This is a genomic window from Varibaculum vaginae (assembly GCF_900604285.1).
Lineage (GTDB): Bacteria > Actinomycetota > Actinomycetes > Actinomycetales > Actinomycetaceae > Varibaculum > Varibaculum vaginae.
Genome location: NZ_UWNY01000001.1, coordinates 1,325,274 through 1,376,437 on the forward strand (window position 1 = coordinate 1,325,274; position 51,164 = coordinate 1,376,437).

Genomic DNA, 51,164 nt, shown 5'->3' on the forward strand with positions numbered 1-51,164 from the left:
TTTGGATAGTCGCGGTTGGCTAGTTTGAGAGCACTTGGCTAAAAACGGTCAACCGCTATTAGCGAAAGTCCCGGGATTTGGTTTCTACCGGCAGGTTTAACGGCTCAATTTTGTCTGCCAGTAGCGCTAGGGCTCCGTCTTTGGCTTGCAGGATTCCCCGCACGATTAGGGCGTTTTGGCTGAGGGCGAGGCGGCGGTAACGCTGCCAGCAACCAACCTGGCAGATCACGTTGACTAGCCCGGTTTCATCCTCTAAAGATAGGAACACTACCCCTTTGGCAGTGTGAGGACGCTGACGGTGGGTAATGATTCCCGCGCACCTTAAGCGCCTACCGGCTAAAGCTGGGCGCAGCTGAGCGGCCGGGAGGATTCCCCACTGGGTAAGCTCTGGTCGCAGTAGTTTCGTGGGGTATCCCCACAGGCTGATTCCCAGGGCAGAACTATCCCATTTTACTTGCTCCCCGGTGCTTAAAGGCTCGAAAGGCGGGGTGGTTTCCGCGAGGATAAGTCCCGGCAGTTCTGGCTGGTAAAAATGGGGTTTCTTGACAGATAGCAGGGGCGCACGCCACAGGCCTTCGCGGCGACTTACCCCCAGAGAAGACAGCGCACCAGAGCCGGACAAAAGCTCTAACGCTGAAGTAGGCAGAGGCACGCGAGAAGTGAAATCCTCTAGGGTTTTAAAGGGACCGGCAGCGCGGGCGTGCAAGATACTTTCTATCCATGATGAACGCATCCCGCGGATTTCTGATAGCCCCAGGTTTAGGGAAGTGAGACCGCCTCCGGGAACGGAATCTTTCTGGGAGGTGTTTACGTCTGGGCGTAGGATTTTTATTCCGTGACGGCGAGCATCAGAAATTAATGATTGCGGGGAATAAAACCCCATCGGCTGGTTGGCAAGGATCGCGGCATAGAAAACCGCGGGATAATAGGCTTTTAGCCAAGCAGAGGCATACACCAGGTAGGCGAAGGAAAAAGCGTGGGATTCTGGGAACCCAAACTCGGCGAAACCGGACATTTGTGCCCAGATTTTTTCTTGTACCGGCGGCGGGATCTGATTATTTTCCATGCCCTGAAAAAACTCGGCGCGTAAATCGGCCAGGTGTTCGCCCGGGTTTTTCCGTCCCATCGCCCGGCGCAGGTTATCTGATTGGGAACCGTTAAACCCGGCGGCATCTTTAGCGATCCGCATTAGTTGTTCTTGGAAAAGTGGCACCCCTAAGGTGCGTTCCAGGGCGGGTTTTAGTAGCGGATGCAGGTAGGTGACTTTTTCGCTCCCTAAGCGTCGCGCCAAATAAGGATTGACTGCTTGTCCTTGGATAGGGCCGGGACGAATCAAAGCCACTTCGACTACCAAGTCATAGAAACATTTTGGTTTCAGGCGCGGCAGGGTGGACATTTGAGCGCGGGACTCTACCTGGAAAACCCCGACGGTATCGGCTGCCTGTAACAGCTGGTAAACCCGGGGATCTTCCGGGGGTAAGTTATGCAGGCGCCAGGGCTCGCCGGAGGGTGATTTTTCGCCATGAGCCTGCAAAGTTTCAAAAGCAGTACGCAGCGCCCCCATCATCCCCAGGGAGAGTAAATCTATTTTCACTAGCCCGGCTTCGGCGCAGCTATCTTTATCCCATTGCACCACGGTTCGCCCCGGCATATTTGCCCAGTTAATCGCGGCCACTTCGGTAAGCGGCTTATCAGAAAGTACCATGCCCCCGCAGTGAATCCCCAGGTGACGCGGAAGTTTTTGTAGCTCTCTCGCTATTTTTCGTACATTTTCCGGTAAGGCAGTCCGTTCTAGCCGCGCCCATTTCGCGGCAGTTTTAGCATCATAGCCGAGGGCGCGGGACGCGTCTTTTAGCGCGGCTCGCGGACGGTAAGTGATCACATTAGCCACTTGAGCAGCATTTTCCCGTCCATATTTGGCGTAAACGTACTGCAGTACTTTTTCGCGTTGATTAGCTTCAATATCCAGATCAATATCGGGCAGATCTTTACGGTCGGGGGTCAGGAAACGGTCGAATAGCATTTGGTGACGCACTGCATCTACCGCGGTGATTCCCAGGCAGTAACAGACCGCCGAGTTCGCGGCGGAGCCGCGTCCTTGCACATAGATACCGGAGGAAAAACAGTAGTCAACTATTTCCTTCACGATTAGGAAATACCCAGAGAATCCTTTTTGGAAAATCACTTTCAATTCTTGCCGAATTGTTTTTGCCGCTTTTTCCGGCACCGGATCCCCGTAGCGACTACGCGCCCCCTGCCAGGAAAGCTGCTCTAGGTAAGAGTCGGCGCTATAACCGGGCGGCACCCGAGCTAAAGGCAGATGCGGCACCGGGGTAGAAAAATCAAATATCAGGTCTTTTCCGATTGTGGCAGCATTTTCGAGGGCGTGGGGAATCTGCTGATAGATGTGGTGCAGTTGCGTCGGGGTACGCAACATGGCGTGCGCGGCGGGGAGGAAGTCTTGGACTTTATCTAGGGGCAGGCGGTGACGGGTGGCGGTCATAACATCTGCCAGGCGTTGGCTGGCGGGGTCAGCGCAGCGGGCAGCGCTGGTGGCTACTAAGGGTAACTTAGTTTTGCGTGCCAAGTGATCTAGCTGCGCCGCTAGACGCTCTTCCCCATCGAAACCAGCTAAGGCGGCCTCTACCGCTACATTTTCTGCCCCGAACTTCTCTTTTAGTTGCTCGAGGAAGCGAGTAGCTGCCGTGATTCCGGAGCGGTAAAGTACGCGGCGGAGCGGTCCGGCGCGGGTGCCGGTTAATACTAGCCACTGTCCTTTTGCCCAGGAGGCTAATTCGGCTAGGTTTTGCCGGTCTGCTTCCCGCCTGCCAGCAGTTAGATGATGAGCACTGATTGCCCCAGTTAAAGCAGAATACCCTTGGTCAGAGCGGCAGATAACCGGCAGATGGGTTTCGTCCTCTAAAGTAAATTCGCACCCCGGCAAGAAAGCGAGGCCGGCTTCGCGGGCAGCGGCGCGGGCCTCCATTAACCCGTAAACTCCGTCATAATCGAGTAGCGCTAAACCGGATAGCCCCAGTTTTTTCGCTCCCCGCACCATTTCGCGCGGCGAACACGCCCCGACCGCAAAGGAGTAGGCGGAATGGGCGTGCAACTCGATATAGCCGCTCATTTTTACCCCTCCCAGGCATCTAACCACCAGGAGGATTTGCGGTATACCAGCAGTAAGGTTTCTTGCTCGCCGTAGGCTCGCAGGAAAATTCGCGGCCCTAAGTGATTGGGCGCCCCGGGGCGCCACCACTGTCCATTTATCGGCCAGGGTCCCTCGGTTTTTTGCACCTCGATTTTACGTCCGGCCACTTGCACCCATTTGACCGGGGCGTTTAACTGTCCGTCTCGTCCAGGCAGGATTTTGTGGCCGCGGCTATCGATAATTCCCGCCGGTTTGGGGTGCATGAAAACTGTTTCTGGTGCTACCCCGGTAAGCGCTCCGACTCTAGGGCGGGGTTGCTTCTGGCTCTCCCGCTCTTGCCAAGTTTTTAGTTCAATCACTGAACGCGGATCATATCCGCTGGTTAAATGAGGTACCCGTACCCCGCGTCTACCCAATAGGCTGCTGGCATTGCGGGCTGCTTGATCTAGTTCCTGGGGAGGATCCGCGTTTCGTCCCCAAAGCGGGGTCATCGCCTGACGGGCATCCACCACCTGCAAAGGATGTAGTTCTATCTGGGAGACTGCCCCCAGCGTTTCGCTGCCACTACCTCCGACCGTAACCGTCTCTAACTGGTGTTTTATCCTCTCTACTAGGTCTTTACTGCTAACGTCTACCCCCAGCTTCCAGCTGCGGTTAAGTACTTTCCCGTTTTCGCAGCGGCAAATAAACTGTACCTGAGTGCACACCTGCCCGCTTGCACGCAGACGGGCATACATTTCCACTACTAACGCCCTGGCAGGCAGTAACAGCTGGGTAAGAGAGCTGGCAGGTGGGGTGAAGAACTGACAGAGACCGGGTGGAGCGGGCGCGGTTTTCACCCGGGCAGCGTCCTCTAGATTTTGTCCGCTAGCTAAGTCGTAACTAAGCGCCCCCAGAGTGCCGAAACGCCGGATTAATGCCGGGCGTCCCAGGGCGCACATTTGCCCCAAAGTGGTGATTCCCAAGTGGGTTAGGCTGTCCACCATTTTTGCTAGGTACTGGTCGGAGAAATCTAATCCGCTTATTTTTATCCCCGGACGCAAGAAAAACCCCAGGCTACTTAGGGGTTGCGCGCCCAGAAAAGGCATTACCCCAGAATCAGCCACCACTAGCTGTTCGCGGGCAGCTAGGCACGCCGCTAAAGTACCGCTAGCGATCCCGATCTGTACCGCGAATCCTACCTGCGCTAAGTCTTCGGTTAGCTCTGCAGCGAGGGCGGTTTCTGCGCGGCGCTGGCTGCGACTAAGTACGGCGGTCACCAGTCCCGGAAACCAGCTCTTGGGGGAATAGAGTTGCTGGGCTGCAGCCTCGATAACCGGTTGAAATGCTAGTTCCGCATCTGCCAGTGAATAGGGTTTTTCTTTGAGGGAGGAGCAGAGGGTGCGCGCTTGCTTTAGTCGCATTTGCGGCCTTATTCCGGCGGCGCGCGCGGGAGCCGTGACTGCCTGTACCCGCCCGCCGCTGCACAACGCGACTGCTTCATCTAGGGGGAGTTTGGCGGCTTGGGCTGGCCACTCGGGGATATAGAGGGCTAGTAACCTGTTATTCATCGCATCCTCCTCGCGTCTATAGAGGTAGTTAGGAGAAAACTAAAGGCCAGGTACAAGCCCAATAACACCAGTAGAGGGGTTACAGAGCACTGAGTATCCATCAGGCACTCACCTTTATCTCGGTTGCTACCCCCGGGGAACTTGTCGCGGGCAGGGCGCTGGCTTCTAGGGAGATAGCGCCTGCCCAGGCCGGTGCAGACAGGATTACGCAGCCGGAGCGGCGTGCTTTCGCGGTTAAAATCCGTTGTTGCTGCGGGCCATAATCTACCATCCCGATAGCCAGCACTGCCGCGCAAGGTACGAAAAGTTGGGCGCATGCCAGAGCACTGCCGCCGGTATAGGGAATGGTGATTACCCGTCTTAAGTCCAGCCCGATTTGCCAGGCGCGTTGCCAGCCTAGATCGGGGAAATCTAGGAATACTGCCCAGCCGCTCTCCCCCATTTTTTCGGCGGCCATCTCTAGCAGCTGCGCCCCGCCCGCTACCTTTTGATAAGCGCTGGCCAGCGGCTTGGGGGTGTGAGACTGCATCCCCAAAACCTGGCGCGCCTTTTCCAGGCGCTGCAACTGAGCCAACTTATCGAACATACGTTCGATTATAGGGAGCCTCCCCCGATTTGTCACCCCTTTCCCCGGAAGGTCTTTCAGCGCAGAAAACCCGCCTTTGAGGGTGGGCGGGAGCCTCGAAATCTGCCCGCTTGGCGCGGGTTTTATACCGCTTAGTTCAGATTGTTTGTACTGTCAGCGCTGAGGCATTTAACTGTAAATAGCTGATACGCAAACGTCTTGGTTTTGCGGATTATCACCGGTAAGTACGAGAGGAAAGGAGTCGGAACGGAATGAAATTCACGCTCACGATTGATCCCACTGTAACCGAAACTATCGTTACGGTAACGGCACGGAAGGTCGACGCTGAGGTGCAAGCGATTCAAAGGCTCGCTTCCGGTAGCCTAGATAGCACCTCCTCCCCCGCAGTCGAGCACCCGCTTCGCCGCCTCATCGGGACAAGCGGTAATGACGCCACGGTGTTGGAAGTGCGCTCGATACTCGCGTTCTTCACTAAAAAGAAAACGGTCTATGCCCACACCAGTAAGGGTGATTGGCGGATTAAAGCCCGAATGTACGAACTCGAAGAATCTCTGCCTGCAGACGATTTCATACGTATTTCGCAATCAGAAATCGTCAATATTGCCACAATCAAAAAACTTGATCTTTCTTTCTCGGGAACGATCAGTGTGCAGCTAAAAGACGGCTCTCGCTATTACGTTTCCCGCCGGCAACTGCCAGCTTTCAAATCCAAACTGGGGATCTAACCCCCCCCGCAGAAAATCTTTAACTTACACAAAGGAGAAAACCCATGGAAACTAAAAAAATTGTTGGTCTCACCCTGGTAGGGGCTTGCATTGGGATCACTATCGGCACCAGTATTGAACTTATTTTCGCTTCTCTTTATTCTTCTAGCTATTCGCCTGGGGTTCCAGAATTCTTAAACAGTTTTGAAAACGAAAACATGGCAGCGCTAATTGAGCGGCTGATTTATGCAGCCTACGGCATCATTAGTAGCTTCGCGGGGTTACTTTACCGTAACGAAACCCGCCCGCTCATCCTCAATACCGCCCTGCATTTCGGGATCATCCTCACCTGTGGGATCGCAGCTGGCAGCTACCTTAAATGGTGGGGCTCTAGCTTCGATATGCTCGGGGTAATCATCGCAATAGTGCTTATTTATCTGCTGATTTGGCTATTCAATTGGCTAGTGGCTCGCGCCGAAGTCAAAAAGATGAACCAAAAACTGCAATAAAGCCCCCCCGGATTCCCGTTTACTCAAATGGGTAAACGGGAAAAACCAAAGCAGGGAATATGGTTTCAGGCGGTACTAAACTGGGCGAGACTAGGAGGGGTAATACACCTTGGAAGAAAGCGGTTAACGATTCTTAGCGGCTATTCGTTTCATATATTGTTTCATTAGCTCACGGCGGCGATCAATGCGCGTCCCCAAACAAACCACTCCATCATTCATGCCAACAATCTATTTCGCGCTCAAACTAAATGAGGCACCACACCGCCTTCGCGCTCAAAATACATAAGGTACTCCCAGGTTTTACGTTAGCCTCCACACAACTCTAAAATGTGCGATTTGCATAAATGATACTTCGCGATTTACATAAGTTTTACTATGCGATTTGCATAATCACTGATGCTAACTACGCCAGGCAAGACATTCATGATGGATAAGTGAGGCATGACCATCACTCATCTAACAAGTCTTGACCCACAATCTGCGAAGCACCAGGCCACCACGCCTCTGCATTCTTCAAATAAGCCAGGTTTTCCGGACGAAAAAACGAGTCTGGCTAGGCGAGTTCGGCAAGTGAACCGGGAGCCTCAGCGCCCTCGGCGGATTCCTCTTCCTTCTCTTTCTTGCGCCTGGCAGCCGTGTAGCGGGCCACCTGGGTCGCGATCAGCAGCGAAATTACGATCGCAATCAAGAACAGGGTCATCCACCACGACCACTGGGTGCCGTCTACTGCCGGAGTCTGCGGGGTCGGGATAATGCGCTCGCCAGTGACCAATAGCCGGTGTGAGTTGATGCCGTAAGGCGTACAGGTCAAAAGCGTGGCGAGGTCTTTGCCTTTTTCCCGCCCAAGCAGCCTTGGATCGTGCGGTTCCACGACGTCGATGCGGGTTACGCGATAGCCAAGAGTCATGTCTTGGACTTCAAAAAAGAATTCATCACCGATTTTCAACTCGGTTAGCTGGTCAAACATTGTGGAGTTCGGTAGGCCAGTATGCGCAGTGATAACGGTGTGGCGGTCTACCCCACCAACGGGCAGGTCGGTGCCGAACATGTGGCCAGCACCGGCATTCAAGGTGGCATGGTCGGTGCCGTGGCGGATCGGCAACTTAACGTTAATTTTCGGAATTTTTACTACCCCGATAATGCCAGATGGCTGGTCAAGCACCCCTAGATATTCGCGATATTCAGGTGAATCAGGGGCAACTTCACCCAGGTAAGGGTCAAGTACTGGGAAGCCCTTGTGGGTTGCATTGTATTCGCGAGCGCGAGCAATGTAGGAGTCTTTCAACTCCTGCGACTGCTTATTCACGTGATCTTTGTAAGCGTCGCTGACCAGTTTGGCCTGATAGTTGTTCCAGACCGTCGAGGTGATCGGGTACGCCAGGCAAAGCACGCCCAGCAGAATGAAAATCAGCGGCAGGAAACGTTTACGAGCCTCTTTTTTTCGCTGAGACCCCTCGTCGTCTCCTTCGTTGTGGGCTTCTTCGCTTTGAGAGGGTTCAGCCGATTCGGTAGCTCCCCTTACTGCGTGGTATTCGGATTCGGGCTGACCTTCGGCCATCTTGTCCCACCAAGAAGCACGCTCCGGGCCTTCATGGTCCTCGAAGTTGTTGGTATCTCGAGAATCAGTCATTCTTCCTACCGATCTATCTAAACCATCTGTTAACGGGTGCGCGAAACTGAGCAGACGCAAGGTTTATGCACCCGATAGTGCGAAAACCCGCGTTAAACAGCTTGTGGGGCCGGCCCGGCTCAGGCCAGCCCCACAAGGTTATTTAGCTGTAGCTAGTCATCGACTAGGCATCTTCACGACGACGCGAACGCATGTGCATCGCGGTGCCGCCAGCAACTAGGCCAGCGCCCAGCAAAGCGAAGATACCAACACCGATAGCACCAGTCTTCGGCAGATCGAACCAGCTACCAGAATCAGACTTCAAGACGTTCTCAATCGAAACTGTGTTCACAGTATCGGTCTTATCAGCCTTCACAGGAGTAACGTCTGGGGACAGCACATAACCGGTAGGAGCAGTAACCTCAACAAGGTAGAAATTAGTATCCAGCTTTACCTTCTCAGAAACAGTCAAACCGCCATTCTTTGATTCAAGAGCAATCTTAGAGGCTTTATTAGCACACTTATCAGCAGGGCGAGCCTTGTCGGCTGCACATGCGTCGGCATCAGCCTTGGTTGCGAAAGCCAAGAATTTTGCACCTTCTAGACCCTTAGCATTGTCTTCGGCAGCGATCTTCTTGATCTGGAACTTACCTAGTTTAGTTTCTACAACACCTGGACCCGGACCTGGCGTAGGAGGAGTAACCGGGTCAGGAGGGGTAACACCAGGAATATTGGGGTTGTAGCCAGGAACATAACCAGCAAGGTTAGTTACCTTGTCAGGAAGATTAGCGCTGTCCTTTAGGGTCAACGCAACGTTCATCGAAACCTGAACTCCATCATCGTTATTCTTTGCACTGGCGATCTTGTCCAGACCAGCATCAGTGAATTTAACAATGATGCGCTGACGATCAGCCGCTAGTCCCTTGGAGAATTTATCGTTAGCCTCTTCAGCAGCAATGACGCTAACAGTGTAATCGTCACCCTTAGTAAGAACAGTGGCGCCTACCTTTACCTCTGTTACCGCATCAGCAGAAATAGCAGCGTAAGCATTGGTCTGGGCATCATCGAAGACCGCAAAATCTTTGAAATCAGCTTTAGTCCAACCGGAGTCCGGCTTTGGCGCAATAGTTTTAGCGGCGGCAGTAATGGTGTAGACCGCAGTGTCGCCTGCACCGACAAAAGTATTCTCATCAATTGACTTACCTAGAGCACCGGAAGCAACATCCGTGTTCTTTGGGAAGACATTCACATTGTAGTTGTAAACAGCGTTAGCTGAGTTATCACCAGTAACCTGCGGAATGGTCATAAAGAATGTGGTGGTGCCAGCGTAACCTGCAGGAACTGTGGTCTCCACAACTTTATAAAGACCGATTGGCAGATCAGTGAAAGATGCTTTACCGTCAGTGCCGGTCTTCTGCTCAGGCTTAGGAGTACCAAGTTCGTAAAGAGTAGTAGCTTCAGGTGTTTTGTTTAGCTGAGTGACAACCTTAGAGATGTCTTTCCAGCCTTCGAATTTCTTAAGATCAAACTCTTTCTTATCGGCTCCAACCTTTACCTTCGTTACCGGAGTAACAGTAAAGCCAGCACCAGCAACTGCGTTTTCAGTAGTAACGTCAGCCGGCGTGAGATCCTTATGCTGTTTGTTCTTTGCAGCCTCAGCGCCATCTTTCATCTTGTAGATGTTGATGGAGCCGGTCTGAGAACCGTCAACCCACGGGGCGTCCCCAGCAGCAGCGTTAGCATTAGCTGCTGAACCGAGACCTCCCACCAGAGTGATTACGCAGGCTGCGGCTAGCAGCTCGCGAAATAACTTCTTAGCCATTTTTCTTCCTTTCAAATTTTTTTGACATCCCCTCGATGTCAATTGTTACCTGATTTTCAGGCCAGGCACCTTCCGATGCCCCTTCTATGTGAGCGGCCAAGTGGCCGCTGTTTTCCACCGTCCGGTGGCTGTGCCTTGGCCGAGTAACCAGCCATTTTTCGAAAGTGCTCTGCTGGCACAAATTTTCAGAGCTATGCCGAGACTCTGCCTCGACGGTTTTGACGAAGGTAACTAAACCCAGTCAAAGTCACTATTAGCAAGGCCGCATAACCGGCAAAGTAGTTAAGGCTGAATACACCGGTGCGGGGTAATTCACCTTGAACAACGTCGATAGTGATCGACTTACGCGCCCAATTGACACCCTCAATGGGCTTGCCAGTTGTATTGGCTTGCACTGTGCCGTCACTATTTAGGCGGTAGCCCTCGGCAACGGCGTAGACGTAACACTTGTATTTACCAACCTTGGCGTCATTAGCATTACCGTCAATATTCGCGGTTGTGCGTGCCTTATAACCCTCCAGAGCTATCTGGTCGGCAGCAGGCGATTGAGCACCAAGCTTGGTGTTCATAATCTTTACTGATGGGTCACCATTACGGTCAGTAGGTAAGCCATCAATGAACTCATCACCTGCAGTCTTTTGCGGTGGTGCACAAAGCGTCTGGACGTTAATCTTGGCTGGACTCTCATGTGAGTAAGCCTCAACGTTCATCGGCCTGAACATCGGCGCGCCTTTAACGATGGTAGTTTCATCAGGCACCACGTCCAGCTCAAGAGCGCTGCGAACATTCAGCAAGAAAGTACGCTCACCAAGCCAGTTTTCCTGTTCACCAGTGGCTTCATTCAACGACTTGTCTGGGCTAAACCTTGTGGTATTGCGATCAAGGTTATTAGTTGCATCGGCGAAGTTCACATGGCACATGTATTTGCCAGATGCTATGCCTTGAGTAGCAAGAGTCAAGCGCCAAGGTGAATCATTTGAATTATCGGTCTCGAAGCTACCAGGAGTTGCTCCAGGGTGTCCTTGAACAGCAGTAATTCCTAGCAGCTTAGCCGCGGTAGTGTCTTCAAGGTATTCCTGGATAGCGCCTTCAGAGGCGTGCCGAACCTTGCGGGTATTGTTTCCGCTTTTCACGATCGGCGCACAGAACGAGCCGGTATTGAGGTTGAGGGCTGTCGGCTTGCCGGCGATCGCTACTGGATAGCTACCGTCACCGCCGTTGTCGGTTACCGTCAAACCATCAATATTCGTGTCGCTAGCGACCTTGCCGTTCTCCCCCAGATAAATCTGTTGATCTGGGATAACTCCAATCAACGGAGGTGTGGCATCTTCCACAACAACTTTGATTGGACGGGTGGCAACCTTACGCACAGTTTTGCCGTTATCTATGCCCTGGTAAGACCACCGCGCAACGAAATCGTAAGTGCCGGGCTTGTTAAGTTTGCCGGATAGATATGCCGTGGTGGCATCTTGACTATTTTCGCGGTCAAGGCTAAGCACCGGCCAATTCTTGGCTTCATCTTCGCCAGGGACAGTTGCGTAGTCAAGGCGCAAACCACTCACCTTGTTTTTAACGTCAGGGAGTAGGCCTGCGAAAATCTTGTAGCGCTTATGCCCAGTCTTCGCATTTATCGACTTACCAACGTAGTTCTTTTCATCCGTTATCAGCGTGCCGGCCTCCGCTTGTACATTCAGTGCGGCCACCTCAGTCTGATTATCAGTGACCGTCATGATGTAGTTGGCAGTGGCAGTTGAACGATTGCCGTCAGAGTTCTCAACCGTGATAGTCACGGTTGCAGTAGTCTCCTCGGCCTTGGTTGGAGTACCAAAGAAGTAGTAACCATATGCCTGACAACCACGCTTAGCCGGATCAGGGCTATTCGGATCACCAGGGGTTACGCACTTGCTCTGCAGGTTTGGTTGAATACCCTCTGGTGTGGAACCGCTAGTCACGTTAAGGTCTATCAGCCTCTGCGCACTGCCATCAGAGTTCTTACCCGTATTGAATTCAATCGGGCCCCAGTCTTCTGCAGGATTATCTACTGTGCCGTAGAAGTGATCTGGTTTGATGCTCGGCGGTGCAGCGGGTTTACCCAACACTTCGATATTCATTATGAATGAGATCTGTTGGTTAGCACCATGATCAGACGAGTTGGTGCTAGTTGCCGTCACCTTGTATTTGTAGATACCCAGCTCGGCATCTGAGGCAACCGTGCCGTCAAGTTTAATAATTCGCTTGTCGCAAGGGTTCTTTGATTGGTCGGCAGAAAGCAAACCATCCGAAGTGCCATTTAGACACACACCTTTAGTTGTTGCAGCTAGGTTTACGCCCTTTGGACGGTTATCACCAGTTGGCTCGAATTTTTCAATCTGATAAGAGTAATCATTGCCATTTGGGCCGGCCAAGAACTTCAAATCGAAGTTATCGCCACGATGCACCTTATAGGTATCATTCTGATTCCACACAGTAGTGCCATCGGCAGGTACCTTTACGGTCTGGCCGTCTACCTCTTTATCGACCATCTTCGGGCTAAAATCACCAGCACCTGTCCAGGCGGAAATCACCGGATTCTTTAACTCGACATTAGGCAGCACCTCAATGCGCCACGGCTCGGGAAGAGTAATACGGCTATTAGGTGTGGAGTTGCCATATTCTGGCTCATTAATTACGTCAACTTGCAGGTCATGAATACCAAGTGGTGCTCCGTAGCGTAGGCGACCGGTAGGTTTGTTATTCGGGCCTCGTGGCTGGAAGACAGCATTTTTACCGTCCCACTTGTCAGGCAGTGAAGGTTCAAGCTTCTTATCGTATTTCTTTACGGTATCACCGTACCTAGGATCTCCTGAAGAGCTAGTACGATATTTATCCATAAAGCTGCCTTTGGCATAGACCGGCACGCCGTCTGCTGTATCAGTGGAGACAACACAACCAACGCGTTCGGGGGGCAAGCCTTTATCGCGACGATACGTAACTGTGACGATGTCTAAACCTAGTTTGCGCCAAAGAGCTTCTTGCTCGTATCTAGGAATGAACTTCATCAGCTCACCACTCGCGGTTGAATAATCGTAACCGCTGGAGGTAGTACCAGCAAGGCTGGTTCCATTGTGGTAACGGAAAATATATTTACAAAAGCTTCCGTCAACCTCCTGGAGCATCTTATCCATCTTGAACTTTTTGGAACCATTATCCCAGTTCAGATCGTTATTCCATTGCTGGGAAGCCCAGTTGCCACCTGCAGTCAGGCCTGTGGAATCTTCAATGAAAGTACTCTGCGTTTCATTATATTTGGTAGCAACCCATCGGCCATCTAAGCCAACCGACTCGCCCCAGTGGAATTGGTGTGGACGCGGGTTAGACCAATTCTCGTTATAGAACCTACGGGCGTTGTAGGGCACCAAGACAGCCTGTTTCGTCTGCGCCTTAGGTAACGGACGATCAACGTTTTTACCCTTATGGATAACTGGGTTGCCGGATGCATCCTTTAGCTCGTTGCCGTCTTTGTCTAGAACTTTTGTGCTATCCATCCACTCACGGCTGAGGTAATCGCCGGTTTTTTGTGTTTGATAATCAAAAGTTAGCACCTGGAGGCCAACATTCAGCTCAGCCTTATCTGCAGGCTGCACGCAGCCATCTGGCTTATTTAAGTTGTTGGCAATAACGCTTTGAGAAATTGAGCCGTCTTGTTGACGCGTCACTTTCGGGCTACAAAGAACAACCTCTTGGTTTGGCATCTTCTCGCCACCGGGGCGAACCAGGAAATAGCCGGGGTTAAGGTCTTTTACTTCTGATTCCCAACGCTTACCATCACTTTTACGGTTACTCCACCAAGCAAGAGACTCATTTTTACCAACACCGCCGCCAGGCTTATCGCCCCAGACTAGAGTCGGCCACTTTTCCCCAGTATCACGAGAACCCGTGCCATAATATCTGCCGTTAGCCTTCACTCGCCAAACAATGTCTCGGAAGCCGTCGACTGGGGCGCCAGTCCTCTTATTAAAGAACTGCCAGGCACCGTAATCAATGTGCGCACTGGCACCAGCAGAATCAAATTGGCCAGAGGTTTGAACGCTGTTCTTTAATTTTGCGTCATTGTTCCAAACAACCAACTGGCCAGCGCGCTGCCTACCACCAGAAGCAGCATCGCTAAGCACACTACCAGGCCGATAATCTTTACCATCACGAACCTCAACACGAATTGGGCCGTTACGGAATAGCTCTTTTTCGATGCCATTTTTTTCTGAATCTATCACGCCGCTGTTTAAGTTACGCCGATAAGGCGTCAGATAAACTGGCGTGCCATATGGAGCACCATAGAGCTGTTGACAGGAGCCTTCCCCCTCGCCCTTTGCACAAGGAATATGGCAGAAAGCGCTATTGTCTTTATCTTGTTGACGGCTAGCATTACCCAAACCATCCAACTCACCTACCGTCGGGTTTTCCACACAATTTGTGCGGAAATCTGCTGCGCTAACCCGTATATTGGTATCAGGATCACCGTTGCCTTTGTTATACCTGCCTTTTGAGAAAGCCCCGTACTTGATGCGGTTGAATTGCGTGTAGCGGTCTTTATCTTCAATTACTTCCGTGACGTAGGCGGCATTTTCTTCAGGAGTGTAGCCCAGGTGAATCTCGGTATTGGGCAGCACGATCTCCGGCTGATCCCACTCCCAACCGGCTGCTTTGTTACCGCTAGTTTCACACTGATTCTGGGAAAGAACAATCATCGAATCGGTATCTAGCGTCTTGTTATTACCGCTAAGAGTCAAGATGCCACGGCCAGTCTTAGCTTCATCAACACGGATAGCTGCAAGCTCAGCACTGGTGAATGTCACCTGCTGAGTGCAAATACCACTATCTGCACAAGAAGGTGTGACGGTCTTAGAAATTTCACTTCCACCGCCATTTGGCTTGAAACTAAGTTTGTATTCGGCACCCTTGCGCAACCCCTTGAGGGTAACGGTAGCGTCGCCGGCAGACTTGCCATCTTCACCACAGGGCTTGCTGACCCCATCAATAAATGGCTCAGCAATTGTAAATGGGCGCTGATCTACAATCTCGTCTCGCGGCAGCGTCAGCCCTGGCAAGGGGTAGTTGTCATCGGCTGCAATCGGTTTAGCAACATCAAAATCGCTCTTGGACTTGGTGTGGACAAGGCGCATGATGTAATGCCCAGCCGGCATGTCTACCGGCACTCTCCACTCACCTTTGGCATTGTGCTTAAACTGATCTTTAATCGGCTCATAGCCACCAGAGGCATTCTTCTGCGTATCTGGACGTATCTGCGAATCAACATCACGGCAAGTGGGTTTGCCGCCGGTAAGCTTTAACTTACCTTCAGAGTCTGCGGTACAAAGTTCCACGCGGTGCGCACCTTCAGTGGCATCTCGAGATTCGCCTAGGTCAAGATAACTGGCATAGACAGTCTGGCCAGGTAGCGCAGTGCGGCTAGTCTTACCCTCTTGGGATTTGCCATATGCTTCATTGCGGGCATCCAAGGCTGCATTATTTTCGGCTTCCTCATCAGAACCTTTGATGATGTTTCCCGCGTAGGTGTAAACCTTGGAGTCAGTCACCCTAAACGGCGTGAGGTTAACAACATCGTATTCAGTTTTTGACCCAGGAACGACTTTGCCGCGGCGATCCTTTTGTGGTTCACGTTTAGAGACCAGCGCCATCTGGTAGTCGCCGGTCGGGAAATTCTCTGGAACCTGCATCTTGACTAAACCTTTGTCGAAGGTTTGCAGGTCTTCAGAGCTTACCCAATCCGGCGAAGAAAAATACCAGGCTCCTTGGTTTGAAGCGATATCGTCCCAACTACTACCTCGAGGCACAGCAACTAGACGATAGCTGAACCCAGGCATAGGCACCTTAACATCGGCCCAGACAGTCTTGGCATCTGTGCTTTCCTGCTTGGTGATATCGCGTTCGTTAGCCAAGATAGATTCTGTGGAGTATCGCGAATAACGCACCTCAGGAAGAGTTGGTATCAGACCCAGGTTTAGCCCAGTGCCTTGCAGCTTATAGTCATCAAGGCCGGCAGTCTGCGTGCGCTCTCGCGGCAGAAAATCAGGTAAACAGTACCCTGTGCGGCTCTCACAAGCTGTGTCTGCAGCAGCAACACCGACACCCAATGGTACACCTGCGTTACCGTTGGCTGGACGAATCGTGCCATACCAGCCATTGTTACCAACTGCTGCGAAACCACCAGGCAGACCACTGCCAGTCTCACTGGCAGTCAAAATTCGGCTATCGTTTTTGAGTAGCTCTTCATAAAGACCACGCGACTTGGCGCGTTCTGCGCCACCATCTTCAGCTTCTGGACGAGCCGGCCTATCAATCAGTGCTTGAATCTGCTTTTTAGCATGTTTGCGATCTTCCGGGCTTTCAATCGTCACCATAAACTTAGCTGGACTAACACCAGCAGAAGTAGGTCTGTTATGTATCTCAGAGACTTTGTCCCAGCCGATACAGAAACTGCCATCAAGATCTGTGTAATCGTAGCGAGTCTGCAGAATTTTAGTGGGTTTACCTAAGCTATCTTGTGCATAAGTAGAAACAACAACACGCGCGCCAGGAACGGCTGGGTCTTTGGTTGCAGTACGGTCTTTATTACCCGGGGCATTGTCCCACCGATCAAAACGGAAAGTACGGTCAGCATAGACATGGCCACACATGTAGAGGTTATTTCCCAGCGTGTTATCTTCCGGAGCCAAGTGACGCGAGGACGGCAGCCACTGATCCTCAGGCAGATGTTTACCTTTCTGGTCATACATATTGCCTACGGGGTCGCCCGGAGCTTGACGGCTAGCTGGATGGCCGTTCACTTCTGAGTTATCTATCGGATCATCGGCATTATCAGCGACCTTAGTTTTGGGGCGGTAAGCCATATTGAAATTAGAAATCGAACCATGAATGTAGTTCGTTGTACCCAACCAAGAAAGAGTTAGGGTATCGACCACGTTCCAGCGGCCACCACCGTTAAGACGCTTCGGAGTGAAATCTTTTAGCGCACCAGCTGGCTGAGCGTAGTTTGATTCATCAACCCACACGCGCACGCGGTCAAAGCGTTCGATTCTTACTCGCTTGTTTTCAACACCAGGTGGCAGATTGTAGGCTTCGCGCAAAGCGGGACGAAAGTTGAAAGTGTAATCACCATTTTCGTCAGTAACAGCCTCAAATGGTGCTGGATTGCCATATTCATCGCGACCCATGATGACAGTGCCATCATATTTCACCAGCATCGCTTTCATCAGGACACCTTGAATCGGCCAGTCCTGCGGATAGATCCTAGTTGAACCGTTGTAAAACTCTGGATTATGGCGGTGGTCGTCGTACACCTTGCCCCTAATCGTGCCGGGTCGCCCGCCCTCTAAGCCATCGTTGCCCAGGGATCGCGGCGTCGTGAGCGCATCAGCAGGTGTAAGTGTTATCACCAGCAGGAAGCAAAGAAGGGTCGCTAAAAGCCCCTCCCCCCCCCTCATGCGGAAGATCCCCTGCTTAGCCCGAGGTACCCTCAAACGCATTCCAAACGCCCTTTCTTTTTTGCTTAGAACGGTGTCATAAGAAACAACGCTCTTCCAAGGAGAGGTTCTCAAGCCTCGCATTAATTACCTTTAACTATATTGAGCTAGTGAAAAAAATCAAATTTTCACAGAGGCTTTTGCAAAAAAACCGGCGTGTCCACTTTCCTTGAGCATGACAAATAGTTCCCAATTCACTATTTCAGAAGAAACTTAGCCGTGAAGAAAGAAAATTTTTATGAAACCAAAACAAGATCCTTACAGTCGAAAAAGATTTTAATCCTTTTCAACAGAGGAAACTGCCTAAGCTCTAAAAGCACCTCTAGCGAACAAAGCTAGCTGATACAAAAATGAGGGCCGTCGGGAAACCCGACGACCCTAAATAATTATTTAGCCTTAGGCCTCGTTAACCGAGCCTCCAGCCTTCTCGATCTTCTCCTTAGCGCTGGTGGAGAATTTGTCAGCGGTAACCTTCACCGCGACGCTGATCTCGCCAGTGCCAAGCACCTTGACCGGGCGGTTAGCGCGGACAGCGCCAGCCTCACCCTGAACCGGGTGCGGGATAGTGCGCTGAATGCGGGGAACGTTAAAGAAGTTCTTCTTGGCCTCTTCGACGCCCTTGCTGATTGCTGTCGGAACTTCCTTCGACTTGCCGTAGCCAACACCAACAGTGCCGTTGCCGTCGCCAACCACTACCAGAGCAGTGAAGCTGAAGCGACGACCGTCCTTAACAACCTTAGAAACTCGGTTGACGGTTACTACGCGCTCGAGGAAATCGTTCTTGTTGCGATCGTCCTGACCACGGCCCCGACGGTTGTCTCGGCCGCGAAGCGCGCGACGAACGTCATCGCCGCTGGCATCCTGAGCCTCGGTAATCTCTACAGCGCGGTCCAAGCACGAGTGAACGTCAAGCTCGGCTATCCGCACGATGACTCCCAAGGCCCCCACTCTAGTAGAGGCTAATAAGGATGGCAAGTACATCTACCCGTACAACTCGAAGGTAGAAGTTAAGGCCTCCGCGCTGGACGGTTACGTCCTAGCTGAAGACGCCCAAACTAAGTGGATCTGGGACAGCCACAATACTGCATTGTCCCCAGCATGCAAGCCGGCTCAGCCTATGAAGAAGTTGGCTTCAACTGGCGCTGAGGTCACTGCCCTAATCGGCATCTCCGCTCTACTGCTCCTTGCAGGCGGTGTGCTAACCGCCCGCAGGTTCAAGTAACCAACTAGCAACCTATATTTCGCCTCCCGGTTAATGCCGGGAGGCGAAATCTTTTTATACGACCTTATGTTCCTCATCCGAAGATTAACTAGCATCGTAGCAACCGCGTTATAAGCTCAGATACCTCTTATGGGCTGAACCTTAGCTACTAACGCCTAGCGAGGCGGGCGCGCATCCCAGTTACCGCCGCCCGGAGGATGCGCTTTATTTATTGCAAGCCGCTCAACGCTTCTCTGCATAGAATCTGGTCAAAACTATCCAAGGGTGTGGAAGCGATCAAAGAAGGCTTTCAGTTTTTCGATTACCCGCCCCTTGCGTTCAATCCGACTATCCGCACCGGTAGCGAACAAGGATCCTCGCGGTAAAATCTTGTCAATATCTGATCCGGAAGTTTCCAGATGTCCCCGCCTAAACATTGCGTTAATGAAGTTCTCGGTTTCGGGTTGTTTCAGGTTTTCTTCTTTTACGATTCCGGCGAGCTCTAGAGCTTTTTGTTCAGTTAGGAAGGCTTTCCACTCTTCATCTATCTCGCCGCTAGTGGCAGAAACCGAATCCACGAACCGTTCAATCAGATCCAGCTTATTCTGCAAGGTAGGACTGGACTTAACCGTACGGCGAATATCTTCCCGCACTTCCTGGCGACTCTGCTCAGCATGCTGGTCACGATATTTTTGCACCAGCATCAAAATGTAGTCAACATTTACTTCCACCTGTTTTATTAATTCGATTTCGAAGGTTAAATCATCATTGATCCGTTCCCGCTCCCCTTCGGAATCGGCGCGCCGCTGCCGGTAAAGCTCAATATATTCTGACTGGTAGTCTTGCAGGTCACGCGGGCTCAGGGGATCTTTTTCCTCGAATTCGTCAAACGCAGAAAGGATATTTCGCAACCGCAACAGTTCCCCGAAAGTTTTTATAAATAGGTCTTGCTCAGCCTCTCCGATAATTAGCTCGCCCGGCTCCCAAGGCGAGAGCTGGTCTAGTTTTTCTAAATAGGCATCAAAATAGACCCCGAAAGGCTTTAGTACCGTGATCCCCTCGGCCTCTTTATTACCAAAGAGGGCGATAGCCTCGGAAGTTTCTTTCTCCAGATTCCGGAAAGAAACGATATTTCCGTAGGTTTTCACCGAGTTAAAAATGCGGTTAGTGCGCGAATAGGCCTGCAGCAGACCATGGTGATGCATATGTTTATCTACCCACAAAGTGTTGAGGGTTTTGGCATCAAAACCGGTTAGGAACATGTTGACTACCAGCAGCATATCCAGATCACGGTTACGCATCTTCTCGGATACGTCCTCGTAGTAGGCGCCAAAACTATCTCCCGAGGTATCGAAACTACTCCCAAACATTTGGTTATAGTCTCTAATCGCGCCTTCTAAAAATTCACGATCAGGGAGTTCTAAAGCCCCGGTATCGAAATCTTCTTCCGGTAGCAGCCCGTCACTATATTCATCTGAGTTCGGGGCATAGGTGAAAATAGTGGCGATTTTCAGGCGCTTATCGGGAGCAAGCTCGCTTTGCTGACGCGCAAACTCTAGGTAGTAGGCTTTAGCGGCTTTAACCGAGGCGGCGGCAAAAATAGAGTTGAACCCCTGTACCCGTTTACCTTTCAAGGAATAGTAAGAGTTCCGTTTAGTTTTTTGGTCAAAATGCGCCAGCACATAGGAGACCACTTCCTGGATCCTCCGCGGATCCAGCAAAGCCTCCTCGGTGGCGATCGCAAGCACTTCCTCTTCTTTAATCCCCTCCCGAGGTTTAAGCGTGTTTACATAGTCAATACGAAATGGCAACACGTTTTGGTCACTGATCGCATCGGTAATGGTGTAGGAATGCAGGCGGTCACCGAAAACCTGTGCCGTGGTGCGGATCGCCAGCGATGAACCGGTAGCCTTATTTTCGTTAAATAAGGGCGTGCCGGTGAAACCGAACAGGTGATAGTTACGGAAAGCTCGTTTGATCGCTTGATGCATATCCCCAAACTGGCTGCGGTGGCACTCATCGAAAATAATAACGATATGGCTGTCATAGATTTTGTGTTGGGCATTAGCGCGCACAAAATTAGAAAGTTTTTGGATAGTGGTAATCACGATTTTGGCTTTGTCGTTCGCTAGCTGCGCGGCGAGCTGGCGGGTAGACCGATTAGAGTTAACCGCCCCTTTTTGGAAAGCCTCATATTCCTTCTTGGTTTGATGATCCAGGTCCTTACGGTCAACTACGAACAGAACCTTATCTACCCCTTCCACCTGGGTAACCAGCTGCGCGGTTTTAAAACTGGTGAGGGTTTTCCCGCTGCCAGTGGTGTGCCAAATATAGCCGCCAGCCTCAATAGTGCCTAGCTTCTTATAGTTAGTAGCGATCTGTACCCGGTTAATGATCCGTTCCGCTGCCACAATCTGGTAAGGACGCAACACCATCAGGATCTTCTCAGTAGTAAACACACAATATTTAGTGATCACGTTGAGTAAAGTGCGTCCTGAAAGGAAAGTCTTCGCAAAATCCATGAGCTCCGTAATGTGACGGTTACGCGCATCAGTCCACCAAGAAGTGAACTCAAAGCTGGCCGTACTCCCCCGCTTAGCTGCCCTTGGTTGCTCTTTCACATGCTGCAATCGGGTAGTGTTCGCATAATACTTCGTATAAGTCCCGTTCGAAATCACGAATAATTGCACATACTCGAATAATCTATTGCCCGCCCAAAAGCTGTCCCGCTGATAGCGGTTAATCTGATTGAAAGCTTCCCGCAGCTGTACTCCCCGACGTTTCAGCTCAATATGCACCAGGGGAAACCCGTTTACCAGGATAGTTACGTCATACCGGTTATGGTGGGTGCCCTCGGTTTCATACTGGTTAATCACCTGCAGACGATTACGGTGAATATTAACCTTATCCAGCAGGTGAATATTCTTTTGGGTGCCATCGTCCCGCTCTAACACCAGCGCAGCAGGGCTAGCCTGGATAATCTCAGTTTTTTCTTCAATCCCCCGGGAAGGGTTCGCCAACTCGGTTTTAAAGAAACGCTCCCACTCTCGGTCACTAAAAGAAACCTCGTTTAAGGCTTCCAAGCTGCGACGCAAATTATTTTCGAGGGCGCCGGCATCTTTGATCGGTAAATACTCGTATTCCTGCCGTTGCAGCTGTTCGATTAGCGCTTTTTCGAGGGCGGCTTCGCTTTGATAGGCCTTTTCTTTACGTTCTTCCGGCTCGTAGGTAGCGACTACCGTAGCATCATCGCTGGTGGCAATCGGTAAATAGGTGTTCATGAAGCCTCCTGGAAACAAGTGGAGTAGGTAACTGTTTCTATCTTAGTGGCGTTGGGGCTTTAAATTTGGGCTACCTAGCCGAAGCCTGCCTTGCGAGCCAAGGTTTCTAGTAGTTCCGCGCGAGGTAATAGTTGTTACTTGCTGCCCAAGCGTTATTATCAGTCTGCCGGTTACGGGTCTGGCTCGGTAAAAGCACTCCGGGGACCCCATGACCTGCTATGCAGGTCAAGCCCCTCTCGTATCTTTTACCGGCCGCGACCCGAATCGCGTAGTTACTTTGTGGGAGTGAAAGTCAGTAGTTGGTCGCGGTAATACTCGTACTGTTTACGCCGAGCCGCAATCTCCGCCGGCAAACCAGAAGAAAGATCGTTTACTAAGGCATCAAACTTATCCAGAATCGCCACAATGCGCTCCTGCTCCGCCAAAGGCGGCACGGGGATCTTGAAGTCTTTAACTTTCTTGTCACTGATAGACGGATAGCTTGCTCCCGATTGAAAAGATTCAACATACTTATAAAACTCATTACATTGGATGTAGTGATATAAGAAACGAGGATTTAAGCGTTCATTTTTACAGCGCAAAACACAGAATCCAGTCGAACAGATTTCCCCATTTAATTGAAGCGGAACGTAGGCAACCCTGCGCAGCAAAGGTCTTGTTGCGCCAAATAACACATCATTATCTTTAACTATCTGCTGAGCGCGACTAGGAGAATCTGATTCAGTGATTTCTGTTAAGTCACCTATTTTTCCAGTGCTACGATCCACCGATGACAAATCGATGTATTTTGCGTTTTGTGAAGCCCTATCAGCCCAATTTAATCGATCGGGCTTAACAGTTAGTTCGACAAGAGGAATCAAGTCATCAGTTGATAACCCACATGATTCGACAAGATTCTTCAAGCTGAGAAGCGAGTCGCGGTAGTATTCGTACTGCTGGCGGCGAGCATCCAGTTCCGCCTCCAATTCGGATTCCAGGTCTGTTTTCAGCTGAGTAAAGGAATCCAGAATCCGTACGATCTCCTCTTGCACTTCCAGCGGCGGCACCGGAATGTTTATTTTTTCTAAAGCACTTGGAGCGATTCTTCGAACCTTGGTTCCAGTTATATATTTTCTTTTACTTCTTTGAAATGAATCCGATGCGAAAAAATAAGACACATATTTAGCATTCAATTTTGATGAATAACGGCAACAATCTCCGCTAAATACCAAGTCTTCTTGCCCTATCCAAGCCACTGATTTACATAAATCCTCATCATTTTCACTCGTAGTAGCAACTAATACATCCCCGGGTTTAGCGTGCCGGAATCTCTTCGCATCCTCAGGAGTTACAAAACTAATGGTATTTTGCGTAAAATTTCCATAGTGAGTGTATATCTGACCATAGTGAATAGCTGGAAGACCTTGATCCACTAGCTGATTTTTTTGAAGACCAGTGCCTCGCTCAAAAAAACCGACCGCACCCATCGGCAGATACTCCACCCCGTCGGGACAGTAGTTTGCGATTAGGTCTTCTACTCGGCTCATGCCGTTGCCTCGCTGGGGGCGCTTTCCAGGTCGGCGACTATGGCGTCGATGGCTTCACGTAACTTGGCTTGGCGCTCTACGATGCCGGCAATGTCTTTATTGAGCTGGTGAATATCAATCTTTTCCCGAGTGTCCTTAGGTTCTACGTAACTGGACACGGAAAGGTTGTAGTCGGCCTCGGCAATATCTTCTATCGCAACCAGCTGCGCGAAATGATCTTGATTTTCTCGTTTCTCGTAAGCCTCAAGAATCTGGTTACGGAAAGGCTCGGTAATCTGGTTCTTAGTGCCCGAGCGCTCAAATAGCTCCGAGGCATCTATGAACAGTACGTTCGAATCCTTCTTCGACTTCTTTAACACCAGTACGCAGGTGCCGATAGAAGTACCGAAGAACAAATCGACCGGCAATTGGATAACCGCATCCACATAGTTGCCATCCACCAGGTATTTGCGGATCTTCTTTTCCGCTCCCCCGCGATAAAGCACCCCGGGGAACTGGACAATCGCGGCCGTGCCATCAACGGCCAGCCAAGACAGAATATGCATCGTGAATGCCAGGTCCGCCTTACCTTTAGGCGCCAATACCCCGGCAGGCGAAAAACGTTCATCGTTCATCAAGGTTGGCGAATCCGAGCCTATCCATTTCGTGGAATAGGGCGGGTTCCCTACGATGCAGTTGTTAATACAATTTGACTCTTTTTAGCCGTAGGCGCGAGGCGGGTGCATTTTGATTTGGGGTGGGTGCAACTATACCTTACTAGTGGTTTTACCCGAATTTATAGGGTCATCTGAGTTTTTATGTAGTCGAGCATGTCATCTACAAGCCGGGTGGGCGCGATGTTGTATTCGTAGAATTTGAAATTGCTATCGCGCCAGTAGAGACTCCACTCGTTTCGATGCCAGTTGTAACGCAACCGCGCGATAGGGAAACGGGTGCGTTCGCCTTGGCGGTTTCAGGGTGAACGGTTTTTGACGATGCTGGTGATGTAGTTATTGGCGACTTCGTATTCGTATTTGAATTGGTCCCAGTTTTCTTTAGGTGCGAGTGGATCGCGTCATCGTTTGATGCGTCGCAGGTAATCTCTGGGATACCCCTAGCGTTAATAGCAAACCCCCTGTATACCCGACAGATTTTGTATGCCGCTACCGATGGTCTTTTAGACTGCCAGTTTTCTTTTCTCGCTTTGTGTCCGGTTTTGATGGCTGCCGTGCCTGACAAGTGCAAGGGCGGTTCCTCCCAAGATGCGGAAGGGCTGCTGGAGGCTACTAGTGGAGAAAGGGATCTCCTTATGGCACACAAGTTAAAGATCAAGCTGACTAAACATCCGGACGAGAATTCGCTTTTGGCGGCCTGCCGGGTTCGTCCCTCGCGGCGTCTGTTGAAAAAAGTGTTCGGCACGGCCAAGCCTCGTCACAAGATGGCGATTCTGCTACCAGGCGACGATGCAGACCGTGTGGAAGTCCAAGTGTGTGAGACAGCCGATGAGTCGCTGATGGCACTAGCCGAAGCGGTCGGTGTGGCTAAAGGCGGTGAGCCGAAGTGAACATCACCGAAGCAAACAGCGTTATTGCTGCTCTTAATCGTGTTGCTGAGTTGGTTACTAGTCTAGCGGCTGATGTGGAATCGGATGCCTGGGAAGGTATCGAGGATCATGCCGGCATGCCAGGTGCGCGTCCTATTGCTGCGGCTCAGCTAGCTCATCCGGCTCTTGAGGCTGCAGCAGCTGAACATGAGCAGGCGCAAGCAGAGGATTCGGCTCAGATTGAAACTCCAGATTTGGCGCTTTCACTTGAGGATGTACGCGCAGTTCTTTCTGATCTTTCCAGTCAAGGACTGACAAAGCAGGTGCGTCAGCTGATTGTGGATGCGGGGGCTGATCGTCTCTCGGAAGTAGATCCAGCTAATTATGGGTGGTTGCTTACGCGGGCGAAGGGACTTGCTGATGCCTGATCAACATGCCCTCTTATCAGCTTCTGGGGCGCACCGGTGGCTGAATTGCCCGCCATCAGCCCTAGTGGAGGCGGGCTTGCCGGATTCTACTTCGGCTGCTGCCGAACAAGGCACTATCGCTCACGCTCTTGCGGAGTGGAAACTACGTCGCGCCTTACACCTTTCGCCAACCATGAAACCAGAGTCCACCTGGATTGATAGTGAGATGGAGGCTCACACCGACGATTATCTTGCTTTCGTGCAAGAGCGCCTGAGTGAGGCGCGCAAGACGTGCAAGGATCCGGTGACGCTCATCGAGCAACGTCTGGATTTCTCTCATCTGGTGCCTGGCGGATTTGGGACCGCGGACTGCCTGCTTGTTACCGAGCCTTTGTTGCAGATTATTGATTTCAAGTACGGGCAAGGCGTACTGGTTGAGGCTGAGAAGAATCCGCAGCTCGCGCTGTATGCCCTCGGTGCACTTCATGCTTTCGATGCTCTTTTTGAGATCAACGAGGTGGCGGTGACGATTTTCCAGCCCAGACGCTCCAACGTAGCGACCTGGCATGTCAGCGTGGCAGATCTTCAAACCTGGGCTGAAGAGGTTGTGCGCCCTACAGCGAAGCTGGCTACAAAAGGCGAAGGCTCTTTTGCTGCAGGTAGCTGGTGTCGTTTCTGCAAAATAGCACCTACCTGCCGCACCAGAGCCGAGAAAAATCTGGAGTTAGCCAAACTCGAGTTCGCTCCCCCAGCCCAACTCTCCGATGCGGAGATTGCCCAGGTGCTCGCGAAATTACCTGAGCTAAAGAGATGGGCTTCTGATGTAGAGTCCTACGCACTTTCGCTTGCGGTCAATCAAGGCAAGACCTGGTCTGGTTTCAAGCTCGTCGAGGGTCGTTCGATCCGCAAATATGTCGACGAGACAAAAGTCGTGGAGACAGCCCAGGCTGCTGGGATTAACGACATTTTTGAGAAAAAACTCAAGACGATTACGACGCTGGAGAAACAGTTAGGTAAGCGGCGCTTTGGCGAACTCCTTGGCGATTTGGTTATCAAGCCGCCCGGTAAACCTGCACTGGTACCTGAAACCGATAAACGACCCGCGATAGCACTCAGCGCGGATAAAGAATTTCAAAAAATAAAACCAAGAAAAATACAGAAAGTAGGTAAATAGCCATGTCAGTAAAAAATCCAACTCGAGTCATCACCAACGAAGTACGTCTTTCGTACGCAAATCTGTTCGAGGCAAAATCCATCCAAGGATCAAAGCCGAAATATTCGGTAAGCCTCATCATTCCCAAATCTGATAAAGCCACGTTGGCGAAGATAGAAGCCGCTATCGACGCAGCCATTGAAGCAGGCACAGCCAAGTTCGGTGGTAAACGTCCTAATAAGGCTGCGCTGAAGTTACCGTTGCGTGACGGGGATACAGAACGCGATGACGAAGCCTACGCGAACTCGATGTTTGTCAACGCTAACTCCACTACCCCACCTCAAGTGGTAGACGAGTCGCTCTCCCCAATCTTGGATCGATCCCAGGTCTACTCTGGGTGCTATGCCCGCGCGAGTATTACCTTCTATGCATTCAACACCAATGGCAATAAGGGAATCGCCTGCAGATTGGGCAATATCCAAAAGATTAGGGACGGTGACCCGCTCGGTGGCGGACACGTCAGCGCTGAGGAAGACTTCGCTGCGTTTTCTACTGCTAACGAGGACTTCCTTAACTAGCAGGTAAGTGCATACTGGTGGTGGGCAGTAGCTGTATGGTTGCTGCCCACCACACCTGATTTTGAAGGATTGCAACCTTGAAATATCTAAGTATTGATCTGGAAACTTATAGCCCCCTTAATCTCTCCAAGACTGGGGTATACCCCTATGCTACTCATCCGGACTTCCAGATCCTCCTGTTCGGCTACGCCATAGACGAGCAGCCAGTGCAGGTGGTTGACCTGGCAAGCGGAGAAAAACTACCCAACGAAATACTTGCCGCTCTGGTAGATCCTGGTGTGGTTAAGTGGGCCTTCAACGCGTCCTTCGAACGCATCTGCTTGTCCGCCTGGCTACTCCGCCACCATCCCGAATTATTGCCTGAAGGTGAGTTTTTGGATCCTTCCCAGTGGCGCTGCTCCATGGTGTGGGCTGCATATCTTGGGATGCCCATGAGCCTAGACCACGTAGCTCGCGTCCTTGACTTGCCGGTGAAGAAAGACGCAGCTGGTAAGAAACTGATCAAGCAGTTCTGCACCCCAGCCGCCCCGAATCTGATTAACAAGGGAACGTACCGTAATCTACCGTCCTCGGATCCGGAAGGCTGGAAGGCATTCAAGGAATATAACCGCCGTGACGTAGAAGTAGAACAAACCATCCACGCGAAACTAGCTCGTTTCCCTGTACCAGAGGCCGAATGGGAAGCCTATAGCTTGGATCAGCGCATTAACGATGCTGGGATCAATCTCGATGCAACCCTTGTGGATGCCGCAGTTGCTCTTGACGAAAAGCATCGGCAAACAACTCTGGCTCGTGCCCAAGAGCTGACTGGTTTGGAGAATCCAAATAGCCCAATCCAGCTTAAAGACTGGCTGGCTAATAACGGTTGTCCTCTCGTTTCGCTTACGAAAACTGAGGTCGCAACCGCCCTCGAGGACGCTAGTGGCGTAGTTAAAGAAATACTTCATCTGCGCGGAGATCTCGCAAAATCTTCCGTCAAGAAGTACCACGCCATGCTAAACGTCTCCGGGGCGGACGGGCGAGCTCGCGGACTCCTACAGTTTTATGGAGCAGGACGTACCGGACGCTTTGCAGGCAGGTTAGTTCAAGTGCAGAATCTACCTCGCAATTATCTGCCTGATCTCGACCAGGCACGCACCCTAGTCAAAGACGGAAATCTTGAAGCCGTGGAGCTGCTCTACGACTCGGTACCAGACACGCTCTCTCAGCTAATCCGCACCGCTTTCATACCCACCTCGGGTAACCGTTTTATTATCGCTGACTACAGCGCTATTGAGGCCCGCGTGATTGCCTGGCTCGCAGGTGAAAAATCCACCCTCAAGGCTTTCCATGACGGCAACGATCTATATTGCGAGACTGCTAGTCGCATGTTCAAAGTTCCAGTTGAAAAACACGGTGCAAACAGCGAGCTACGACAAAAAGGCAAAATAGCGGTACTGGCTTGCGGATACGGCGGCTCCGTAGGCGCGCTCAAAGCAATGGGCGCGTTGCGCATGGGACTGGCCGAGGACGAACTCAAACCCATCGTGGACGCTTGGCGAGCAGCTAACCCCCAGATCGTCTGGCTATGGCAAGAAGTAGAAAACGCAGCCATCCAAGCCATCACCACTAGACAGCCTGTTCGGCTGCGCAACCTCACCTTTACGCTCGAATCCGGCATCTTGTTCATCACCTTGCCGTCCGGTAGAAGGTTGGCGTATGTGAAACCAGGTTTGGGTCAAAACAGATTCGGTGGCACCTCCATCACCTACTGGGGTATCACCACCGGCCGCAAGTGGGGACGCCTGGAAACCTATGGCGGCAAGCTTGTTGAGAATATCGTTCAAGCCATAGCCCGCGACCTACTCGTTACCGGCATGAAAAACGTTGCTGAATCCGGCCACCAGATCGTGATGCACGTTCACGACGAAATCGTCATCGACGAGCCCCTAGATTCCGCTCTCACTGTAAAGGACGTCTGCCAGCTGATGTCACGCCTACCAGGCTGGGCTAAAGGTTTACCCTTGAGCGCAGACGGGTACGAGTGCGGTTACTACCGCAAAGACTAAAAGCCAACACTCTCCAGTATTTTTATCAGGTTCACGTCCAGAAATTGTCGGGCACAGATATAAATCTGCTGCTGAATGCTGCTGCGTCGGGCGATGTCTTATAGCGCGCACGTATTCCAGGAAGCAGCGCAGTCACATTTGGGCGAATACCGCCTACACGCTTGACTTATCAATCTTGCTCATGCCCTAACTTTCCCGGCTAATTTGAGCCGTTACAACGGGGCATGCCCAGCCTCAAGATTTCTGTGCCGCCACGTGTCCGGTTTTATCTTCTGCCGTGCCTGACAAGTGAGAACCACACCGGTCTTGCACAGGGCAAGACGCAATTGATCGGGTTCTCAAAGGAGGACACCGGATCATGGAAACCGGACTACAGACTTTCACTAACGCCACTTTCGGCACCATTCGCACCATCGAAGATGAAGGAAAAATCTTATTCTGTGGCCGCGATATCGCATCTTCACTCGGCTACGCGAACACGAAAGACGCGTTGGCGCGGCATTGTAAGGGGGTCGCAAAACGCTACCCCCTTCAAACCTCAGGCGGTATTCAGCAAGCCAGGTTCATTACCGAAGGTGACGTTTACCGGCTCATCATTTCCTCTAAGCTTCCTGCCGCTGGACAGTTTGAGACTTGGGTTTTCGAAGAGGTGCTCCCCACTATTCGCCGCCATGGAGTTTATGCCATCGACCAGCTGTTAGATGATGATGAGTTTCTTGAGCAGGCGCTGAATCATTTACGCGCCGAGCGCACTAAACGCCTAATTGCCGAGCAGCTCCTGGCTGAGGCTACGCCGAAAGTTTCCTATTACGAGGTTGTGCTGCAATCGGACTCGCTGTTAAGTACTACTGAGATTGCCAAAGATTACGGGCTATCAGCTAAACGTCTCAACCGAATTCTGCGCGATGAGAAGATCCAGTTTTGCCGCTCTGGCCGCTGGTTCCTATACGCAAGCTATGCCCAGCGCGGTTACGCCCAATCCAAAACCCACGAGTACGCGCCGGGAAAGATGCGCACTCACATGTACTGGACTCAAGCTGGACGGCTTTTCATCTATGATCTGCTCAAAAACCGCTGCGGGATTTTGCCAGTCATTGAACGCGAAGGGCAGGTGGAAGCCTGATGAGCGCTACAACAGATCAAGTCTTTGGGCTCTTTCGCAAAAATGCCCACGGTTATGCTGATCCGACCAGCTACAAGGCTTTGAAGAAGATCCAAGGAGCTGAATGCGAAGCTCGCCCGCTTACATATATCTGCTCCCCCTTTTCCGGCAATGTCCGCCAGAACCAGGCTTTAGCGCGGGACTTTTGCGCCTTCGCGGTAGCTGGTGGACAGATTCCGCTAGCCCCACACCTGTTTCTACCGCAGTTCATGGATGACGCCGATCCCGATCAGCGCGAGCTGGCGATGTTTTTCAACCGTGTGCTGCTCGCCAAGTGCGAAGCCCTCTGGGCATATGTCGGACACGTCAGCACTGGTATGCGCCTAGAGATCGGGTGGGCGCGAGACCTCGACCTACCCATTAAGTATTTCGATTCTGATTTCCAGGAGGTTACCTTTTGATGCATCCCTTCACGCTTTACGCCACTGACATGGCAGGCAGGCAGACCAACAGCCACTACCCTAACCGCCACGAGATCACCAGCAAGCCTGACCTAGAAGTGGCGGTGAGTTTTGATCATGTCGCAGCCACCTACAAAGGTAATCACCGCTCTAGCGCGAACTTCTTGTCCTCGGATTGCGTGGTGATGGATATCGACAATGACCACACCGAAAACCCCGACGAATGGGTCACGCCCGAATCGTTGACTGAGGTGATGTCAGGGGTCGAGTTTATGACCGCAACCTCCCGCAACCATATGAGAATCAAGGGCGGCGAGTCGGCTAGGCCGCGTTTGCACGTCTACTACCCAATAAACAAGATCAGCGACGCTAACGAATATGCAGGGCTGAAGAAACGCCTGGCTGCTCGTTTTGATTTCTTTGACCATAACGCGCTGGACGCGGGCAGGTTCATCTACGGAAACCCCACCGCCGAAGTGGATATTTTCGAGGGTGAACAGCTACTGGATGAATGGCTTGCGGCTGCTGATGAGCAGGACATGTTTGCTGCCTTCGATGCCTCCACGATTGCTATCGGGGAGGGCTCTCGTAATGCCACGCTTTCTCGCTTCGCGGGCAGGGTCTTGATCCGCTACGGCAACACCGCTCAGGCAAGGGAGTTATTTGATCGTAAAGCTACGCTTTGTGACCCGCCACTACCAGATGCAGAGCTGGCACTGATTTGGGATAGCGCGTGTAAGTTCGCTGCCAAGGTTGCCGCCGAGCCGGGTTATGTGCCGCCGGAGGTTTATGAGCAGCTGACGAGTCTGCGCCCTGATGATTTTACCGATGTTGGTCAGGCGACGATTCTTGCTGGTGAGTATGCTGACCGGATTTGTTATTCTCCTGCTACCGCGTGGATGGCCTACGACAAGGGTGTATGGGAGGAAAACGAGCCTAAAGCCCAGCATGTTGTCCAAGAACTCACCTCCCGGCAAATAGAACAAGCCCAAAAAGAACTGGATACAGCCACCCAGCAAGCAAGCCGGCTGGGAGTAACAGCAATGCTGGTAGCGATGAGCAAGGCCAAAGCCCTCTCTGCATTCACCCCTGAGCAATCTCAGGTTTACCAGGAAATGATGGCGGCACAAGAATGGTTAAAGTTCATATACAAGTGCCGCTCAGATCGCACAATCTTGGCGGTCATGCGCCAAGCACGCCCGTTAGCGTTGATTAACCCGCAGGTGCTCGATGCCGATCCTTATCTGCTCAACACCCCAAGCGCCACTTTTGATCTGCGCGATACTTCCCGGCACGAACACAGCCCCGCTGACATGTTGACTAAACAAACCGCCCTTGACCCATCCGATGAGGGGATGCAGATATGGCTAGACAGCCTCGCCGTTACTTTCGGCGGGGACGCTGAGTTGATTGGGTATGTGCAGCGAGTGTGCGGGCTAGCAGCAATCGGCAAGGTTCTCATCGAAGCCCTGATTATCGCCTACGGGGATGGAAACAACGGCAAATCCACGTTCTGGAATACCATCGCCCGCGTGTTGGGCTCATATGCGGAGACTATCTCCTCTGAGGTGCTGATCGCTGGTAAGAAAAATAATGCCAAACACGAGATGGCAGAAACCAGGGCTAGACGCTTGTTGATTGCCGGCGAAAATGATGAAGGCGTGCGCCTGTCTACTTCCTCAACCAAACAGTTGGCTTCGACTGACAAGATCGCTGCGGAGAAGAAATACAAAGATCCCTTCTCCTTCACCCCTTCCCACACCTTGGTTTTGTACACGAACCATCTACCGCGAGTGGGAGCTATGGATACTGGCATCTGGCGTCGCCTGATCGTGATTCCGTTCGAGCAAACCATCACCGCGAGTGTGGACATCAAAAATTATGCCGACCATCTATACGCGAGAGCTGGCGGAGCGGTGCTGGCGTGGATTATGGAAGGTGCTCGCTTAATCCACTCTGAGAACTATCACTTGGCTCCGCCTAAACAAGTCGTTGCCGCATCGGAGGCGTACCGGGCTGCTAATGACTGGTTCGCTCACTTCCTTGAGGACTGCTGCCAGGTAGGTCAAGGACTATCAGAGCAGTCCAAGGATCTCTACGACGCGTACCGGTCTTGGGCAATAGGCAGGGGCGAGTATGTGCGCTCCACTAGCGATTTTTATGCTGCCGTCGATAAAGGCGGATATAGGCGCAGGCGAACAGCTCGGGCACGATTCGTAGATGGGCTAGCTTTGATCAGCGAATTCGACTTGTAACCGGCCAATAGTGACAGTCGTGTCAGTCGTTACTAGCCCTTTCTATAGGAAAATAAAAAATACAGTCCTATATAGGGTTTTAGGGACAGACCGACACGAGTGTCACAGATCTTATGAAAGACGTGACATGAAAGAAAAACACCTAGAAAACGAACTGAAGAAATCAGTCGAAAGCATCGGCGGGATCTGCTGGAAACTCGTGTGCCCCGGCGTCACTGGCGTCCCAGACCGGATCTGTCTAAAGAGCGGACGAGTTGTTTTCGCTGAAGTAAAAGCACCAGGAGCCAAACCTAGACCAATCCAGAATCGCCGTATCAAGCAGCTGCAAGGTCAAGGCTTCCAAGTCTTCGTGGTAGACAGCGTGGATGGGATTGCGGAGGTGGCAAATGCACTACAAGCCGCATAACTACCAAACCCAGGCAACAAGTTTCATCATCAACCATGACGAAGCCGCAGTGTTCTTAGGTATGGGTTTAGGAAAAAGCGTCATTGCGCTGACCGCGATCTGGCAGCTTGTCCTCGACTACTTCCTCGTACAGCGAGTGCTAGTAATCGCGCCGCTACGCGTGGCACGCGATACCTGGCCACAAGAAGCGCTCAAGTGGGATCACCTCAAGGGATTATCACTTGCAATAGCCGTAGGAAGTAAGCAAGAACGCATGGACGCGTTAGCTAAATCTGCAATGGTAACGGTGATTAACCGGGAAAACGTCCCCTGGCTGGTTGCCCACTACGGCGCGGCCTGGCCCTTCGACATGGTCGTCATTGATGAACTCTCCAGCTTCAAAAACCACCGGGCCAAACGATTCACCACGCTGGTGAAGATGCGACCCTATGTAAGCCGTTGGGTTGGGTTAACCGGAACCCCAGCCTCTAATGGCTTGATGGATCTATGGGCACAGTTCCGGCTCCTAGATGGCGGTACAAGACTGGGTAGATATATCACCCGGTTTAGAGATCGTTGGTTCGTGCCTGATAAACGGGGCGGCATGCAGGTGTTTACATATAAGCCGCGAGCAGGTGCTGAAGATGAGATCTATGAGGCCATCTCGGATATGACCTTGTCGATGCGCACCACTGACCACCTCACTTTGCCTGACCTGACGCTAACAACCACGAAGGTAAAACTCGCTAAAAAAGAGCGTGCAGTTTATGAGCGTCTAGAGCAGGATTTAGTGATCGAGTTGAACGGGCAAGTAGTGGATGCGGCTAACGCGGCAGTCCTATCTGGAAAACTCCTACAACTGGCAAGCGGGGCTATCTACGACGAAAACGGAGATGTCATTGTTGTTCATGGCGCGAAGCTGGATGCACTCGAAGATTTGGTTGAGGCGGCGAACGGGCAGAACCTCCTCGTTGCCTACTGGTACAAACACGACCTGGAACGCATCATCGAGCGGTTCCCGCAAGCCCGAGTCCTAAAGACCGCTGAGGATATAGCGGCTTGGAACGATGGCGAGATCACTTTCGGTTTGATTCACCCGGCCTCTGCCGGCCATGGCCTGAATCTACAAGCAGGCGGGCACCTATTGGTCTGGTTCTCCCTGACCTGGAGTCTGGAGCTGTATCAGCAAACCAACGCCCGTCTTTACCGGCAAGGCCAAACCCAGCCGGTAACGATCACTCACCTGGTCGCTGAAAAAACCCTCGATGAAGCAGCGCTTACGGCCTTAGACGCCAAGAACCTCACCCAGACCGCCTTGATCGAGGCAATCAAAACACAACTGGCAAACCACTCTAGATAAGGAAAATTCATGATGCATGTGATGACGAAATACTTAGATACCCGCAAGGCAGCAATCAGCGCCCTAGAGGACTACCCACTGATGGAACAAGCAGCCAGCCAAGACACACAAGCTGAGGCAAACCAGCTACGCGAAGACCTCGCCAGCCCTACTAGCCCCAAAATAACTGGCATGCCCCGCTCACGCGACCCCCACGCTGGTGAACGCCGCATCGCTGCCACCCTCGACAAGATTGATCTGCTCGCAGCCCGTAGCCAACAAGCCCGAGAATACCTGGACTGGTTCCTGCCAGCCTGGCAAGCACTCAACACCGATGACCAGTTCGTGTTGGAAAACTTCTTCCTCGGCCAAGGCAATCAAGACGAACGAGTCCAAATGATCGGTGACCACTTCTATATTGAACGAGACAGTGTCTACCGACGAAAGAACCGAGCATTAGATCGCCTGGCAGTAGCACTATATGGCAGACGCTAACTGGCACCCAAGCGTTAGCAAGTATCCGAACCCTGCTATGGAAATCATTATTTAACCCTGAAATACTGTAGGTAGTTGAAAAAATAGGAACGAGCCCTCCGGCAAACAGTTATCACTGCCCGGAGGGTTTCGTCTTTGCCAACAAAGGACGGTGAGACTGGTGCCAAGCAAACCAAAACGTCCCTGCTCTGCACCTGGCTGTCCCGAACTAACCCACGAAAGATTCTGCCAGATCCACACCAAAAAGGCAGACAAGAACTACCGTAAGTTTCAACGTGACCCGAGAATCAACAAGCGTTACGGCGGGCGCTGGCGCCGCATCCGTGCTGCTTACATCGCCCAGCATCCTTTGTGCGAAGACTGCCTGGAAAAAGGACTAACCACCCCAGTTGCCGAAGTCCACCACGTCCTACCCTTAAACCATGGCGGCAGCCACGACCTTTCTAACCTGCGCAGCCTTTGCAAACCCTGCCACTCCAGACAGAGCGCGTTAGACGGTGACAGATGGAGGCAAGCCCTTCAGGTCTACACCTACTAGATTTCTTGAAAACCGCGAAATAACCACTGGTACTTCCCCACCCTAAAAATATCGACCTTGTTCCCACGCCAAGTTACGGGACCAGTCGAGGATTCGGTTAGGGGGCTGGGGGCCTCGAATCTCTACAGCCTTGGCGAAGGTCAGCGGGCGGGGCCAACCGTACACAAAAAGACCGAATCAAACAGGGTATTAACCTAGCGCATATTTGAAGGCCGTTTTTTCTGGCCACCGCAGGTCAGATAGGAGGCCGATAGCCGTGGCAAAAGATGGAACTAATCGCGGTGGGCGCCGTGTGAGGGCTGGCGCGAAACCCGACCCGCTGAGTGAGAAACTCGCTAAGGGTCTGCCTGCCACTCGCTTGGAAGATCCGCTAGCGACCCCTTTCGATTTCGAGGGCGCAGATGTTGGTGATGGCGCGGTGCTTGCTGGTGAAGTGATGCCGGAGCCTTCTGAGTATCTGTCAGAGGTTCAGCGTGATGGCAAACCCTTGGGTGCTGATTTGGTGTATCGGGAGACGTGGCGCTGGCTTGACGAGCGCGGCTGCACGAAGTTTGTTTCTAAGCGTCTCATTGAGGCCTACGCCCAGGCTTTCGCCCGGTATGTGCAGTGCGAGCAGGCAATCTCCAAGTTCGGTTTGCTCGGCAAGCACCCGACCACGGGAGCTGCTATCGCTTCCCCGTTCGTTGCGATGAGCCAATCTTTTGGTAAGCAAGCAAACGTGTACTGGTATGAGATTTTTGAGATTGTGCGGGCGAACTGCACCACTGACTATTCGGGTGCGGCCCCGGGTGATGAGGTTATGGAGCAGCTGTTGAAAGCACGCTCGTAGATGCGTCCTAGTGTTTTTGAGCTTATTTGAGGCGTTTTCTTGCGCTGAAGCCTACCCCTAGCGCGATTCCGACTCCTGTGCCGTTTGCTACCCCCAAGGCGATATCGTCCATAATGAACCCAAAGATAATGCCGGTCATAATCCCGGCAATCATTCCATAGGCCACGGCCTTACCATTGCCGCCGGAAGGTTCTGACGGATTAGGTTTACTCGTTTCGTCTTGCACGTATTCCAGTATCACACACGATTCGGGTTTCCCTCGTTTTCTTCGCTCCCCACTCCTGGCTGACATGGTGGGGAGTTTTTGTTTCTTTTGATTTTTCTACTGAAAGGGCATTCCTATGACTACGGTTCGCAGCGCTGAAGCAGTGTGTATCGGTCACCCCGATAAACTATGCGATCTAATTGCTGATCAGATTCTCGACGAAATTCTCTACGCCGATCCCAACGCCCGCGTCGCGGTAGAGGTCATGGCTACTGGGCGACGCATTATTGTCACTGGTGAAATCAGCACTAAAGCTCGTGTGGACTTGCGTGATTGCGTACGCACAGCACTTACTGCAGCTGGCTATAAACCGTGGAGATTTTTGGTATACGTATGGGTGAGGCGTCAATCTAACGATATTAACGACGGCGTGACCACATCTTTAGAGGCTCGCCATGGCGATGAGTCCGCTTATTGTATTCAGGGTGCTGGTGACCAAGGCACGGTCTACGGCTATGCCTGCACTGATACACCACAGCGCTTACCATTGCCTCTTGTTTTAGCCCACGAGATTTGTAAACGGCTAGATGCCGCGCGCAAGCAAGGAACCATCACAGGGATCTTCTCAGATGGTAAAGCACAAGTTTCGGTGCGCTACAACGACGCAGGAAAACCGCAAGCCGTAGAGACGGTGGTGGTTTCCGTCCAGCACGATAAATCCAAGGATTTCGATGAGTTGCGACGTGAAATCACCTCGATGATTATCGGTCCAGCTTGCTCTTCGTATCTTCCTGTCGATGAGAACACGACTATTTTGGTTAATCCTTCTGGGCGGTTCGTGGAGGGCGGCCCTAAAGCCGACACCGGACTCACCGGTCGAAAACTTATGGTTGATACCTATGGCGGTTTTGCTGGGCATGGTGGTGGAGCGTTTTCCGGTAAGGATCCGTCGAAGGTTGACCGGTCGGGTGCTTATATGGCGCGTTTGATCGCCAAGACGGTGGTGGATGCGCACCTAGCTGAAGAGTGCCAAGTCAGCATTTCTTATGCGATTGGTAAAGCCGACCCGGTCGCTTTTGCTATCGACACGCTCGGCACCGGTGAACATCCTGATGAACTAATTACGGCTGCTGCGCGCGATGTCTTTAATCTTCGTCCGGCTGCGATCATCGACCAGTTACATCTCAAATCTCCCGGTTACGTGCGGTATTCGACGTATGGGCATTTCGGGGATTGCACACGCAAGTGGGAAGACACCTGGACTACTAGCCGCGAGCTTGTCAAGGCGGTGAAAAACCATGCGCATCAAGCAAATAGCCATAAGTGATCTCACCCCAGCTGACTACAACCCCCGCAAAGACCTACAACCTGGGGACACGGACTACGACAAACTAAAACGCTCGCTAAGCGAGTTTGGATATGTGGAGCCAGTCATCTGGAACAAAACCACCGGAAATATTGTAGGTGGGCATCAGCGCCTGAAAGTACTAGCTGATCTGGGCTATAAAACCGTGGACTGCGTGGTCGTCGAACTCGACGAAACCCGCGAAAAAGCCTTAAATGTTGCTCTAAACAAGATCAGTGGCGATTGGGATAATTCCAAACTCGCCCTACTCATAGCCGACCTGGATGCTTCCGATTTCGACGTTGAACTCACCGGTTTCGACGAATCCGAAATACAACAGTTAATAGGTTCTCTTGATAGCGACAGTATCGAAGACGATAACTTCGACCTGAACGCCGCCCTTGAAGCAGCAGCTTTCGTCGAAAAAGGCGATATCTGGAGGATTGGTAGGCATCGCCTGATGTGCGCGGACGCCACGAACCCGGCCGATGTCGAAACCTTGATGGATGGCAAACAGGCTAATCTGGTGGTCACAGACCCGCCTTACAACGTGGACTTCAAATCGAACAGCGGCCTGAAAATCGCAGGCGACAAACAAGACACAGACACCTTCTACCAGTTCCTACTAGCTGCATTCACCAACATGGCGGCATCCCTAGATAAGGGAGGGTCAGCCTATGTCTTCCACGCCGACACCGAAGGATTGAACTTCCGTCGCGCTTTTCAAGACGCTGGCTTCTACCTGTCGGGCTGTTGTATTTGGGTCAAAGACTCCCTCGTACTTGGCCGTTCCCCATACCAGTGGCAGCACGAACCAGTGCTGTATGGGTGGAAGAAAGACGGCTCTCACGCTTGGTATGCGAATCGCAAACAAACCACGGTGTGGAATTTCGCCAAGCCGAGGAAGAATTCCGATCACCCCACTTCCAAGCCACTAGACCTGTTGGCTTATCCGATTCGTAACTCCACCCAAACCAACGCAATCATCCTCGATACCTTTGCTGGGTCTGGTTCCACACTCATGGCTGCAGAAGCCACAGACCGCACTTGCTATTGCATGGAGCTGGATGAGAAATACGCTTCCGTGATTGTGCGCCGCTATGCCGAAGCAACCGGAGACGCAGCTGGGATCACCTGTACCCGTGGCGGCAAAGAATACGCCTACCTCGATTTGGTCAAAGAAGTCGAGCGCCCCAAGCAGAAAGGCTAACCCTTGACAAAAACTTTAAGGCTTGGCTCGCTTTTTGATGGCTCAGGTGGCTTCCCACTAGCGGCAACAAAGGTTGGTATCGAACCTGTGTGGGCAAGTGAGATTGAGCCCTTCCCGATCCTGGTCACCACCACGCGCCTTCCGCAAATGCAACACCTAGGCGACATCTGCGACATTGACGGCAGTCAGCTAGAGCCGGTGGATGTGGTCACGTTTGGCTCTCCTTGCCAAGACCTGTCGGTAGCAGGTAAAAGGGCAGGTTTAGCTGGCGAACGCTCGGGTCTATTCCACCAAGCCGTCAGAGTCATCAGAGAAATGAGAAAGGCAAGTCATGGTCTATATCCAAGATTCGCTGTTTGGGAAAACGTGCCCGGAGCCTTCTCAAGCAATAAAGGGGCAGACTTCCACAGCGTCCTGCAAAACCTCATCTCGGTTGTCGACGAAACGGCAGCGGCTGACCTACCTCGAGTACAAAAGTGGCATAAAGCTGGAGCGATCGTGGCAGACCAATGGAGTATTGCGTGGCGAGTATTGGACGCGCAATTTTTCGGAGTAACCCAACGACGCAAAAGAATCTACCTTATCTGCGATTTTGCAAGCGGGCGTGCCGGACAAATACTCTTTGAGCCCCAACGCGTGTTCCGGGATCTTGCGCCGGGCTGCAGTGAAAGGCAAAACCCTCCCACCAATCCTCGAGCAGGCACTCACGAGGCAAGCAAATCTTTAGATGTGTTCGCCTTGCGGATGCGGGCAGGTAAACCAGGCGGCGGTAAAGGCCCGCTCGTGCAAACAAACCTTTCGGGCACGCTCGGATGCAGTAACGACCAGAGTATTATTGAGCCGCTACTGTTTGACCATCATCCTCATGATGCCAGGGTGGGCGGACCATGCCAGATAGCACCAACCGTGACCGCTCGTTACGGCACTGACGGAGGCAATACTCCCATCATCGCTACCGCCTACGGTTTCAATGCGTTGCATGAGGAACGCGGCGCAGCAGTAGGCAGGTACGGTTATCCCACCGAGGTATCAAAGACGCTCGATACGTCTGGAGCTATTCTCAAATTATTAATACGAAAATCGGTTCCCTGGACACCTCTAAACTTGGCCCTGCCGCGCAGATGTCGATGCTGGAAGCCGGATTTTTCGCGTCGGCAGATCCGCAGGGCGACGGGCAGATTGATTGGCAGGTCTATGGTTCTGACGGTGCGATAGTGGGGGAGGGCAAGTGCCCCGCCCTGGCGGTACAAGCCTTGCACACTCAACTGCGCGCCGGACTTCGGCTGGACACTGACAGCGCTATGGCAGCTCTAAAATCTGGGAAAATCCCTGTCCTCATGCCCAATCGGACGTATTTTTTGGCAGACCGCGGGGAAACCTGTGCGTCCTGGCCCGGCTGCGCTGCCAAAACTTGGACCACCGGGGACGGCGTTACCCTCAATCTGAAAGCTCCGGGGACTCCGTTGACCTCCGACGCGACAAAAGCCGTGTTTACGGAGGGCAACGGGGGGCTGCTGAGTTACGGGGTGGTCGACGGGAAATTCCTTTGGGAAGGCGTCGCGCCGCCATTGAAAGGAGCTGCCACCACCGGGGATACGTTTGTCCTGGGGTCAGGGTTGGGTCAGTTGGCGCAGCTGGGTGACCTCAACAAGGGCAGTGCCAAGGCAGTGTTGCGCTACCTCGGCCTACCCTAGAGGGCTGCCTCAAGAAGCAACCTGTTGAGGTTCCGGGTCAGAGCCGGGGGCGGCAGACTGCGCGCCATGATAGCGCTGCAGACGCTGTTGACGAAGCAAATCCACCAGCCAAACAATCAGGAACAATACGCCTTCAAGCAGCACGACTGTGGCTCCTGACGCGGTATCGAACCAGTAGGAAATATAGGCTCCCAGCACGACACAGGATACGGAAAGCAAGGGAGCTATCCATAGCATAGCGTTGAACCGGTTTGTGAGCAGCCGGGCGGTTGCGCCAGGGGTAATCACCAGTGCCACGATGAGGATTGCGCCCACTGCTTGCATCGCCACCACGACTGTCAAAGACAGAGCTACCAGCAACAGAGTCGCCAACCAGCTTGTAGAGATGCCGATAGCGTGGGCGTGAGTCTTGTCGAAGGCATACAGCACCAAATCCCGTTTTTTGTATAACAACAGCACCAGAGCGAGTGGGCTCAATATCAAGACCTGCCACATATCGGCTCTGGTAATGCCGAGCATGTCGCCAAACAAAATGTGGTGCAAATCAATGTGACTGGGGAACAGACTGATTAAGACCAGACCGGAGGCAAACATTGTCGTGAATACCACCCCAATAGCCGTGTCTTCTTTGACCCGTCCGCGCCCCCGCACTGCGCCAATCAATCCCACCACCAGCAAAGCTGCCACGAGGGCGCCTATTGCGAAGGGCGTTCCCAAGAGGTAGGACACGACGATTCCGGGAAGAATTGCGTGGGACAGGGCGTCACCTAACAGTGACCAGCCAATCAAGACCAACCAGCAGGACAACACGGCACAAACCGCCGCCGCGACTCCGGTGACGATGATGCCCCGGAGCATAAACTGCTGCGTCCACATTTCGATGAAAGCTTCATAAAAATTCACTGTCCACCTCCTGACGCGGCGGGATTTAATCCAAACGCTTTCGCGAGGTTTTGCGGGTCTAAGGCGCCGGCGGGATCACCTTGATAAACTACGCGACGATACAGCAAAACCACTTCATCGCAGAGCTTTTCCAAAGAAGCCAAATCGTGGGTTGAAACCACCACCGTGGTGCCTTTTGCCGAGATTTTGCGCAGCAAATCGACGATATTGGTTTCGGAGTATTTGTCTACTCCGGCAAACGGTTCATCGAGGAGCAGGAGGGGCGCGCCTTGGGCAATCGCGCGGGCGATAAACACCCTTTTCTTTTGACCGCCGCTCAACGCCCCAATTTGGCGCTGTTGCAAATCTTGCAACTCCACCATTTCTAACGCGGCTTGCACCGCTGCCACGTCTGCAGATTTGGGACGACGGGTCGGTCCCATAAATCCATACCGTCCCATCATGACGACTTGGTTTACGTTAACCGGGAAGTCCCAATCGATTTCCTCATTTTGCGCAACATAACCAATCAGTCGCTGTTTGCGGGCTTGGTTCGCGTCAATTCCGGCAACTTTAATACTGCCCTTTTGATACGAAACGCTGTTGGTGATGGATTTGAACAGTGTTGATTTTCCCGAACCGTTCATCCCTACCAGACCACAAATTTGACCGCGCGACACGGTTAAACTGGCACCCTCCAGTGCCACATTAGCTCCGTAACGAACATGCAAATCTGAGACTTCTAATATAGGCGGGGCTAAATTTGAGCTGGACTCAGCTTCAGCCCCGCCTGGCTCTATGCGGTTGTCGAGAGCATCACTCATTTCTGAGTCAATCCTCGGGTAATCAAATCTGCGTCGTAGCGCAACAGATCCAGATAGGTCGGAACGTCTCCATCTGAGTCTGACAAGGAATCAACATACAATTCCCCACCGAATTTCGCACCTGTGGCTTCCACAACGGGTCGCATTTTGTCTCCCACGGTTGACTCGCAGAAAACTGCGGGAACGTGGTTTTGCTTCACGTAGTCTTCCACTTCCGCTACGCGAGAGGGAGTGAGGGCTCCTTCGGCATTTACGCCCCACAAGAATTTCTCGTTGAGGTTATAGTCGCGAGTCAGATACGAGAATGCTCCCTCACAGCTGACCAAAGTACGTTGTGACGGGTCGAGCTGAGAAAGCGTGGACGTGATGTCCTCGCCGACTTTTTCAATCTTGGCACCATACTGTTTGGCATTTTCCTGGTACTCGGAGCAGTTCTTTGCATCTAAATCGCAGAAGGCTTTTGCCATATTCTTCACGTAGAGGGCGCCGTTTTTCGGGCTCATCCAAGCGTGCGGATTGGGCTTACCCTTGTAGTCGCCTTCGGTAATCGGAATGGGCTCTACGCCCTGCGAAACATTGACCTTTTTGGCATCCAGATCGGCGGTAAACTTCGTGAACCAGCGTTCCAAATCCAGCCCGTTATTTAAAATCAGTTTCGCTTTCTGCGCCGACTTCAAGTCCGAGGGCGTGGGTTGGTAATCGTGGATTTCCGCCCCAGGTTTGGTGATAGAGCGGACTTCCAGATGGTCTCCGGCAACGTTTTGAGCCATGTCCTGCAACACGGTAAATGTGGTGAGGACCAGGGGTTTGCCTGGTGCGGCTGAATCCGAGCTGGAGCTGGGGGTCCCGCCGCACCCGCTGAGAGAGGCTCCCAGGCACAAAAGCGCGGCTACGGTCAAGGTTCCTTTAATTTGCTTGTTTTTAAATCTCTTCACGGGTATAGCCTAAGTTAGGCATACCTAAGTTTGCAAGCCCGAAACCGTTAAAATCCCGTAATTTAGCGATTTTTTTGTACTGACAAATCCTAAAAAACCAAGGATACGAGCTTTGGAGCACGCACGATAATCCGTTTCGGCTCCCGCCCGTCCAGCAACTTCACCACCGCCGGTTCCGCCAGGACCTTCGCCTGCAAATCCGCCTCGGAAATCTCGGGGTCCACCGACACTTTCGCGCGCACCTTGCCCGCCACCTGCACCACGCAAGTGACCTCCTCAGCCGCCAACAGCGACTCATCGGTCACGACCGGGAACGTGGCCCGGGCGATTCCGCCCTGGTGACCCAAACGTTCCCACAGTTCCTCCGCAATGTGCGGAGCGATGGGGGCGACCATCACGACCAACGCTTCTGCGGCCTCACGTGGCACCTGGGGTAACCCGGTGAGGTGATTATTCAGCACAATCATCTTGGCGATAGCCGTGTTCACGCGCAGATTGTCGTACTCCACGGTGACATCGTGAATGGTGCGAGCCAGCACTTTTGCGGTCGCCAAATCCGGGGCGTCATCGGTCACGGTGAGCGCGCCGGTGTTCTCATCGACGATATTGCGCCACAGTCGCTGCAGGAAACGCTGGGAACCGACCACCGCGCGCGTGTCCCACGGACGGGACATATCCAGCGGTCCCATCGACATCTCGTAAACCCGGAACGTGTCCGCGCCGTAATCCGCGCACATCTGATCAGGGGTGACAATGTTCTTGAGCGACTTGCCCATCTTGCCGAACTCGCGGTTGACGGGCTGACCCTGCCAGGTAAAGCCGTCCTCCTCGCTACCCTCCACCTCGTCAGCCGGGACGTATTGCCCACGTGAATCCGTGTAGGCATAAGCCTCAATCATGCCCTGGTTGAACAGGCGATGGAACGGCTCTGAACTGGACACATATCCCAAGTCGTAGAGGACCTTGTGCCAAAAACGCGCGTACAGCAGGTGTTTCTCCGACCTGCAACCAAGGCGGCATCGCCATCGTCGAACCCGACGTTGTGAGCGCCTCGAAGGCAGACTTCTTCTGCCGAGGCAACGTCAATATTGCTGGCGCTCTGTTGGCTTCGGACTCAACTGAGCCGCCCCTGGTCACTGACCCTGGCATGCCCAAATACCGCGTGAGACGCTTAACCCCCACCGAATGCGCCCGCCTACAAGGATTCCCTGATACTTGGACAGACGGACTCGCCATCGAGAACCCGAGCGAAGACGTGCTGGATTATTGGTGGCAGGTCTGGGCTAGCTGGGCCAAGGTGCAAGGATTGAAAAAACCTAAAACCCGCAACCAAGTACGCAAATGGCTGGCTAATCCAGCGTCCGACCGGGCACTCTACAAGCTGTGGGGAAACGGGATAGCTTTGCCGTGCGCCAAACTCGTGCTTTCCCAGATAGTCGCCGAGAGCACTAAAACTCCTTGATTTTAAGGCAAAAATTACTGGATAAGTACGCGCTCCTATGGCTGTATGTACATGACCAAACAACCAGCAAGAAAGAGAGGGTTTGGTGATGATGGGACAGCTATATGTCGATCTAGAAGAAATCGAAAACCTCGGAGTCGACCTCACCGATATTGGTGCGGTGTGGAATGCGGCCAAAGACCACGGCTACGAGCACGTAGAAATGATCGTCTCCAACTTTCCAGACAACTACCTGCGCCTCATCCGCACATGGATGGACGTTCAAAGCATCGAATTTGATGGTGAGGAGGATGAGCAATGGTGAACACCAAAAAGGCTGAAAACTACGGGCTCTTAGTCACCCTGCCCGCCACGCTTGATGAGACTGAGCTGGCAAGGCTGCATGAACTTATCGCTGCCAAGAAAGACTTGATCGCTAAAGCGCTCGGCGCGAGCCATCTCGACATCACCACCAGTAGCGAGGGGCTGAGTTTTCCTTGGTGGGATGAGCTGCCAGAGTTCGAGAAGATCACGGCATACACCGAGTTCCTAAGCAAAATGGTCGCATATGCGAAACGCATCGGGCTCACCACCCACCGCGCCGCGAGTGACAAGGTGGTGAATGAGAAGTATGAACTGCGCTCCCTGCTTTACCGCATCGGACTTTCTGGTAAAGAACATAAGGAAGTACGCAAGATCTTACTTGCACCATTAAGCGGTGATTCTGCGTGGAAAACCCCGCCACTAATAAACACTAACCAAGAGATGTAAACCACTATTTATTAGGCAAAATAGGCGGCAAAATGACTGGATAAGTAGCGAAGTCTATGGCTGTATATACATACCGAAACGGTACACAACACATAAGGAAACAGCCATGAACACCAAAGAAGCTGAATGCAGCGTCGAGGAAGAAAACACCGAACGCCTTATCGGACGTGCTAACCGGTTGGGATACACCATCACCAGCATTGAGATTGAACCTGGCCGGGTCGCGATTTCTATTGTTCCTTCCCCGCTGTTCCCCTACACCCCGGAGCTTGACCGAGACTTTGAAACCGATCAATGGCGGGTGCAAACCACCGCCTACGGAGCGTTGAACCTAGACAACATCGAACAAGTCACCGAGGGATACGGGCGGGCAGCAGCGATGGTGCGTGAACTTGAACATGCTACACCAGGAAACGTTGTCAACTACCACCTGACCCGTTAAAACTAAACACACAGGCAACCCCACCTGGCGTGGGGTTTTCCTTTATCGTGAAGCGTTATGACCTAGAGATGTACATCTCTAAGTTTTCTTGAAAATAGGCGGAAAATGACTGGATAAATAGGCGGGTCTATGGCTGTATATACATACCGAAACGGTACACAACAGAAAGGCACCAGCCATGAACAGCACAAAGGTCACCAGCGAAACCCTCCAGATGCGCGTTGATTCCTACGGGACGGTTCTTGCCTACGGGAACTACACGCTAGCAAGTTTTGCTACCTGGACCAAGACTGAAGGATTTGGCAATAACGCCCAAATCTACCGGTTGATGGAAGAACCCGTCAGCGGGTTCGGGCCTAACTCGAGGAGCCGCGGAGAATGCGAACTCGAACTCATCGCGAAGTCAGACCACCTTTTCGCTGACGCCGGACATGCGATCGCCTGGGCGTTAGCTAATCTGCCCGAAGCCTAGCCCCGCCGGGTATGAGGGTACCTGTTATCGCTGGTAGTAACTGACTTTTTAACCAATAGAAGGTAACTGATTCGTATGCGTCAGCTAGCTGAATATCAACCGACACGGTTCATGGCTGAAAGCTCGCGCTATGACAAGCGCCGAGCCGACTTTGCAGTCGCGTTTATCGAAGCTTTAAAGCATACGAAAGGACGGTGGTCAGGAAAACCTTTTAAGTTGATTGATTGGCAAGAACAAATCATTCGCGACCTTTTCGGCACCCTCAAAGCCGATGGATACCGCCAGTTCACGACTGCTTATGTGGAGATTCCGAAGAAGCAAGGCAAGAGTGAGCTGGCTGCTGCCGTCGCATTGTTGCTCACGTGCGCCGATGGCGAGGAACGCGCTGAAGTTTATGGGTGTGCTGCCGATCGGCAACAAGCATCCATCGTGTTCGAAGTGGCAGCCGACATGGTGAGAATGTGTCCCCCACTAGCCAAGCGGGTAAAGATCCTTAGAAGCCAAAAACGTATCATCTACTCCCCCACCAATTCCTTCTACCAGGTACTATCGGCCGAGGCCTATTCCAAACACGGATTCAATATTTCCGGAGTGGTATTCGATGAGCTACACACCCAACCCAACCGGGCGCTCTTCGACGTGATGACCAAAGGCAGTGGGGATGCTCGCACCCAGCCGCTGTACTTCCTGATAACAACCGCCGGCACCGACACTCATTCGATTTGTTACGAGCAACACCAAAAAGCCCAAGACATTCTCGATGGCAAAAAGATCGACCCCACCTTTTATCCAGTCATATATGGGGCGGGGCAAGATGATGATTGGACCGATGAAGCCGTGTGGCATAAAGCCAACCCATCCTTGGACGTGACGGTGCCAATCCAGAAAGTTAGGGACGCTTGTAATAGTGCCAGGCAGAATCCGGCTGAAGAAAACACCTTCAGACAATTGCGGCTCAATCAGTGGGTGAAGCAGAGCGTGCGGTGGATGCCTATGCACGTCTGGAATCAAAACAACACCCCAGTAGATTTATCGGAGTTGGAGAGCCGGGTTTGTTACGGCGGGCTCGACCTGGCATCCACCACCGATATCACTGCTTTCGTTCTCGTATTCCCACCCACGGATGACGATGACAAATACACGGTCGCGCCCTGGTTTTGGATTCCCGAAGACAACCTCAAACTCAGAGTTTCTAGGGATCACGTCCCCTACGACTTGTGGAACAGTCAAGGCTTCTTGGAGACGACCGAGGGCAACGTGGTGCACTACGGGTATATCGAGAAGTTCATTGAGGATCTTGGCACCCGGTTTAATATCCGAGAGATCGCTTTCGACCGGTGGGGTGCGATCCAAATGAGCCAAAACCTTGAGGATGCTGGTTTCACGGTGGTGCCTTTCGGGCAAGGCTTCAAAGACATGTCCCCACCATCCAAAGAACTGATGAAGCTGGCGTTGGAGGGCAAGCTGGCTCATGGCGGGCACCCGGTGCTGGCCTGGATGGTCGATAACATTCACGTACGCACCGACCCAGCAGGAAACATCAAGCCAGATAAGCAAAAATCCACGGAAAAAATCGACGGAGTCGTCGCCACCATCATGGCCTTGGATCGAGCAATAAGATGCGGCAACACCCCAGAGGCGAGCTCAGTTTATGATTCGCGGGGACTATTGGTGTTTTAGCGTTTTGCTGGTGATCCAGTGCATGGCTACAAGGTTGAGTCCCATGGCTGCCACCATGACGAGCGAAGCGAGTGGAAGCCCTACTGTTCCGCAGGTGGGTGTGATGGTGATGAGCCAGATCATGATGGGTAGCTGTATGGGGGCGCTCCATAACCGTAGCGGGATTCGTTTCAGGTAAGTAAAGAGCAACTGGCCGCAGTGGATTACCAGGTGGATGGTGTAGGCGACCATGATGGCTGCTATCCATACTGGCTGGCACCAGATAGCGACCGCGATGAGCAGAACGAGTTCTTCTGTTGCGATCACTGTGAAATGTGTGCGGGTCATGTTGATGTGTCGAACAGGTTCAGGCAACCGGGCAGTGTTGTCGTCTAGCCATGGAACCAGGACGAAGTATTCCTCGATTTCGTGCCACAAAAATAGACCCACAAACACAATGACTGGCCAACCCACCACGCACCTCCTCGTGTGAACGTTACCCAATTATCCCACAGGGAAAGGAGCCACCATCATGGGATTCCTCGACTGGCTACGCGCCGCCAACCCTCGCCGCGCCTCGAACCACCATCTCACGAGCCAGTATTCGTTCCTGTTTGGCCCCACGTCGGCGGGTCGGACGGTGACGGAACGATCGGCGATGCAGATGACGGCCGTGTATTCGTGCGTGCGGATTTTGGCTGAGGCGATAGCCGGCCTACCACTGCACGTATACCGTTACAAGGACGGTGGCGGCAAGGAAAAAGCAGTCGATCATGGTTTGTACCGCCTGCTTCACGATGAACCTAACCCCGAGATGACGAGCTTCGTGTTTAGAGAAACGCTCATGACGCATTTGTTGTTGTGGGGTAACGCGTTTGCTCAGGTAGTGCGTAACGGGCTCGGCGAAGTCATTGGACTGTATCCGTTGCAACCGAATCGGATGAGCGTAGGCAGGGATCTGGACACCAAGAGCTTGTATTACGAGTACCAAACCTCCTGGGACGAACCCGCAGGAGAGTACCAAACCATTCGGCTTACCCCTAATGATGTGCTTCATGTTCCAGGTCTTGGTTTTGATGGGTTGGTTGGTTATTCCCCGATTGCGATGGCTCGTAATGCTATCGGCCTGGCACAAGCCACTGAGGATTATGGGGCTTCATTTTTTGCTAATGGGGCGGCACCGGGCGGTGTGTTGGAGCATCCGGGCACGATAAAAGATCCCTCCCGGGTGCGTGAGTCCTGGCAGGCAACCTTCGGGGGCGCGAAAAACGGCAATAAAGTCGCTGTTTTGGAAGAAGGGATGAAGTACACGCCGATTAGTGTGTCGCCTGAGCAGGCGCAGTTTCTTGAAACGAGAAAGTTTCAGCTCAACGAGATCGCCCGTATCTTCCGTATTCCGCCGCACATGATCGGCGACCTCGAAAAATCTAGCTTCAGCAATATTGAGCAGCAGAGTCTCGAATTTGTGAAATACACCCTCGACCCGTGGGTGATCCGCTGGGAACAAGCAATCACCAAAACACTGCTAAGCGCTCGTGAGAAACAGCAGTTGTTTGTGAAGTTCAATGTTGAGGGGCTGCTGCGCGGGGATTACCAGTCGCGTATGGAGGGCTATGCGGTAGCCCGCCAGAACGGCTGGATGAGCGCAAACGATATCCGCGAGCTAGAAAACCTTGACCGCATCGACCAGGACGATGGCGGTGATCTCTACCTGGTCAACGGCAACATGCTCCCGTTGCCCATGGCAGGCGCTTATGCAGCAACCAAACAAGCCGACGCTGTTGAAGCTAAAGATGAGCAGCTGGAAGAACAACCTGGAGAGAATCAAGTTTTGAGGAGGAGAATGTGAAGCGTTTTTGGAACTGGATACCACCAGAAACAACCAACCCGGACACCCAAGAGGATGTTCGGGTTTTGCGTATTAACGGGGCTATCGCAAAGGAATCTTGGCTCGACGACGATGTAACACCAGCTGTTTTCGAGTCTGAACTAAATGCTGGCTCGGGTCCGGTCACTGTTTGGCTTAACAGCCCTGGTGGTGATGTGGTTGCGGCAGCCAGGATTTACAACATGCTTCTGGACTACCCAGGAACCGTGACAGTCAATATTGATGGCATCGCAGCATCCGCAGCGAGCGTGATCGCTATGGCAGCAAGTCATGTGGCGATGTCGCCGGTGTCGATGTTGATGATCCACAACCCAGCAACGTTGGCGATGGGCGATAAAACCGAACTCTCGCGTGCCCTCGACATGCTTGAGAGTGTCAAGGACTCGATTATCAATGCTTACCAGCTCAAGACTGGGTTGAGCAGGGCGAAGTTGTCGAAGTTGATGGATGCCGAGACCTGGATGGACGCAACTGCAGCCATCGAACTTGGGTTCGCCGACGAGCTGCTGACTGGTAAACGAGCACCAACCCCAGACAAAGAGGACGAAGAATCTGAAGAGCCGGGTGAAGACGAGCCGGATGAGGACGATTCCGGCGGGGATGACGAGCAAGGCCCTGCCCGTAAGAAGCCGCCGTTGCCGCCCAAAAACAAGGGTGGTGTGGTGTTTTCCAGAAAAGTAACCGAGCAACGGCTGGTCGCCCAACTAGCTATGCACGGTAAAAGTGCTGCCCCTCCCGGGCCGCCGCCTCCTGTAAGTGAGCATCCTTGTTTAAAGCCCGCTGCCCCTTGTGGTCGGCGGGTTGTTGATTTATACGCCCTTTTAA

At 52.4% G+C, this 51,164-nt stretch carries 42 protein-coding genes and 3 pseudogenes; 28 read left to right on the forward strand and 17 right to left on the reverse strand.

Going from position 1 to position 51,164, the window contains the following annotated elements:
• Nucleotides 1–58: 58 nt before the first annotated feature.
• The 3 genes from EFB02_RS05690 to EFB02_RS05700 all read right to left on the reverse strand — a co-directional run bounded on the left by EFB02_RS05690 (nucleotide 59) and on the right by EFB02_RS05700 (nucleotide 5,287).
• Nucleotides 59–3,130 carry an error-prone DNA polymerase gene (locus tag EFB02_RS05690; protein ID WP_122820551.1) on the reverse strand — a complete coding sequence of 1,024 codons (3,072 nt, stop codon included), beginning with the start codon at nucleotides 3,128–3,130 and terminating at the stop codon, nucleotides 59–61.
• Between the two features lie 2 nt (nucleotides 3,131–3,132).
• Nucleotides 3,133–4,701 (reverse strand): Y-family DNA polymerase, encoded by a 1,569-nt coding sequence (locus EFB02_RS05695; RefSeq protein WP_122820552.1) that lies wholly within the window; start codon nucleotides 4,699–4,701, stop codon nucleotides 3,133–3,135.
• 100 nt (nucleotides 4,702–4,801) lie between these two features.
• Nucleotides 4,802–5,287, reverse strand: coding sequence for an ImuA'/RecA-like NTPase (locus EFB02_RS05700; protein ID WP_122820553.1), 486 nt, complete (start codon nucleotides 5,285–5,287; stop codon nucleotides 4,802–4,804).
• Nucleotides 5,288–5,538: 251 nt separating this feature from the next.
• Between EFB02_RS05700 and EFB02_RS05705 the strand changes: the two genes are divergently transcribed.
• Complete coding sequence (locus tag EFB02_RS05705) at nucleotides 5,539–6,012, forward strand: LytTR family DNA-binding domain-containing protein (protein ID WP_122820554.1); 474 nt, start codon at nucleotides 5,539–5,541, stop codon at nucleotides 6,010–6,012.
• A 44-nt stretch (nucleotides 6,013–6,056) separates the two neighbouring features.
• Complete coding sequence (locus EFB02_RS05710; RefSeq protein ID WP_122820555.1) at nucleotides 6,057–6,500, forward strand: DUF3021 domain-containing protein; 444 nt, start codon at nucleotides 6,057–6,059, stop codon at nucleotides 6,498–6,500.
• A 553-nt stretch (nucleotides 6,501–7,053) separates the two neighbouring features.
• Here the strand turns inward: EFB02_RS05710 and EFB02_RS05715 are convergent.
• The 4 genes from EFB02_RS05715 to EFB02_RS05730 form a co-directional block, all read right to left on the reverse strand.
• Nucleotides 7,054–8,130, reverse strand: a complete 1,077-nt coding sequence (locus EFB02_RS05715; RefSeq protein WP_122820556.1) for a class C sortase — start codon at nucleotides 8,128–8,130, stop codon at nucleotides 7,054–7,056.
• A gap of 163 nt (nucleotides 8,131–8,293) precedes the next feature.
• A complete protein-coding gene (locus EFB02_RS05720) occupies nucleotides 8,294–9,931 on the reverse strand; it encodes a SpaH/EbpB family LPXTG-anchored major pilin (protein ID WP_122820557.1) in 1,638 nt (545 codons plus the stop codon).
• 191 nt (nucleotides 9,932–10,122) lie between these two features.
• Complete coding sequence (locus EFB02_RS05725; RefSeq protein ID WP_147471041.1) at nucleotides 10,123–17,412, reverse strand: hypothetical protein; 7,290 nt, start codon at nucleotides 17,410–17,412, stop codon at nucleotides 10,123–10,125.
• Between the two features lie 435 nt (nucleotides 17,413–17,847).
• Entirely contained in the window at nucleotides 17,848–18,345 is a 498-nt protein-coding gene (locus EFB02_RS05730; RefSeq protein WP_200831564.1) for a 30S ribosomal protein S5, read from the reverse strand.
• 34 nt (nucleotides 18,346–18,379) lie between these two features.
• Here EFB02_RS05730 and EFB02_RS05735 point away from each other — a divergent pair, with 34 nt between their 5' ends.
• Complete coding sequence (locus EFB02_RS05735; RefSeq protein WP_122820560.1) at nucleotides 18,380–18,673, forward strand: LPXTG cell wall anchor domain-containing protein; 294 nt, start codon at nucleotides 18,380–18,382, stop codon at nucleotides 18,671–18,673.
• A 254-nt stretch (nucleotides 18,674–18,927) separates the two neighbouring features.
• Here the strand turns inward: EFB02_RS05735 and EFB02_RS05740 are convergent, their stop codons facing one another.
• The 4 genes and pseudogenes from EFB02_RS05740 to EFB02_RS08920 form a co-directional block, all read right to left on the reverse strand.
• Nucleotides 18,928–21,933 carry a type I restriction endonuclease subunit R gene (locus tag EFB02_RS05740; RefSeq protein WP_122820561.1) on the reverse strand — a complete coding sequence of 1,002 codons (3,006 nt, stop codon included), beginning with the start codon at nucleotides 21,931–21,933 and terminating at the stop codon, nucleotides 18,928–18,930.
• A 272-nt stretch (nucleotides 21,934–22,205) separates the two neighbouring features.
• Complete coding sequence (locus EFB02_RS05745; protein WP_122820562.1) at nucleotides 22,206–23,459, reverse strand: restriction endonuclease subunit S; 1,254 nt, start codon at nucleotides 23,457–23,459, stop codon at nucleotides 22,206–22,208.
• Nucleotides 23,456–24,136: pseudogene (locus tag EFB02_RS05750) on the reverse strand (type I restriction-modification system subunit M); the annotation flags it as partial. The pseudogene EFB02_RS05750 and the gene EFB02_RS05745, both read right to left, overlap by 4 nt.
• A gap of 98 nt (nucleotides 24,137–24,234) precedes the next feature.
• Nucleotides 24,235–24,393: pseudogene (locus EFB02_RS08920) on the reverse strand (DUF3024 domain-containing protein); the annotation flags it as partial.
• Nucleotides 24,394–24,666: 273 nt separating this feature from the next.
• Between EFB02_RS08920 and EFB02_RS08670 the strand changes: the two are divergent.
• The 13 genes from EFB02_RS08670 to EFB02_RS05820 all read left to right on the forward strand — a co-directional run bounded on the left by EFB02_RS08670 (nucleotide 24,667) and on the right by EFB02_RS05820 (nucleotide 36,571).
• Nucleotides 24,667–25,002 (forward strand): hypothetical protein, encoded by a 336-nt coding sequence (locus tag EFB02_RS08670; protein WP_147471043.1) that lies wholly within the window; start codon nucleotides 24,667–24,669, stop codon nucleotides 25,000–25,002.
• Complete coding sequence (locus tag EFB02_RS05765; protein WP_122820565.1) at nucleotides 24,999–25,409, forward strand: hypothetical protein; 411 nt, start codon at nucleotides 24,999–25,001, stop codon at nucleotides 25,407–25,409. Before EFB02_RS08670 ends, EFB02_RS05765 begins: the two co-directional genes overlap by 4 nt.
• Entirely contained in the window at nucleotides 25,402–26,562 is a 1,161-nt protein-coding gene (locus EFB02_RS05770; RefSeq protein WP_122820566.1) for a DUF2800 domain-containing protein, read from the forward strand. Before EFB02_RS05765 ends, EFB02_RS05770 begins: the two co-directional genes overlap by 8 nt.
• A 2-nt stretch (nucleotides 26,563–26,564) precedes the next feature.
• Nucleotides 26,565–27,119 carry a DUF2815 family protein gene (locus EFB02_RS05775; RefSeq protein ID WP_122820567.1) on the forward strand — a complete coding sequence of 185 codons (555 nt, stop codon included), beginning with the start codon at nucleotides 26,565–26,567 and terminating at the stop codon, nucleotides 27,117–27,119.
• Nucleotides 27,120–27,196: 77 nt separating this feature from the next.
• The gene (locus tag EFB02_RS05780) at nucleotides 27,197–29,167 is read left to right on the forward strand and encodes a DNA polymerase (RefSeq protein ID WP_122820568.1); all 1,971 of its coding nucleotides are present in this window, start codon (nucleotides 27,197–27,199) and stop codon (nucleotides 29,165–29,167) included.
• A gap of 358 nt (nucleotides 29,168–29,525) precedes the next feature.
• Nucleotides 29,526–30,290 (forward strand): phage antirepressor, encoded by a 765-nt coding sequence (locus EFB02_RS05785; protein WP_122820569.1) that lies wholly within the window; start codon nucleotides 29,526–29,528, stop codon nucleotides 30,288–30,290.
• Nucleotides 30,290–30,730 carry a DUF7768 domain-containing protein gene (locus EFB02_RS05790; protein WP_122820570.1) on the forward strand — a complete coding sequence of 147 codons (441 nt, stop codon included), beginning with the start codon at nucleotides 30,290–30,292 and terminating at the stop codon, nucleotides 30,728–30,730. The genes EFB02_RS05785 and EFB02_RS05790 overlap by 1 nt, the downstream gene beginning before the upstream one ends.
• Nucleotides 30,730–32,985 (forward strand): phage/plasmid primase, P4 family, encoded by a 2,256-nt coding sequence (locus EFB02_RS05795; protein ID WP_122820571.1) that lies wholly within the window; start codon nucleotides 30,730–30,732, stop codon nucleotides 32,983–32,985. The genes EFB02_RS05790 and EFB02_RS05795 overlap by 1 nt, the downstream gene beginning before the upstream one ends.
• Nucleotides 32,986–33,112: 127 nt before the next feature.
• Nucleotides 33,113–33,391: a VRR-NUC domain-containing protein gene (locus tag EFB02_RS05800; RefSeq protein WP_122820572.1), complete on the forward strand. Its 279-nt coding sequence runs from the start codon at nucleotides 33,113–33,115 to the stop codon at nucleotides 33,389–33,391.
• Complete coding sequence (locus EFB02_RS05805) at nucleotides 33,372–34,730, forward strand: DEAD/DEAH box helicase (protein WP_122820573.1); 1,359 nt, start codon at nucleotides 33,372–33,374, stop codon at nucleotides 34,728–34,730. Before EFB02_RS05800 ends, EFB02_RS05805 begins: the two co-directional genes overlap by 20 nt.
• Nucleotides 34,731–34,739: 9 nt before the next feature.
• Nucleotides 34,740–35,204 carry a hypothetical protein gene (locus EFB02_RS05810; RefSeq protein WP_234992745.1) on the forward strand — a complete coding sequence of 155 codons (465 nt, stop codon included), beginning with the start codon at nucleotides 34,740–34,742 and terminating at the stop codon, nucleotides 35,202–35,204.
• Between the two features lie 160 nt (nucleotides 35,205–35,364).
• Entirely contained in the window at nucleotides 35,365–35,742 is a 378-nt protein-coding gene (locus EFB02_RS05815) for an HNH endonuclease (RefSeq protein WP_122820574.1), read from the forward strand.
• Between the two features lie 256 nt (nucleotides 35,743–35,998).
• Nucleotides 35,999–36,571, forward strand: coding sequence for a P27 family phage terminase small subunit (locus EFB02_RS05820; RefSeq protein WP_071415345.1), 573 nt, complete (start codon nucleotides 35,999–36,001; stop codon nucleotides 36,569–36,571).
• A 22-nt stretch (nucleotides 36,572–36,593) separates the two neighbouring features.
• On the opposite strand, the gene EFB02_RS05825 is transcribed toward EFB02_RS05820, so the two are convergent.
• Entirely contained in the window at nucleotides 36,594–36,812 is a 219-nt protein-coding gene (locus tag EFB02_RS05825; RefSeq protein WP_234992746.1) for a hypothetical protein, read from the reverse strand.
• A 100-nt stretch (nucleotides 36,813–36,912) separates the two neighbouring features.
• Between EFB02_RS05825 and metK the strand changes: the two genes are divergently transcribed.
• The 4 genes from metK to EFB02_RS08835 all read left to right on the forward strand — a co-directional run bounded on the left by metK (nucleotide 36,913) and on the right by EFB02_RS08835 (nucleotide 41,025).
• Nucleotides 36,913–38,103 (forward strand): methionine adenosyltransferase, encoded by a 1,191-nt coding sequence (metK, locus tag EFB02_RS05830; RefSeq protein ID WP_122820575.1) that lies wholly within the window; start codon nucleotides 36,913–36,915, stop codon nucleotides 38,101–38,103.
• Nucleotides 38,075–39,331 carry a site-specific DNA-methyltransferase gene (locus EFB02_RS05835; RefSeq protein ID WP_071415342.1) on the forward strand — a complete coding sequence of 419 codons (1,257 nt, stop codon included), beginning with the start codon at nucleotides 38,075–38,077 and terminating at the stop codon, nucleotides 39,329–39,331. Before metK ends, EFB02_RS05835 begins: the two co-directional genes overlap by 29 nt.
• Nucleotides 39,332–39,334: 3 nt before the next feature.
• Nucleotides 39,335–40,546: a DNA cytosine methyltransferase gene (locus EFB02_RS05840; RefSeq protein WP_234992747.1), complete on the forward strand. Its 1,212-nt coding sequence runs from the start codon at nucleotides 39,335–39,337 to the stop codon at nucleotides 40,544–40,546.
• Nucleotides 40,547–40,632: 86 nt separating this feature from the next.
• A complete protein-coding gene (locus tag EFB02_RS08835; RefSeq protein ID WP_210387861.1) occupies nucleotides 40,633–41,025 on the forward strand; it encodes a hypothetical protein in 393 nt (130 codons plus the stop codon).
• A gap of 9 nt (nucleotides 41,026–41,034) precedes the next feature.
• Here the strand turns inward: EFB02_RS08835 and EFB02_RS05850 are convergent, their stop codons facing one another.
• The 4 genes and pseudogenes from EFB02_RS05850 to EFB02_RS05865 form a co-directional block, all read right to left on the reverse strand.
• Nucleotides 41,035–41,928: a metal ABC transporter permease gene (locus tag EFB02_RS05850; RefSeq protein WP_004009096.1), complete on the reverse strand. Its 894-nt coding sequence runs from the start codon at nucleotides 41,926–41,928 to the stop codon at nucleotides 41,035–41,037.
• Nucleotides 41,925–42,731 (reverse strand): metal ABC transporter ATP-binding protein, encoded by an 807-nt coding sequence (locus tag EFB02_RS05855; protein WP_022865321.1) that lies wholly within the window; start codon nucleotides 42,729–42,731, stop codon nucleotides 41,925–41,927. The genes EFB02_RS05850 and EFB02_RS05855 overlap by 4 nt, the downstream gene beginning before the upstream one ends.
• Nucleotides 42,728–43,666: a metal ABC transporter substrate-binding protein gene (locus EFB02_RS05860; protein ID WP_022865320.1), complete on the reverse strand. Its 939-nt coding sequence runs from the start codon at nucleotides 43,664–43,666 to the stop codon at nucleotides 42,728–42,730. The genes EFB02_RS05855 and EFB02_RS05860 overlap by 4 nt, the downstream gene beginning before the upstream one ends.
• Before the next feature lie 89 nt (nucleotides 43,667–43,755).
• A pseudogene (locus tag EFB02_RS05865) lies at nucleotides 43,756–44,658 on the reverse strand (class I tRNA ligase family protein); the annotation flags it as partial.
• A gap of 50 nt (nucleotides 44,659–44,708) precedes the next feature.
• On the opposite strand from EFB02_RS05865, the gene EFB02_RS05870 reads away from it, so the two are divergent.
• The 6 genes from EFB02_RS05870 (at nucleotide 44,709) to EFB02_RS05895 (ending at nucleotide 48,472) form a co-directional block, all read left to right on the forward strand.
• Nucleotides 44,709–45,128: a DNA cytosine methyltransferase gene (locus EFB02_RS05870; protein ID WP_022865318.1), complete on the forward strand. Its 420-nt coding sequence runs from the start codon at nucleotides 44,709–44,711 to the stop codon at nucleotides 45,126–45,128.
• Nucleotides 45,129–45,216: 88 nt separating this feature from the next.
• A complete protein-coding gene (locus EFB02_RS05875) occupies nucleotides 45,217–45,432 on the forward strand; it encodes a hypothetical protein (RefSeq protein WP_027723702.1) in 216 nt (71 codons plus the stop codon).
• Nucleotides 45,426–45,878 carry a hypothetical protein gene (locus tag EFB02_RS05880; RefSeq protein ID WP_022865316.1) on the forward strand — a complete coding sequence of 151 codons (453 nt, stop codon included), beginning with the start codon at nucleotides 45,426–45,428 and terminating at the stop codon, nucleotides 45,876–45,878. The genes EFB02_RS05875 and EFB02_RS05880 overlap by 7 nt, the downstream gene beginning before the upstream one ends.
• A 106-nt stretch (nucleotides 45,879–45,984) precedes the next feature.
• The gene (locus EFB02_RS05885) at nucleotides 45,985–46,320 is read left to right on the forward strand and encodes a hypothetical protein (protein ID WP_022865315.1); all 336 of its coding nucleotides are present in this window, start codon (nucleotides 45,985–45,987) and stop codon (nucleotides 46,318–46,320) included.
• 178 nt (nucleotides 46,321–46,498) lie between these two features.
• On the forward strand, nucleotides 46,499–46,792 hold the full coding sequence (locus EFB02_RS05890; RefSeq protein ID WP_022865314.1) for an Nmad4 family putative nucleotide modification protein: 294 nt from the start codon (nucleotides 46,499–46,501) through the stop codon (nucleotides 46,790–46,792).
• Between the two features lie 75 nt (nucleotides 46,793–46,867).
• Nucleotides 46,868–48,472: a terminase large subunit gene (locus tag EFB02_RS05895; protein WP_022865313.1), complete on the forward strand. Its 1,605-nt coding sequence runs from the start codon at nucleotides 46,868–46,870 to the stop codon at nucleotides 48,470–48,472.
• Here the strand turns inward: EFB02_RS05895 and EFB02_RS05900 are convergent.
• Nucleotides 48,458–48,928, reverse strand: a complete 471-nt coding sequence (locus EFB02_RS05900; RefSeq protein ID WP_071415338.1) for an HXXEE domain-containing protein — start codon at nucleotides 48,926–48,928, stop codon at nucleotides 48,458–48,460. The two genes, EFB02_RS05895 and EFB02_RS05900, sit on opposite strands and share 15 nt — an antisense overlap.
• A 55-nt stretch (nucleotides 48,929–48,983) precedes the next feature.
• Between EFB02_RS05900 and EFB02_RS05905 the strand changes: the two genes are divergently transcribed.
• Together EFB02_RS05905 and EFB02_RS05910 are read left to right on the forward strand one after the other, a co-directional pair.
• Entirely contained in the window at nucleotides 48,984–50,300 is a 1,317-nt protein-coding gene (locus EFB02_RS05905; RefSeq protein WP_071128427.1) for a phage portal protein, read from the forward strand.
• A partial coding sequence (locus tag EFB02_RS05910; RefSeq protein WP_147471044.1) for a head maturation protease, ClpP-related occupies nucleotides 50,297–51,164 on the forward strand: 868 nt, incomplete at its 3' end. The genes EFB02_RS05905 and EFB02_RS05910, both read left to right, overlap by 4 nt.

Coding starts and splice junctions, on each gene's coding strand:
- EFB02_RS05740 (WP_122820561.1), bottom strand. CDS start 21,933: ATGAACACCTATTTACCGATTGCCACCAGCGATGATGCTACGGTAGTC.
- EFB02_RS05695 (WP_122820552.1), bottom strand. CDS start 4,701: ATGAATAACAGGTTACTAGCCCTCTATATCCCCGAGTGGCCAGCCCAA.
- metK (WP_122820575.1), top strand. CDS start 36,913: ATGACTACGGTTCGCAGCGCTGAAGCAGTGTGTATCGGTCACCCCGAT.
- EFB02_RS05835 (WP_071415342.1), top strand. CDS start 38,075: ATGCGCATCAAGCAAATAGCCATAAGTGATCTCACCCCAGCTGACTAC.
- EFB02_RS05705 (WP_122820554.1), top strand. CDS start 5,539: ATGAAATTCACGCTCACGATTGATCCCACTGTAACCGAAACTATCGTT.
- EFB02_RS05735 (WP_122820560.1), top strand. CDS start 18,380: ATGACTCCCAAGGCCCCCACTCTAGTAGAGGCTAATAAGGATGGCAAG.
- EFB02_RS05785 (WP_122820569.1), top strand. CDS start 29,526: ATGGAAACCGGACTACAGACTTTCACTAACGCCACTTTCGGCACCATT.
- EFB02_RS05775 (WP_122820567.1), top strand. CDS start 26,565: ATGTCAGTAAAAAATCCAACTCGAGTCATCACCAACGAAGTACGTCTT.
- EFB02_RS05690 (WP_122820551.1), bottom strand. CDS start 3,130: ATGAGCGGCTATATCGAGTTGCACGCCCATTCCGCCTACTCCTTTGCG.
- EFB02_RS05700 (WP_122820553.1), bottom strand. CDS start 5,287: ATGTTCGATAAGTTGGCTCAGTTGCAGCGCCTGGAAAAGGCGCGCCAG.
- EFB02_RS05710 (WP_122820555.1), top strand. CDS start 6,057: ATGGAAACTAAAAAAATTGTTGGTCTCACCCTGGTAGGGGCTTGCATT.
- EFB02_RS08835 (WP_210387861.1), top strand. CDS start 40,633: ATGGCAGCTCTAAAATCTGGGAAAATCCCTGTCCTCATGCCCAATCGG.
- EFB02_RS05855 (WP_022865321.1), bottom strand. CDS start 42,731: ATGAGTGATGCTCTCGACAACCGCATAGAGCCAGGCGGGGCTGAAGCT.
- EFB02_RS05805 (WP_122820573.1), top strand. CDS start 33,372: ATGCACTACAAGCCGCATAACTACCAAACCCAGGCAACAAGTTTCATC.
- EFB02_RS05890 (WP_022865314.1), top strand. CDS start 46,499: ATGAACAGCACAAAGGTCACCAGCGAAACCCTCCAGATGCGCGTTGAT.
- EFB02_RS05790 (WP_122820570.1), top strand. CDS start 30,290: ATGAGCGCTACAACAGATCAAGTCTTTGGGCTCTTTCGCAAAAATGCC.
- EFB02_RS05770 (WP_122820566.1), top strand. CDS start 25,402: ATGCCTGATCAACATGCCCTCTTATCAGCTTCTGGGGCGCACCGGTGG.
- EFB02_RS05720 (WP_122820557.1), bottom strand. CDS start 9,931: ATGGCTAAGAAGTTATTTCGCGAGCTGCTAGCCGCAGCCTGCGTAATC.
- EFB02_RS05905 (WP_071128427.1), top strand. CDS start 48,984: ATGGGATTCCTCGACTGGCTACGCGCCGCCAACCCTCGCCGCGCCTCG.
- EFB02_RS05880 (WP_022865316.1), top strand. CDS start 45,426: ATGGTGAACACCAAAAAGGCTGAAAACTACGGGCTCTTAGTCACCCTG.
- EFB02_RS05810 (WP_234992745.1), top strand. CDS start 34,740: ATGATGCATGTGATGACGAAATACTTAGATACCCGCAAGGCAGCAATC.
- EFB02_RS05895 (WP_022865313.1), top strand. CDS start 46,868: ATGCGTCAGCTAGCTGAATATCAACCGACACGGTTCATGGCTGAAAGC.
- EFB02_RS05715 (WP_122820556.1), bottom strand. CDS start 8,130: ATGACTGATTCTCGAGATACCAACAACTTCGAGGACCATGAAGGCCCG.
- EFB02_RS05795 (WP_122820571.1), top strand. CDS start 30,730: ATGCATCCCTTCACGCTTTACGCCACTGACATGGCAGGCAGGCAGACC.
- EFB02_RS05885 (WP_022865315.1), top strand. CDS start 45,985: ATGAACACCAAAGAAGCTGAATGCAGCGTCGAGGAAGAAAACACCGAA.
- EFB02_RS05725 (WP_147471041.1), bottom strand. CDS start 17,412: ATGAGGGGGGGGGAGGGGCTTTTAGCGACCCTTCTTTGCTTCCTGCTG.
- EFB02_RS05800 (WP_122820572.1), top strand. CDS start 33,113: ATGAAAGAAAAACACCTAGAAAACGAACTGAAGAAATCAGTCGAAAGC.
- EFB02_RS05745 (WP_122820562.1), bottom strand. CDS start 23,459: ATGAGCCGAGTAGAAGACCTAATCGCAAACTACTGTCCCGACGGGGTG.
- EFB02_RS05875 (WP_027723702.1), top strand. CDS start 45,217: ATGATGGGACAGCTATATGTCGATCTAGAAGAAATCGAAAACCTCGGA.